40 protein-coding genes (1 of these 40 running past the window's edge) are annotated in these 57,671 nt (G+C 39.4%); 29 read left to right on the top strand and 11 right to left on the bottom strand.

Annotation, left to right across the window (positions count from 1 at the left end; genetic code table 11):
- The 14 genes from CLW00_RS19950 to CLW00_RS19885 all read left to right on the top strand — a co-directional run.
- On the top strand, window positions 1-802 hold the 3' end of the coding sequence (locus tag CLW00_RS19950; RefSeq protein WP_106135479.1) for an ABC transporter permease. The gene continues 1,601 nt to the left of window position 1, outside the view; 802 of the gene's 2,403 nt are visible here — the last part of the coding sequence; its start codon lies beyond the left edge, outside the window; it ends in the stop codon at window positions 800-802.
- Window positions 803-1,015: 213 nt separating this feature from the next.
- Window positions 1,016-3,442, top strand: a complete 2,427-nt coding sequence (locus CLW00_RS19945; protein WP_106135478.1) for an ABC transporter permease — start codon at window positions 1,016-1,018, stop codon at window positions 3,440-3,442.
- A gap of 15 nt (window positions 3,443-3,457) precedes the next feature.
- Window positions 3,458-3,706: a hypothetical protein gene (locus tag CLW00_RS19940; protein ID WP_106135477.1), complete on the top strand. Its 249-nt coding sequence runs from the start codon at window positions 3,458-3,460 to the stop codon at window positions 3,704-3,706.
- Between the two features lie 83 nt (window positions 3,707-3,789).
- On the top strand, window positions 3,790-3,999 hold the full coding sequence (locus tag CLW00_RS19935; RefSeq protein ID WP_106135476.1) for a hypothetical protein: 210 nt from the start codon (window positions 3,790-3,792) through the stop codon (window positions 3,997-3,999).
- An 83-nt stretch (window positions 4,000-4,082) separates the two neighbouring features.
- Window positions 4,083-4,298 carry a hypothetical protein gene (locus CLW00_RS19930; RefSeq protein ID WP_146131466.1) on the top strand — a complete coding sequence of 72 codons (216 nt, stop codon included), beginning with the start codon at window positions 4,083-4,085 and terminating at the stop codon, window positions 4,296-4,298.
- Between the two features lie 226 nt (window positions 4,299-4,524).
- On the top strand, window positions 4,525-6,930 hold the full coding sequence (locus tag CLW00_RS19925; protein WP_106135474.1) for an ABC transporter permease: 2,406 nt from the start codon (window positions 4,525-4,527) through the stop codon (window positions 6,928-6,930).
- 275 nt (window positions 6,931-7,205) lie between these two features.
- On the top strand, window positions 7,206-9,107 hold the full coding sequence (locus CLW00_RS19920) for an outer membrane protein assembly factor BamB family protein (protein ID WP_106135473.1): 1,902 nt from the start codon (window positions 7,206-7,208) through the stop codon (window positions 9,105-9,107).
- A 183-nt stretch (window positions 9,108-9,290) separates the two neighbouring features.
- A complete protein-coding gene (locus CLW00_RS19915) occupies window positions 9,291-11,702 on the top strand; it encodes an ABC transporter permease (protein WP_106135472.1) in 2,412 nt (803 codons plus the stop codon).
- A 598-nt stretch (window positions 11,703-12,300) separates the two neighbouring features.
- Window positions 12,301-14,757 carry an ABC transporter permease gene (locus CLW00_RS19910; protein ID WP_106135471.1) on the top strand — a complete coding sequence of 819 codons (2,457 nt, stop codon included), beginning with the start codon at window positions 12,301-12,303 and terminating at the stop codon, window positions 14,755-14,757.
- A gap of 272 nt (window positions 14,758-15,029) precedes the next feature.
- On the top strand, window positions 15,030-15,743 hold the full coding sequence (locus CLW00_RS19905; RefSeq protein ID WP_106135470.1) for an SDR family oxidoreductase: 714 nt from the start codon (window positions 15,030-15,032) through the stop codon (window positions 15,741-15,743).
- A gap of 140 nt (window positions 15,744-15,883) precedes the next feature.
- Window positions 15,884-16,558, top strand: coding sequence for an ABC transporter ATP-binding protein (locus CLW00_RS19900; protein ID WP_106135490.1), 675 nt, complete (start codon window positions 15,884-15,886; stop codon window positions 16,556-16,558).
- Between the two features lies 1 nt (window position 16,559).
- The gene (locus tag CLW00_RS19895; RefSeq protein WP_106135469.1) at window positions 16,560-17,897 is read left to right on the top strand and encodes a TolC family protein; all 1,338 of its coding nucleotides are present in this window, start codon (window positions 16,560-16,562) and stop codon (window positions 17,895-17,897) included.
- A gap of 337 nt (window positions 17,898-18,234) precedes the next feature.
- Window positions 18,235-22,161, top strand: coding sequence for a PAS domain-containing protein (locus tag CLW00_RS19890; RefSeq protein WP_106135468.1), 3,927 nt, complete (start codon window positions 18,235-18,237; stop codon window positions 22,159-22,161).
- Complete coding sequence (locus tag CLW00_RS19885; protein WP_106135467.1) at window positions 22,158-23,135, top strand: sensor histidine kinase; 978 nt, start codon at window positions 22,158-22,160, stop codon at window positions 23,133-23,135. Before CLW00_RS19890 ends, CLW00_RS19885 begins: the two co-directional genes overlap by 4 nt.
- A gap of 18 nt (window positions 23,136-23,153) precedes the next feature.
- Here CLW00_RS19885 and CLW00_RS19880 read toward each other — a convergent pair whose 3' ends face one another.
- A complete protein-coding gene (locus tag CLW00_RS19880) occupies window positions 23,154-23,786 on the bottom strand; it encodes a nitroreductase family protein (protein ID WP_106135466.1) in 633 nt (210 codons plus the stop codon).
- A gap of 200 nt (window positions 23,787-23,986) precedes the next feature.
- Here CLW00_RS19880 and CLW00_RS19875 point away from each other — a divergent pair, with 200 nt between their 5' ends.
- From CLW00_RS19875 to CLW00_RS19835, 9 genes are all read left to right on the top strand, one after another.
- A complete protein-coding gene (locus CLW00_RS19875) occupies window positions 23,987-24,778 on the top strand; it encodes an alpha/beta fold hydrolase (RefSeq protein ID WP_106135465.1) in 792 nt (263 codons plus the stop codon).
- A 15-nt stretch (window positions 24,779-24,793) separates the two neighbouring features.
- Entirely contained in the window at window positions 24,794-25,894 is a 1,101-nt protein-coding gene (locus CLW00_RS19870) for an ATP-binding protein (protein ID WP_106135464.1), read from the top strand.
- Window positions 25,895-26,054: 160 nt separating this feature from the next.
- Window positions 26,055-27,779 (top strand): FAD-dependent oxidoreductase, encoded by a 1,725-nt coding sequence (locus CLW00_RS19865; protein ID WP_106135463.1) that lies wholly within the window; start codon window positions 26,055-26,057, stop codon window positions 27,777-27,779.
- Between the two features lie 377 nt (window positions 27,780-28,156).
- Window positions 28,157-29,005: a heme/hemin ABC transporter substrate-binding protein gene (locus CLW00_RS19860; RefSeq protein WP_106135462.1), complete on the top strand. Its 849-nt coding sequence runs from the start codon at window positions 28,157-28,159 to the stop codon at window positions 29,003-29,005.
- On the top strand, window positions 29,005-30,066 hold the full coding sequence (locus CLW00_RS19855; protein WP_106135461.1) for a FecCD family ABC transporter permease: 1,062 nt from the start codon (window positions 29,005-29,007) through the stop codon (window positions 30,064-30,066). The genes CLW00_RS19860 and CLW00_RS19855 overlap by 1 nt, the downstream gene beginning before the upstream one ends.
- A gap of 1 nt (window position 30,067) precedes the next feature.
- On the top strand, window positions 30,068-30,868 hold the full coding sequence (locus CLW00_RS19850; RefSeq protein ID WP_106135460.1) for a heme ABC transporter ATP-binding protein: 801 nt from the start codon (window positions 30,068-30,070) through the stop codon (window positions 30,866-30,868).
- Complete coding sequence (locus CLW00_RS19845; protein WP_245917413.1) at window positions 30,861-31,916, top strand: hemin-degrading factor; 1,056 nt, start codon at window positions 30,861-30,863, stop codon at window positions 31,914-31,916. The genes CLW00_RS19850 and CLW00_RS19845 overlap by 8 nt, the downstream gene beginning before the upstream one ends.
- A gap of 39 nt (window positions 31,917-31,955) precedes the next feature.
- Window positions 31,956-34,220: a TonB-dependent receptor gene (locus tag CLW00_RS19840; protein ID WP_106135459.1), complete on the top strand. Its 2,265-nt coding sequence runs from the start codon at window positions 31,956-31,958 to the stop codon at window positions 34,218-34,220.
- A gap of 16 nt (window positions 34,221-34,236) precedes the next feature.
- Window positions 34,237-35,310: an HmuY family protein gene (locus CLW00_RS19835; RefSeq protein ID WP_170073254.1), complete on the top strand. Its 1,074-nt coding sequence runs from the start codon at window positions 34,237-34,239 to the stop codon at window positions 35,308-35,310.
- Window positions 35,311-35,340: 30 nt separating this feature from the next.
- Here CLW00_RS19835 and CLW00_RS19830 read toward each other — a convergent pair whose 3' ends face one another.
- Window positions 35,341-35,778: a hypothetical protein gene (locus tag CLW00_RS19830; protein WP_106135457.1), complete on the bottom strand. Its 438-nt coding sequence runs from the start codon at window positions 35,776-35,778 to the stop codon at window positions 35,341-35,343.
- Between the two features lie 469 nt (window positions 35,779-36,247).
- Here CLW00_RS19830 and CLW00_RS19825 point away from each other — a divergent pair, with 469 nt between their 5' ends.
- The 5 genes from CLW00_RS19825 to CLW00_RS19805 all read left to right on the top strand — a co-directional run bounded on the left by CLW00_RS19825 (window position 36,248) and on the right by CLW00_RS19805 (window position 46,978).
- Entirely contained in the window at window positions 36,248-39,400 is a 3,153-nt protein-coding gene (locus CLW00_RS19825; protein WP_106135456.1) for a glycosyl hydrolase, read from the top strand.
- Window positions 39,401-39,428: 28 nt separating this feature from the next.
- Window positions 39,429-40,712, top strand: a complete 1,284-nt coding sequence (locus CLW00_RS19820) for a M24 family metallopeptidase (RefSeq protein ID WP_106135455.1) — start codon at window positions 39,429-39,431, stop codon at window positions 40,710-40,712.
- Between the two features lie 257 nt (window positions 40,713-40,969).
- Window positions 40,970-44,017 carry a SusC/RagA family TonB-linked outer membrane protein gene (locus tag CLW00_RS19815; protein ID WP_106135454.1) on the top strand — a complete coding sequence of 1,016 codons (3,048 nt, stop codon included), beginning with the start codon at window positions 40,970-40,972 and terminating at the stop codon, window positions 44,015-44,017.
- A 10-nt stretch (window positions 44,018-44,027) separates the two neighbouring features.
- Window positions 44,028-45,443: a RagB/SusD family nutrient uptake outer membrane protein gene (locus tag CLW00_RS19810; protein WP_170073253.1), complete on the top strand. Its 1,416-nt coding sequence runs from the start codon at window positions 44,028-44,030 to the stop codon at window positions 45,441-45,443.
- Window positions 45,444-45,460: 17 nt separating this feature from the next.
- Window positions 45,461-46,978 carry a S10 family peptidase gene (locus tag CLW00_RS19805; RefSeq protein WP_106135488.1) on the top strand — a complete coding sequence of 506 codons (1,518 nt, stop codon included), beginning with the start codon at window positions 45,461-45,463 and terminating at the stop codon, window positions 46,976-46,978.
- 291 nt (window positions 46,979-47,269) lie between these two features.
- On the opposite strand, the gene CLW00_RS19800 is transcribed toward CLW00_RS19805, so the two are convergent.
- From CLW00_RS19800 to nhaA, 8 genes are all read right to left on the bottom strand, one after another.
- Window positions 47,270-48,148, bottom strand: a complete 879-nt coding sequence (locus CLW00_RS19800; RefSeq protein ID WP_106135452.1) for a pirin family protein — start codon at window positions 48,146-48,148, stop codon at window positions 47,270-47,272.
- A 207-nt stretch (window positions 48,149-48,355) separates the two neighbouring features.
- On the bottom strand, window positions 48,356-48,808 hold the full coding sequence (locus tag CLW00_RS19795; protein WP_106135451.1) for a PA2169 family four-helix-bundle protein: 453 nt from the start codon (window positions 48,806-48,808) through the stop codon (window positions 48,356-48,358).
- A 224-nt stretch (window positions 48,809-49,032) separates the two neighbouring features.
- Window positions 49,033-49,494, bottom strand: a complete 462-nt coding sequence (locus tag CLW00_RS19790; protein ID WP_106135450.1) for a hypothetical protein — start codon at window positions 49,492-49,494, stop codon at window positions 49,033-49,035.
- A gap of 27 nt (window positions 49,495-49,521) precedes the next feature.
- Window positions 49,522-49,794: a hypothetical protein gene (locus CLW00_RS19785; RefSeq protein ID WP_146131465.1), complete on the bottom strand. Its 273-nt coding sequence runs from the start codon at window positions 49,792-49,794 to the stop codon at window positions 49,522-49,524.
- A gap of 462 nt (window positions 49,795-50,256) precedes the next feature.
- Complete coding sequence (locus tag CLW00_RS19780; RefSeq protein WP_245917412.1) at window positions 50,257-50,826, bottom strand: helix-turn-helix domain-containing protein; 570 nt, start codon at window positions 50,824-50,826, stop codon at window positions 50,257-50,259.
- A 19-nt stretch (window positions 50,827-50,845) separates the two neighbouring features.
- Window positions 50,846-51,298 carry a response regulator gene (locus tag CLW00_RS19775; protein ID WP_106135448.1) on the bottom strand — a complete coding sequence of 151 codons (453 nt, stop codon included), beginning with the start codon at window positions 51,296-51,298 and terminating at the stop codon, window positions 50,846-50,848.
- A complete protein-coding gene (locus tag CLW00_RS19770; RefSeq protein WP_106135447.1) occupies window positions 51,291-54,779 on the bottom strand; it encodes a chemotaxis protein CheB in 3,489 nt (1,162 codons plus the stop codon). The genes CLW00_RS19775 and CLW00_RS19770 overlap by 8 nt, the downstream gene beginning before the upstream one ends.
- Before the next feature lie 179 nt (window positions 54,780-54,958).
- Window positions 54,959-56,320: a Na+/H+ antiporter NhaA gene (nhaA, locus tag CLW00_RS19765; protein WP_106135446.1), complete on the bottom strand. Its 1,362-nt coding sequence runs from the start codon at window positions 56,318-56,320 to the stop codon at window positions 54,959-54,961.
- A gap of 312 nt (window positions 56,321-56,632) precedes the next feature.
- Here nhaA and CLW00_RS19755 point away from each other — a divergent pair, with 312 nt between their 5' ends.
- On the top strand, window positions 56,633-57,280 hold the full coding sequence (locus tag CLW00_RS19755) for a peroxiredoxin (RefSeq protein ID WP_245917410.1): 648 nt from the start codon (window positions 56,633-56,635) through the stop codon (window positions 57,278-57,280).
- A 173-nt stretch (window positions 57,281-57,453) separates the two neighbouring features.
- On the opposite strand, the gene CLW00_RS19750 is transcribed toward CLW00_RS19755, so the two are convergent.
- Window positions 57,454-57,671 (bottom strand): type IX secretion system membrane protein PorP/SprF (locus CLW00_RS19750; RefSeq protein ID WP_146131464.1); only part of this gene is annotated, 218 nt, incomplete at its 5' end.

Below are 57,671 nucleotides of genomic sequence, written 5' to 3'. Positions count from 1 at the left end.
GCTCAATCTGAATTTATTGGCAGGAGTTGGTTTTTCGGATCAGGACATCAATTGGACGTATGCATACGAAAATGAAGAAGAGATGAATGTAATTTTCAATGAGGCGACCATCAAAGAGTTGGGTTGGACGGTAGAAGAAAGTATAGGGCGAAAAGTGAATTACAATGGTACTTTATCCAATATCAAAGGGGTGGTACAAGATTTCTACTTCAACTCTTTGCACAATCAGGTGGGTCCATTAGCTATTTTTATCCAGCCATCAGAAGCCAATTGGATATTGGTTAAACTGCCAAATGGAAATCCATCTGAGAGTCTTTCCAAGTTGGAAGAAGCTTGGAATGGCATATATCCGGATAGACCATTTGCGTATCGTTTTCTTGATGAAGAGTATGCCAAAATGTATCAGACTGAACAAAATGTTTCCCGCATTTTCCAACTCTTCTCAGGTATAGCCATTTTTATTGCCTGCATGGGGCTATTTGGATTGGTTTCTTATGTGGCCATGAGAAGAACAAAAGAAATTAGTATTCGCAAAGTACTAGGTGCTAAATCCACAGATGTGCTCAAGGTTCTTTCTTCAGATTTCTTTATGCTTTTAGGCCTGTCAGCGATTTTGTCCATAGGTTTTGGTATCTGGTTTAGCAGAGAATGGCTTTCCGGATTTGCATACAAGACAAGCCTATCACCTGTGATTTATGTGCTTGCCATTGGAGTAGTGAGTTTGATAGCCATGTTGACCATAGGATACCGCACTTTAAAAGTATATATCCAAAATCCTGTGGAAAGTTTGAAGGAAGATTGAGAAGGGATGAAGGATGATAAGAAGCGAGAAGCGAGAGACAAGAGACAAGAAACAAGAGGGGTTGATAGTGACCTTTGAGTTCCGATAGCTATCGGAATTGTAACCTCGAAGGTCTGGCGTGAAGAGACAACAAGACAGAAGCGAGAGACTAGAAGCAAGAGATACAATAGCCTCTGGTTAATAATGACTGAATAATCATAAGACCACAAAATAATGTTTAGAAACTATATCAAAATTGCGATCAGGAACCTGAAAAAGAACCCTGTATTTATGATGATCAACATCTTGGGGCTTTCCGTAGGGATGGCAGCGAGTATTTTGATTTTCATGTTTGTTCAGCATGAAGTAAGTTATGATAAATACCATGAAAATTCGGATCGGATTTACCGGGTTTCACGCTCTTTTTTCAATCAAAATGGTGAGGTAAACTTGCATCTGGGACATTTGGCTCCTCCATTTGGACCATTGCTAAAATCAGATTTCAATGAGGAATTGGAAGAGGTAGTGCGGGTATTGAATACCAATGTGATTTTGAAAGATGATGCAAATATTTTTGAGGAGAGAAGGTTTTATTTTTCAGACCCAGAAGTTTTTAAAGTGTTTTCTTGGGAAGTGGTCGATGGCAATCCAGAGGAAGCCTTGAATTTCCCTGATGGAATGGTGATTTCCCAAAGTATGGCAAAAAAATACTTTGGCAATGCAGAACCTATAGGTAGAAGCCTTGAAATGAAAATAGGATCAGCCACAGCCAATATGCAAGTGAGGGCAGTGATGAAAGATATTCCCGATAATTCCCATTTCAAAGCTGACTTTTTAGCATCCATGGAATTAGTGACAGAGTTTTATGGTGGGTATGAAGCGATGATGAAGAATTTCGGTTCTAACAATTTCGGAACGTATATCCTTTTGGCTGAAGGTGTGACATCACAAAGTATTTCCGATCAGATTCCTTCATTTTTGAATAGGCACGTGAATGTTGGCGATGATGGTTCCGCACCTTCCAATTGGACCAGTCTTCAACTTTGGCCTATCACTGATATACATCTTCATTCCAATTTGGATTCTGAGTTGGAACCCAACAGCAGCATAGAATATGTGTATATATATACAGCCATAGCAATTTTTATTTTATTGATTGCCTGTATCAACTTTATGAACCTTGCCACAGCCCGATCAGCCAAAAGAGCCATGGAAGTTGGTTTGAGAAAGGTGATGGGAGCCGATCGACAATTGTTGATAAGACAATTCATGAGTGAGACTATAATCTTAACATTTTTGGCCTTACTTATTGCCGTTGTTTTGGCAAGATTGACCCTGCCTGTTTTTGGGGATTTTACCGGCAAAGATTTGTCTATGAACCTTTTGGATCATCCTGAATACATTCTGGGAATGCTTGTTTTGGTAATCGTAGTAGGAATGCTGGCAGGCAGTTACCCTTCTCTTTTTCTCTCTGGTTTCCAACCGGTCAAAGTGCTTAAAGGGACTTATAAAATCGGTTCTATTCATGAAAAATTCAGATCTGCCTTGGTGATTGGGCAGTTTGCCATTTCTATCATATTAATAGTCGCTGTCCTTGTAGTGGTAAATCAGCTCGACTACATGAAAAATAAAGAGTTAGGCTTTGAAAAAGACCAGGTAATTGTGCTACCTGCCCATGCTGAATTGGTCGAAAATTATGAGACTTTACAAGACCGTTATATGCAACATCCGGGAATTGAAGCTTTGACCTTGGCTTCAAGGGTTCCCTCGGGAAGGCTTTTAGATGCCCAGGGAACAAAAGCTGAAGTCAATGGTGATTTGACCACGATGGATATCAGGCTTTCAGATATACATGTAAGCCATTCATTTATGGAGACATTTGGAATTGAAATGGCCACAGGCCGTGATTTCAATTATCAGCTGGCTTCAGACAGTACCGAGGCTTTTCTACTCAATCAATCTGCCGTCAGGGCTATTGGATGGTCTTCTGATGAAGAAGCCATTGGCAAGTCTTTGCATTATGGTATTAGAAGAGGCTATGTGGTTGGGGTTGTAAAAGATTTTCATTTTGAGTCATTGCACCAACCCATCAGTCCAATGGTCTTTATGATACCCAATGACAGATTCAATGAAGTAGCCTTTAAATTGAATGCTGAAAATTTCGATGAGGCCATTGCCTACCTTAGACAAGAATGGACAGCCTTGCGTCCCGATTTTCCATTCAACTATTACACCGTTGCAGACAGGTTTGAACAGCAATATGAAGCTGAAGAAAGGGTAGGGACTGTTTTTGGGTTTTTTGCAGGTTTGGCAATCCTGATATCAGTTTTGGGTTTGTTTGGATTGTCAGCCTATGCAACCGAACAGAGAACCAAAGAAATAGGAGTCAGGAAAGTGATGGGAGCAAGTATTGGCAGTATTGTGATGCTACTGGGCAAAGATTTCCTAAAGTTGGTATTGTTTGGTTTCATCCTAGCTGTACCGATAGCTTGGTATGGAATGAGTTCATGGTTGGATGGTTTTGCTTACAGCATATCAGTTTCATGGCTTGTATTCATCATGGCAGGGCTGATTGCAGCAATAATTGCAGCCTTGACTGTCAGTTCTCAATCCATTAGGGCGGCAATGATCAATCCAGTGGATGCTTTTAAGGTGGAGTAGTATGGGAGAAGCGAGATGCGAGATGCGAGATGTGAGAAGCGAGAGAAAAGAGTCAAGAGACAAGAAGCGAGAGCCGAGATGCGAGAAGCGAGAAGCGAGAGATTAGAAAAAAAGAAGCAAGAGACAAGAGCCAAGAAACAAGATGCAAGACTAACGTTACCCAATGCCATCGGCATGACTGATACAATAGCCTCCGGTTTTAACCGGAGGAAAAAAGAAGAAAAATCAGGTTTGTTTTTGGCCGAAAAAAGGTTGGAAGTGTAAAAGGCCTTTCGCCAAAAACAAGGATGGGTAAGAGAGGTGTGAAGCGTTCCACGGTAACTCGGGGATGAAACGATAATTCTAGGATGAAAGGCTTAAGAGCTATGAGTGAAGGCAAGATAAGAAGCGAGAAGCGAGAGATTAGAAAAAAAGAAGCAAGAGACAAGAGCCAAGAAACAAGACTAACGTTACCCAATGCCATCGGCATGACCGATACAATAGCCTCCGGTTTTAACAGGAGGACAAAAGAAGAAAAATCAGGTTTGTTTTTGGCCGAAAAAAGGGTTGTTGTGTAAAAGGCCTTTCGCCAAAAACAGGGATGGGAAAATGGGGTGTTAAGCGTTCCACGGTAACTCGGGGATGAAACGAGAAATCTAAGATGAAAGGCTTAAGAGCTATGAGTGAAGGCAAGGTAAGAAGCGAGAGGCGAGAGATTAGAAAAAAGAAGCAAGAGACAAGAGCCAAGAAACAAGAAACAAGACTAACGTTACCCAATGCCATCGGCATGACCGATACAATAGCCTCCGGTTTTAACCGGAGGACAAAGGAAGAAAAATCAGGTTTGTTTTTGGCCGAAAAAAGGTTGGAAGTGTAAAAGGCCTTTCGCCAAAAACAGGGATGGGAAAGAGAAGTGTGATGCCTGCCAGGGTTTCTCTTACGAGAAATGGAAAATTCAGAATGAAAAGTTTAGGAGCCATGAGTGAGATACTCACGGCGGCGGAAGGATGAGTTCAGATCTTTTCCTTTGCGAGCCTCTTCACCTTTTAAAACTCCGCGTGAACCATTTGATGAAAACTGTTCAACTATTTTAATAAACCTATATGTTTAAAAACTATTTGAAAATTGCCATCCGAAACCTGAAGAAAAGAAAAGGTTTTGCGCTAATCAATATACTCAGTCTCGCTTTGGGTCTGACAGGTGGGATTTTTATGCTGGTCTATGCTTTGGACGAATTTTCATTTGATAAATTCCACCAAAACGGAGACAGGATTTACCGGGTCAATACTGTTTTCATAGATGCAAAATCAGGAAATGAAGCTTATAACAGCACCAATGGATGGCCTGTGGGTAAAATTCTGGAATCGGATTTTCCTGAAGTGGAAAATGTGGTGTATACCATTACTTGGCCAAGATTGGAGGTCAAGACAGATGAGGAAAGGTTCAATCCCAGAATGGCTTACGTCACTGAGTCTTTCTTTGATGTTTTTTCATTTGAATCGCTCAAGGGAACACCTTCCTCCGCCTTATCCCAACCGTATCAGGCAGTCATTACTGAAAGTATGGAAAGCCGGATTTTCAAAGGTCAGGATGGGTTAGGAAAGGAGTTTTTTCTCGCTGATACTATTGCCGTAAAGGTAGGAGCCGTAGTCAAAGATTCTCCTGAAAACTCCCATATTCAATTTGAAGTACTGCTTTCCCAAGCGACTTTCGAAAGGTATACGGGGATTGAAGATTACATGGGGGGATGGGGAAATATCAATATGAGCAATTACCTCATGCTGCGGGAAGGTACAGACGCTGAAGCTTTCAAAGCAAAAGCCAAATCCGTCTACATGGATCATGTAGGAGAGATGATGCGTTCCTGGGGCGCAGAGGCTTTTCTTTATTTCGAACCCATGAAGGATATTTATCTCAGGTCGGAAGCAGGCAATTCTCTTGGGACATTGGGAAGCATTGACCGGGTGTACATGGTTTTGGGGATTTGCCTCTTTACAATCCTTCTGGCCTGTATCAATTTCATCAACCTTTCGACTGCCCGTTCTGTGGATCGTTTCAAAGAAGTAGGGTTGAGAAAAGTAGTGGGTTCGTCAAGGATGGCATTGATCACACAGTTTATGACAGAAGCGTTTGTGATGACTGTTTTTGGACTTTTGATTGCCATTTTTCTGTCCAGCACAATGATGCCGGTTTTCAATGAATTGGTCAATAAAACCTACAAGTTGGACAGCCTTTTAAAGCCTGAAATCATTTTTGGAATTTTCTCTTTGCTTTTCCTCATCAGTCTTTTTGCAGGTTATTATCCTTCCTTATACCTTTCAGGCCTGCAGCCCATAAAGATCCTGAAAGGGAAATTTAATCCCGGAAGTACAGGGCTGAATATGAGCAAAGCATTGGTGGTGTTTCAGTTTTTTATTTCTGTTTCCCTTGCGCTGGGAACTTTGGTCGTTCTCAATCAGCTGGATTTTATGCAGGAGAAAGAGCTGGGATTTGCCAAGAATGAAATCTTGGTGGTCGATGCTTCCAAACTGTCAAAAAACCGTATAGAAAGCCTCAAAAATGAATTGAACAATATCTCAGGGATCCAAAGTGTGGCTTATTCCAATGGGATTCCGGGAAGACCTGGATGGGTAGGACAGATTGCGTACCCGGATGGGAGAGAGGCAGAAAATCCTGCTTCTGTGGAGTACTTGTCCGTAGATGAGGATTACCTGAATACTTTAGAACTTGATATTGTGGCAGGAAGGTTTTTTGACCCTGAGCGAGAAACCGATCGTACCGATGGCTTGGTCCTTAATGAAAAGGCAGTCAGACTATTCGGCTGGGAAAGCCCCGAAGAAGCTTTGGGACAGAAAATCGTGTCCCCTTCCACCACGCCGCAGGGAACCGTGATAGGAGTGGTGAAGGATTATCATCAATTGGGCTTACAGCAGGCCATTCATGGCATTGCCATGGATTGGGCACCAGATTATTCTTATTGGCTGTCCATACGTTTTGAACCCGGTCAAACCACAGCCATTCTGGAGAACCTGAACCAAAAATGGATCAATGACTTTACTGGAATGGATTTCAAATACTTTTTCCTCAATGAAGACTTTGAAAGGCTCTATCAGGCAGAATTGCGCATGTCCAAGATGTTCCGGCTCTTTGCAGGGCTCACACTTTTGATTTCTCTGATCGGATTGTTGGGATTGGTTTCCTTTATGATCGAATCCCGATCTAAAGAAATGAGCATCAGAAAGGTTTTGGGTGCCGGAGTACCTCAGATCGTATATATCCTTTCCAGGGAATTTATGGTCTTGGTTATTTTGGCTTCAGTCCTGGCTGTTCCGGTATCTTTGTATTTTGGTAAGGAGTGGTTGCAGAACTTCGCCTACCGTGCTCCCATTGATTTGGGGAATTTTCTAGCGGTTGTTTTGATGGCGCTATTGGTCACCTTGACGGTCGTTGGCATGCAAGCCTTGAGGGCTGCTTTTAGAAATACGGTAAATGGTTTGAGGAGTGAGTAATTTTGGGTTGGATGGATTTTTCTATACGAAGATTCCCAATGCTCTTTCTAGTTCATTTTTAAACCTTCCTGTATTTTTCGCTTAATTCCTTGATCTTAAGGTCGGATTGAAGGTAAAATACCCCGTACAGGGTATTTTATCTCAGTACTGAATTTGGTAGGTTTGAAAATGTGAAATTCCAAAATGGAAAAGGTATTCATGAAACTCTAAAATTCATTTAATTGGCTTTGGATCTTTTTAAAAGCTAAGTATTCATTTTAAAAAATCAACTTTCTATGATACAGTTAAAAGCATTACCGGAATACAATAACTATTTAAACTTTAGAAAAGTCTTCAGGACTGAATTAAAAGAATCTAGCCTTGGTTTGCTCTTTTCATTTTTTGGCAGCCAGCAAAAGAAAGCCTTTGGAGTGATAGTGTTAGGATTTCTTTTGATTTTTTGTGGAAACCAGTTATTTGCACAGAGTGAGCCAGATTGGATAATTTCTTCTGATTTCACTCCAAAGTACACTTCATTTTCCAACGATGGAAAATACATTGTCCTTGAAAATGAAGACAAATATGAGGTTTGGAATCTTGAAAGCAGGGAACAGGTTCTCCAAGGTGATTACAGGAATAAAGTAGGGAGAAGTATTCCGGGAGTGGGGATCACTGAGGGGAGTGCCTTTTTATTGTTTGAGGAGGAAGAAATATTCCTTCAATTTGACTATACCCTAAGTTTTACTACGGCAACTGCTTTTGACTTGACTAACGGAGAAGAAAAATGGGTGAAAAATGACCTGGATATCGGTATTTCTACAGTCGAGTCAATTTACCAAATCCTGACAAATGCGCAGAGGTTAAGACAAGACGAGGAGACTCTGTCTGAGGCGACTTTTTCCGCTGCAACAGGAATGAACACGATTTCCAAAAAGAACAATATCCCTGTAAGCTATGTAGGTCATGACGAAAGGCTGAAAAAGTTGATCACATACCTACCCGAAAAAAATGCAATTGCTGTCAATGGCAAAGAAGGACTTCAGCTCTTGGAAATTAAGACAGGAGAGGTTTTGTGGCAACAAGCAGAATTAAAAGGTGGTTTGGGTGAGGTTTTTTATGAACCCAACAATGATGTCATCATTGCCATTAGAGTAAGTCAAACTGAACTACAGAACATCGCAGGAAGGCCTGAGGTTCAAGCCTTGAATGCACAGAATGGAGACTTGGTCTGGACTTTAAAGTACAGCGGTGACTTTATTCCAGGTACTGCATTTGTACGGAATGATGTTTTACTTCTGCCTTATTTCGGATTGACGCTGATCGATATCAAGTCAGGTGAAGAAATGGACAGTGACGTGAAAGAAGGAATGGAAAGGCATCGGAGAATGTACAGAAACATGTCTGTCTTAGGTGCCGGAGGTGAAGAAGGAAATACCTTAGGTGATAACAGTTCCTACCCTTTAGTCGATGAGAATGGAATCATTCATTATGTGGTAGGTATGCAAGGAGGAAAGCATATAGATCCCGATGGTAGTAGAAAGTCTTATCTTCAAATTGATTTCAATACAGGTGAAATTTTCCTACAGGAAGATAAAATTGCAAGACAAAACAACCGCGTCATTCAGGAAGAGTTGACAGATGAATTTTTGTACCTTAAAATGACCAATGGTTTGTCAGGTTCGTATATCGTGGCTCTTGACAGAAAAACGGGTCAAATTGCCTTTGAAACCGAAAAAGTGAGCAATAGGTTGGGGACTGACTTTGACCCATTTTTGTTTGACGGAGATAAAATTGTCGATGCTTCCTCCAAAGGAATCCATACCTATGATGCAAAGAGCGGGGAGAATATTTCCACTATCAATTACAAGGATTTTGAAGTGGGTAGGTTGAAAAATCAAATTGCATTTGACCATGGGTTGATTTTGATTGGAACGAAAGGGGTGGCCATCACAGACAATGAGGGGAATGTCCAGACTACCTTTGATGAGGTAGAAAAAATCACCGACCTTAGGCTCACTGCCAATGAAATCTGGATGGTGGAGGAGAACAGATTTTTTAGAGTAGGTACAGCGCCCATAGAGGTTTTGGAAGAAGTGAAATTTGAGAAAAATGAAAATGTGTTTTTTAGCTCTAATGGATCTTATTTGGTTAGGGTAGGGGCTTCAGGAAGGGAATTGAATATTTATCAAATGGAGTGATCTGCTTAAATAAAGATTCTTCCTGACTTTGGCAAAAGTCATAATTTGTCCGCCCTCGGACGGAATTGTTCGCTGCGGGTGGTGATCGAAAACAAAAAAAGCCCCTGAAGTCAAAAATGAGGGTTTATCCAATGGCACTGCTCTTGAATATAGCGCTAATTCATTGCGTTAAATTTTTGAAATATGCTTTACAATTACATATTGATCGCCATCAGGAATATCAAGCGAAACAAACTCCGCACTTTGGTTCATGTTCTTGGCCTTTCAATGGGTATTGCCATTTGTTTGGTGATTTTTAATGTGGTCTGGCATGCGTATAGTTTTGACAGGTTTCATACAGATAGTGAAAGGATTTTCAGAATCAACACCATGGAAGAGTGGGACTCCGGTAACATTTTTCAAACGTCAGGCACCAACGGACCTTTGGGAGAGGTGATTGATGAGGAGCTTTCTTTTATTGAAGAAAAGGGTAGGCTGTATGTTCTTTATGAGACGATGGTTATCCTACCTGAACAAAACAAAGTAATAGGAAGAAGTGATAAGGTTGCCTTTTCAAACCCAGGATTTTTTAAGATTTTTCAAAGAGAATGGCTTTCAGGAAATCCACAAACAGCCTTACAGGAACCCAATACAGCTGTCATTACTGCGTCTAGTTTACAAAAATACTTTCCCGGATTAGCCGCCAATGAGGTATTGGGAAAAGAAATCTTGTGGATAGATGCCTCAGATTCTATTTATGCCCAAGTGCAAGGTGTGGTGAAGGATTATTCCGAAAATACAGACTTTATTTTTACTGATTTTATTTCCTTTAGTACTATTTCCCAAAAAGGGAAAGCCGATTGGTATGGTCTACATAGTTGGACTAACCTGAATACTTCAAGTCAGCTATTTGTGAAGATTGGAGAAAACTCGGACAAATCCAATTTGGATGAAGGACTTGCTATCTTAGCCAAAAAATATTTTGACGATCAAGAAAGTCACCCGGAATTTATAGGTGAACCACTGGCAGAAATGCATTTCAGTGAAAACTTTGATGACACTACTATTTCCAAAACCCTTTTAAATGGACTCGTCTACATTGGGATTATTATTCTTCTGTTGGCTTGCCTGAATTTTATCAACCTTGAAACAGCTTTGGCTATCAATAAGGCTAAGGAAGTAGGAATCAGAAAAACATTGGGCAGCAACCGAAGTCAACTGGTAATGCAATTTTTGAATGAGACATTTGTCCTAGTACTTATAGCCTCTGCATTTTCGTTATTCCTTGCCGAATTGATCAAAACCTATTTCTCGGAATACCTGCCCACAAATTTTGATCCCTCATTTTTAAGTCCTATGAGCCTGATGTTTCTAGGTTTAATTGCTGTCATAATCACATTGATCTCTGGATTATACCCTGGATTTGTTTTGGCAAGTTACCAGCCTCAGCGTGCACTTAAAGGGGAACTAATGCACGAGCATGGTTTTTCAATTGGAGTATTTCTGAGAAAAAACCTCGCGGTCTTACAGTTTACTGCCTCTATCACTTTTATCATCATGGTATTGGTGCTGACAAGTCAACTCAAATACATCAGTTCTCAGCCTTTGGGTTTCGAAAAAGAGGCTGTGATGTACACAAATCTTCCCTTTATGGGAGAAAGGTCACAAAGAGAATTACTGGCAGAGAGAATGAGGAATGAAAGTTTTGTATCAGGGGTAAGCCTAAGTAATAACCTGGTGTCTTCCAACTCTATTTGGACTTCCGACGCTTACGTAATGGTAGATTCTGTAGAACAGCAAATGAATGTACATGTGATGAACGTCGATTCGGCATTCGTTTCGGTCAATGGAATCCCTTTGTTGGCAGGAAGAAAACCACACAACGTAGGTGACGAAATACTGGTAAACAGGAATTTTCTGAAAGCTATGGGGGCTACAGATCCATCAGATATCATTGGCCAAACTATCAATTTCAGGGCAGAAAGCAATACTATAGTTGGGGTAGTGGAGAATTTCAATGCCCGTAACCTCAAAGAAGAAATTATGCCTATGGTTCTGATTTACCAGCCTGATTATTATTACTTACTGACTGCAAAAGTATCCTCTCAACAAAACCTTTCCTATGCCAAAGAGCGGCTTGAGGCTATGGTGGAGGAAGTTTTTCCTTATGATGCTTCCGGTTTTAATTTTATAGACGAGGTTTTGGAAGGATTTTATGATGTGGATAGGAAAATCCAAGGAGTACTTGGTTTTGCCGCAGGTATAGCCATTCTAATTTCTATTTTGGGTCTGTTTGGATTATCGTCATTTACCATTGCCCAAAGAAGCAAAGAGGTAAGTATCAGGAAGGTGATGGGTGCAGATATTTTGCAGATTATCTCCTTGGTGAGCAAACAGTATGTTTGGCTTGTGTTGGTTTCATTTGTCCTGGCAGCCTATCCTGCATATTACCTCAGCAATATGTGGCTTCAGGAGTATGCTTATAGAATTGAAATGCCTTATTTGTTATTTGTGGGTGTAGGATTTGGAGTGCTGGTGTTGGCCTTGCTTGTAGTGGGATTCCATTCCCTCGGAGTAGCCAAGACCAACCCTGCAGAGATATTGAAGAGTGAGTGAGATAAAGAATGAAAATTTTAGATTTAAGATTTTAGATTTAAGACCGAGTGGGATGAAGGGTTAAGTAAAGGATGAGGGAGGAAGGATGAAGGATGACAGGGAGAGATTAGAAGCGAGAAGCGAGAGCCGAGATTTGAATTTAGGAACAAATATGCAAGATCAAAGTAAATTTACGAATGACGATTTACGAATTACGAGGCTTTTTTGAGTTCAGCTCTGCAAATTATTTATAATGCGAGAGACAAGAAAAAAGACCAAATGCCGTAGGATTTCCTGCCGGAGGCAAGGCATGACCGATATAATATCCCGGTAATTTCTTGCCGGGATTAGGGAAAGAGGGTAAGTATCCAAAGTGCCATAGGATTTCCTACCCTAGGTATGGCACGAACGATCCGCCACGGCAGACGAGTTGTATAAGTTTATGAAAAAGTAGCCAGTAAACCCCAGAATGAATTGTCCTGAGAATCGTGAAACTGAAGAAAATGTCAAATAAAGTCAACAGGTTGAAAGGCAAGGCCAGAGTTCCATTTATGGCTCTTTGTGCTTGGTGCTTTGTACAATCACCACAATCCTTCAAACCAAAACAAACTCACAACCAATGCTAAAAAACATCCTAAAAATCGCTCTAAGAAGCTTTTGGAAGACTAAAAGCATCTCCATCATCAATGTCCTTGGATTGTCATTGGGGATTGCCCTTTGTTTGATCATTACTCTTTTTGTCCGTAATGAGCTTTCCTATGACAAGCATTTTACCAATTCCGATAGGATCTATCGGGTCGCTTCAGATATTGTCTTTGGAGGCAATGCCTATAAAATGACATTTGCACCGGCTCCAATGGCAGAGGCATTGATGGAGGAAATTCCCGAGGTGGAGGCCGCTGTTCATTTCAGAAATCAAGGTTCTTTTTTGATCAAGAGGTACGATGACAATATCAAAGAAACCAATATAATATTTGCAGGTAAGAAATTTTTGGAGGTCTTTGATATCCCTTTGGTGCAAGGCAGTAAGAGGGGGGCATTGGATGAACCAAATACAATGCTCATTAGTCAAACAATGGCAGATAAGTTTTTCAAAGGAGAAAATGCAGTGGGTCAATCTTTGATCTTGGACAATGCTTCTGACTATAAGATTACAGGAGTGTATGAGGATATTCCGGATAACACCCATTTTAATTTCCAAGTGTTGTTGTCAGCGGAAGGCTTGGATGAAGCCAAATCTCCGCTTTGGCTTGGTAATAATTTCCAAACATACATGCTCGTAAATCCTGGAACTGATCAAAAGGAATTAGAGCAAAAAATCACTGCGATGACTCAAAAGCATTTGATACCAGTGTTGAAACAGGTGCTTGGAGAAGACTTTACCCTAGAGCAGTTTATCGCAAGCGGCAATAAAGTTGAATACTTTCTTCAGCCTTTGTTGGATATCCATTTGCACAGTGATTTGATGGGTGAGTTTAAAGCTAATTTTTCAAGCACCTACATTTATATGTTTGTAGCCATTGCAGTTTTTATTTTGTTGATTGCTTGTATCAACTTTATGAATTTGGCTACGGCCAAATCTTCCAATCGTGCAAAAGAGGTTGGGGTCCGTAAAAGCATGGGCTCAGGTAGGGGAGAGCTGATTTTCCAATTCATGGCTGAGACTTTTTTAATGAGTTTTATTTCTTTTGTTTTAGCGATTTTTATAGCCTCTCTTTTACTGCCATTTTTCAATGATTTGGCAGGTAGAAATTTGATTTTGCCGATTGGTGAAATTGGGTTTTATGTCGGCTTAATGTTAGGCGCTGTTTCTGTAGGTTTGATTGCGGGTATATATCCATCACTTTTTCTTTCTGGATTTAAACCTGCCAAAGTACTGAAGGGAGATGTTTCAAATGGAATGAAAAGTAGTGCAGTAAGAAGTTCATTGGTGGTGTTTCAGTTTTCTATTTCCATCATATTGATTTTTTGCACCATAGTACTTTTTTCCCAAATGAATTTCATTCAAAATAAAAACTTAGGTTTCAACAAAGACCAGGTTATCATGGTACATGACCTATACGCTTTGGGAAGTCAAAAGCAGACATTTAAGCAAGAAGTCTTGGGTAGTTCATTGATTGAAAAGGGGACATTGAGTGGGTTTTTGCCCGTGTCGGGAACCAATAGGTCGGATAATCCATGGTGGGTGATGGGTCGGGATATACAAGATCAGGAAAATATGGTTTCCATCCAGAATTGGAAGGTGGATTTTGATTATGTCAATACCTTGGGAATGAAGGTAGTACAGGGAAGAGATTTTTCCTTGGATTTCCCATCTGATTCATCTGCAGTGATCATAAATGAATCGGCATTACGCAACTTTAATTTTGAAGGTGACCCTATTGGTCAGAAAATCTCAACCTTTTCGGGAGACAATGTTTCTGGTTTGAATACAGAAAACTTAGATGCCAAGACTGTCATAGGAGTGGTTGAAAACTTTCATTTTGAATCCCTCAAAGAAAATATTGGGGCAGTTTTGATGTATATAGATCCTAATCCAACAGGTATTGCTTCATTTAGATTTAAGGCCCAAGACGTGCAGGAAGTTTTGCAATTGTTGGAGAACAAATGGAAAGAACTGGCGCCAGGACAACCTTTTACCTATGAATTTTTGGATGAGAGGTTTACCTACATGTATGCATCAGAAACAAGGATAGGGAAGGTGTTTGCTGCATTTACCGGTTTTGCCATTTTTATTGCCTGCATGGGCTTGTTTGCTTTGACAGCGTTCACTGCAGAGCAGCGTAGAAAAGAAATAGGCATCAGAAAAGCCTTAGGAGCCTCTGTCAGTTCACTTGTACTTCTATTGTCTAAGGAGTTTACGAAGTTGGTATTGATAGCATTTGTAATAGCTGCACCTTTGGCTTGGTGGGCAATGAGCAAATGGTTAGAAGATTATCAGTATAGGATTCAATTGGGTTGGGGAACATTCCTGTTTGCGATATCTGTAGTAATGCTGATAGCATGGTCAGTGATGGGGGTTCAGTCACTCAGGGCAGCATCTACCAATCCAGTTGATTCTTTAAAGGGGGAGTGAAAGAAGATTTACGAGCGACGATTTACGTGCTTCCTGTCCGGTATTCAGGATTATGACGCGCAATTGGTCATATTCCTAATTGGGTTTAGAATATTCCGGGGTAACTTTTGACAACATATTTAAACTTTGAACCATTTTAGACATGAGAAATGAGCTAATGATTAAATCATGTAGTATGAGTATTCTATTTTAAAGAACTCGACTTTTCCTGAACCTCTTGCATAAAGCCTCGGTTCTATTTAGAGAGTCTAATTTTTAAAAATAAAAAAACCATGCAAAACTTAGAAAACAAAACAGCTTTTATCACAGGTGGAAGTAAAGGAATCGGATATGGTATCGCAGAGGCCTTGGTGACTCAGGGTATGAAAGTGGCAATCACCAGCCGTTCACAGGATGCTGTAGATAAGGCAGTTCGAAGTCTTAATCAATTAGGTAAAGGGGCGGCATTTGGGATAGTTGCAGATGTGAGGGATTTTGAATCCCAACAAAAAGCGATTCAACTATTTGTCGAAAAATGGGGGCAGATAGACCTCTTGGTTGCCAATGCCGGGATTGGACATTTCGCATCTATCCAAGACATTACGATTGAGCAATGGCAAGAGACCATAGATACCAATTTGACAGGTGTATTTTATACCTTAAAAGCCGGATTGGAGGCATTGAGAAAGTCTAAAGGTTATTTCATCACAATTTCCAGCTTGGCAGGAACCAACTTCTTCGCAAAGGGCTCAGCCTACAATGCAAGTAAATTTGGATTGACAGGTTTTACCCAAGCAGCAATGTTGGATTTGAGAAATGAGGGAATTAGGTGCACGACCATCATGCCAGGTTCTGTAGCTACTTATTTCAATGACCATGTACCTAATAAGGAAGATGCTTGGAAAATACAGATTGAAGACCTAGGCCAAATGGTAGTAGACTTGATGCATATGAATCCAAGGACTTTACCTAGCAAAATTGAAGTCCGACCAAGTATGCCTGGTTGATATCGTCCGCATGCGGACAAAGTTGTACGCCATTTCAACCGTGCAAAACACAATTAAAGCCCTATTCGCTAAGAATCAGGGCTTTTTTTTATGGCATAAGTTTGGGAAACCTATTTGAAGGTTCAAAAACCAAAATGACTATGATAAAGCTTACCAACCTCGATAAATTCATCGAATCCAGATTTCAGAGAACTTTTATACTCAAAGGCATTGGGCTTGACATTGAACAGGGGGAATTCATCACCTTGATGGGGCCATCCGGTGTGGGTAAATCCACTTTGCTCAATATTATTGGCCTTTTGGACGAAGACTATGAAGGACAATATTCTTTTGATGGCAAGTCTATTGCTTCCATGAAGGATCGTGAGAGAAATGCCCTTCACAAATCTGAGTTTGGTTATATTTTTCAGGCCTATCATCTGATAGATGAATTGACTGTTTATGAAAATATAGAGACACCTCTCCTTTATAGAAATGTATCTTCTTCGGAAAGGAAAAGCATTATTGCAGACCTTTTGGATAGGTTTAATATGGTCGCAAAGAAGGACCTTTTTCCAGAGCAACTTTCCGGCGGGCAACAACAACTGGTGGGTATCGCAAGGGCAATAGCAGGGAAACCAAGAGTGCTTTTGGCAGATGAACCCACTGGCAACCTACATTCTACCCAAGCAAAGGAGATCATGGAGGTTTTTAAGGAATTGAATCAGGAAGGAACCACCATCATCCAAGCCACTCATGCCAGAGAAAATGCTGACTACGGAACTCGTCTGATCGAAATGCTGGACGGTAAAATTGACCAAGACATTACCATTTGAAATGAAAAAACTACTCATAAGTGGAATAGCACTATTTGCTGCAATATTTGGTATTCAAGCTCAAGATACCATACCCTTGACATTTGAAGAAGCCGTTAGGATAGGTGTCAACCAAAACCTCAACTTTCAAATACTGAACAATCAACAAGAAGTCTTGCGGGCTGAAAAGCTCAATGCCAAGCTTTCTCACTTGCCACGTGTTGTGATGGGGAGCAACGGAGGTAGAAATATTGGTCAGCAATTTCAGCAAGTCGAAGGTGAATTGATTGTGTCCAATGAAATCCAGGATTATGTTACAGGTAATATAGATGTCAGTATGCCTATTTTTAATGGTACTAGGAGAATCAACCAAACCTTGGCCTCTAAGCATTTTGAAGAAGCTGGTAAAAATGAAATCCAAAGAGCCAAGGAAGAAGTGATGTTCAATGTTGCACAGCAATACCTGCAGGTCTTGTTGGATGAACAATTGTATAATATCGCCTTGGAAAATCTTGAAAATCAGAAGAAACAATTGGAACAAATAGATGGGTTTGTAGATGCTGGGTTGAGAACCTTGGCCGATCTGTACAACCAACAGTCTGAGGTAGCCCGATTGGAAACTGTCGCTTTGGACGCAAGGATTCAATGGGAAACGGACCTTTGGACATTGGCAGAGACGCTCCAATTGGATAACAATACACTGCCCCAACCAGTGTCAGTGGATATCGAAGACTTTAGAAGCGAATTGTTGGCCTTGACTTATCCAGAGCTCTACGATCTAGCTTTCGTCAATCGTAAAGACCTTCTTCAACAACAATCTTTGGAAGAGGGTAATCGGAAAATGCTAGCTGTTTCAAGGTCCATGCTATATCCGCAATTGAACGCTTTCTTCAATTACAGCACGTTTTCTACATCCTTCGACCAAAGACCATTTAGGGAACAGTTTTTCACCATTTACCCGCAAAGGTCTTTTGGATTAAGGTTGAATATTCCTGTTTTCACCAATTTTGATAATAGAACTGAAGTGACAAGAAGTAAGGTTGAATTGAGAAACCAAAACCTCAGAAAACAAGCGTTGGAAAGACAAATCGCACAAGAAGTAAAATTGGGCTATGAAAATTTTAGGGTTGCCGTCAGAAGAGAAGAAGCTACTCAAGTGCAATTGAAAGCGGCTGTCGAAGCCCAAAAAGCCATCTCGGAAAGGTTCAGGTTGGGGGTCTCGAATTTTGTGGATTTGGCACAGGCCAACCAACAATTGGTCACTGCCCAGTCAGATTATGCCCAAGCCCAATACACACTCTATTTCCAAGAAATCATCATGCAATATGCTTTGGGTATTTTAGAAGTAGATTCTTTGTGATAGAGGATGTATCAAATTCCTTAGACTTAGGGATATATTGGAAAAAGTAGGAGAGTGGTAAACATTCTCCTTTTTTCAATGCAAAATTTGAAACATATTATTTTTGAGGATTACCAAGAATCACTTGATTTAAAATTAGTGGGTGTTTTTGGTCAGCCTGCCTTTTCCATGCAGGTTTTGTCATTTCCACTATACGTTTTTTGAACCAAGTAATACGCTTATAATTATCGAACAAGATTATATTTGATTGTACTTTTTTAAAAATCTCTTTACATTATGCCAAAATGAAAGGGCAGAAATTTATCGCTGTCGTATCATCCATGATCACCTCTGTAATATGATTATCCAACTAGCTGGAATTCAGTCCTTTTTTGAAGGGAGTAAGACACCGTCAACTATAATTTGCTTTGAAAAAGGAGTGTTTTCCATAGAATACAGCAACGAAGCTTTCCAGGTTTTTTTTGAAATAGAACCAGAACATGTCTTAGGATCTAATTTGCCTCAGCTTTACTTGAGAAAGGATTTCCCCGAAAGTTTTATTGATGGAAAACTTGAAGAGGTTTCCAGGAAAATAGCGGTAGAAAAAGGCAGTGAAGAATTTCATGTTGACTATTTCGATTATGATTTAAAAAATATTGAAAACCTAAAGTTAGGTTTTACATTTTTAGTGGAACACGAAGGGAAGCAATATCTATCGCACACTATTTGTCATCAGACCCCGGAAATCCTTAGATCGGTGGAAAAAGATAGTTTTCAGGATTATAGTGAAAATATGGAAATACTTGTCAATTCCATAGAAGGGATAGTCTGGGAGGCAGATCCAACTACTTTAGATTTCACCTATGTTAGTCCTCAATGTCAAGACATCCTTGGTTTTACTTCGGAGGAATGGCTTGATGTAAATGAGTTTTGGCAGAATCATATCCACCCTGATGACCGACAATTTGCCATCAACTTGCTTCGTCAAGAAACAAATGCCTGTAGGGACCATATTCTTGAATTCAGAATGTTGTCTAAGGATGGGAATTACATTTGGCTTCGAAATAAGGTCACTGTCATCAGCGAATATGGCAAACCACAATTGATCAAAGGTGTAATGTTTGACATCACCAAAGAAAAAGAGCTGAGTGAAGATATCAGACTCTTGATAAATAATACAGATGAAGCTTTTATCCTGATTAACCTTGATTATTCAGTCAAGATTTTTAATGACCAATTCAGTTACCTGTTCAAAAAATACTATAAACAAGAAATCAAGATTGATGCTTCAATATTGGCTTTTGTTCCCGATGAAAACAAAGAAGAAATTAGAATCCTTTATCGGAAAGTTTTTGAAGGGAAAAGCAAAAAAACCGAGTTCAGTTATAAGGATGAAAATAACAATCCAATAGTATTCTCAGTAGAGTTTAGACCTGCCAAAAATTTACAAAATGAAATCATAGGTGCTTTTGTCACTGCCAAAGATATTTCAGTTGAAAAGAAAATGTTAGACTCCTTAAAAAAGAGAGAATTAGCATTGAAGAATATTTTTGATAGATCTCTAGATGTCATTTGTACCCTAGATGAACATGGTGTATTTAGAAGTGTCAGTGCTGCTTCCAAGAATGTCTGGGGATATGCACCGGAGGAGCTTGTTGGAAGGTCATTCCTTGATCTGGTAATTCCCGAAGACCATGAAATATCTATATCAACAGCGGAAAAAATCATTGGAGGGGAAGAAGTCACCAATTTTCAAAACCACTATAGACACAAAAATGGCGAAATTGTCACAGTAAATTGGTCAGGAAAATGGTACGAGGAAGAAAGGATCATTTATAGCGTAGCAAAGGATGTATCTACATTAGAGAAAAGTTTCAAAGACATCCAAAAAAGTGAAGCCAGGTTCAGGGGAATGTATGAATCCTCCAGTTTTTTTGTGATCAGGACAGATTTTGATGGTAACTACACATATTGTAACAAAAAATACATTGACCAGTTTTCTTGGCTTTACCCGGATGGTAATTTTTTGGGAAAGTCAATCTGGGCTACCGTTCTGAAAAAAGATTTTGCAAAAGTAGAGGAGACAGGAATGAAAGCTGTCATGAATCCTGGCGTGGTATTCAATGTTGAAATTGATAAACCAACGATTGATGAAGGGGTGATTTCGACCCTTTGGGATTTTATGGCCATTTTTGATGAAAATGGAGTGCCTATCGAACTTCAGTGTGTGGGTACTGATATCACTGACAGGGTCAAGTTCGAAAACGAACTCCAACAGAGTAATGAAAGATTTGAATTGGTCATGCAAGCCAGTTCTGAATCAATATGGGATTATAACCCGGTAACAAAAGAGATGTTTTTGGGTGATGGTTTTGGTAGGGATTTTGGTTTGGAAATCAAGGACTTGGATCAAAACTATGATTATATCAATGAACAGTTTCATCCCGAGGATAGAGAGGGTGTTTTACAATTTTTCAATCATACGCTTTCAGATCCCGAAAAAAACCGATGGGAATCAAAATATAGATTTAAAAATGGGTCGGGGTCATATATTTTTATTGAAAATAGGGCTGTAATTCTCAGGGATAAAAATGGGAAAGCTGTTCGTGTAGTCGGCGCCATACAGGATGTCAATCAGGAGGTCTTTTACCACCAACTGGAAATGATGGAGAAGGAAGTTATGGCATTTGCCATGCAAATAGACGTTGATCTAAAAGAAGTCATTGACCTCCAATTGAATAAGCTTGAGGATATTTTTCCGGGAATGAGATCTTCTGTCATGAGGGTGCGCGAAGATAAAATTTGGAAATTGACATCACCTTCCTTGCCGGATGATTATTTTGAAGAAATCAACGGGATTGCAATCGGGGAGAAGGCTGGTACATGTGGTACGGCTGCATTTTTAAGGAAGAGGGTGTTTGTAACAAATGTAAACTCAGATCCCCTTTGGGAGAATTTTAGTCATTTGGGTCAAAAATATGGATTTAAAGCTTGCTGGTCTCAGCCGATTTTTAACTCTGAAGGTGAGGTAGTGGCTACATTTGCGAACTATTATGAGGAAGAAAAATCTCCAAGCGACTTTGAGCTGCAGGCCATGGACAGGGTTCAAAGATTGCTTTCTCTGATACTTGAAAAATTTGAATTTATAGAGCAGATCAAACTGACCAATGAAAGGTTTGAGAATGTAACAGAGGCCACCAATGATGCTATTTGGGATTACGATGCGGTACAAAACGAACTGTATTGGTCTCAAGGCTTTGAGTCCCTGTTTAAATATGACCTGAGTACACTTATTCCTACTTTTGATTTTCTAATGTCACGGATTCATGAAGAAGATAGATCAAGGGTAATCAACAAGGTAAACACCTATTTGTCAGATCAATCAAGTGTAAGTTGGTTTGAGGAATACAGGTTTGAAAGAGGAGATGGAAGTTTTGCTTATGTCATAGACAGAGCAAAATTTATAAGAAATGAAGAAGGAAAAGTGTTGCGGGTAATTGGTGCAATGACCGACATTACTCATTTGAAAGAATACGAAAGTTCACTCGAAAGCCTCAACAAAGTGTTGGATAAAAGGGCTAAAGAGCTCGCCATTTCCAATGCAGAACTAGAGCAGTTTGCCTATGTGGCATCACATGACCTTCAAGAACCATTACGTATGGTAACCAGTTTCTTGCATCAATTGGAGAAGAAGTATGGTGATATTATTGATGAAAAAGGCAAGAAGTATATCCATTTTGCTGTAGACGGTGCTTCTAGGATGAGAAATATCATTCTGGACTTATTAGAATACTCAAGAGTAGGCAAAGATGCTGAGGATAAAACCCACATATCACTCAATCATATAGTGGATGAGGTACTGATACTTCAAAAAAGAAGTATGGAAGAAAAAAAGGCAATCATCAAGGTTGATCCTCTTCCTGAAATTTGGTACCATCACACTCCTATTTTTCAGGTTTTCAAAAACCTGATTGAAAATGCCCTTAAATATTACGAACCAAATAGGCGACCTGAGATTCATATATCATGCGAAGAAAATGAAAATGAATATGTTGTATCTGTAACTGATAACGGAATTGGAATCGAAAAAGAACATTTTGACAGAATATTCATTATCTTCCAAAGATTGCATGCCAAAGATAATTATACAGGAACGGGAATGGGCTTGGCAATAGTGAAGAAAGTTGTAGAAGGATTAGATGGAAATGTGTGGATAGAGTCCGAACCTGGTAAAGGGAGTGTATTTTGTTTTACGATTCCCAAAAGGTACTTGGAAAAAATATGAAAGCTGAAATAAAAATTGTTCTGATCTACATCTTGGTTGGGGTCATGTGGATTTTATTGAGTGACAGTGTTTTATTGATGGTTTTTGATGAAAGTGAGCTTGATCAGATTGCTTATCTGCAAACCCTTAAAGGAATTTTTTATGTACTGATGACAGCTTCTTTGTTGTATTTATTGGTTAAGAAATACTACGAATCATTGGATAAAAAAGTCAGGGAACTGGAACAGCTTAATCGCAAATTAAAAGGTAAAAGCAATGAATTGGAATCTTCAAACAGCGATTTGGAACAGTTTGCTTTTGTGATTTCACATGATTTGCAGGAACCGCTTCGTATGATCACAAGTTTTTTGTCTCAGTTAAAAAGAAAATATGACGATCAACTTGATGAAAAAGCGCAACAGTACATTTTTTTCGCTGTAGACGGTGCCATCAAGATGAAACAAATCATTCTAGACCTTTTGGAATTCTCTAGAGTTGGGCGCTTTAACGAACCCTTGGAAGAGATTAACCTCAATGAAATACTGAAGGAAGTCTGTGAATCAAACAAAAAGTTGATTGAAGGAACAAGAGCCCAAATATCGATCAAAGAATTGCCTGTTATCCTTAGCCACCGTGCCCTTATGACACAATTGTTTCAGCACCTGTTAGAAAATTCACTTAAGTTCAGGCACGAAAATAAGTCACCGGAGATTGAAATCGGTGTAAGGGAAAGTCAAAAGAATTATGATTTTTGGATAAAAGACAATGGTATCGGTATCGACCAAGAGTACACAGAAAGGATATTTGCCATTTTTCAGAGACTGCATACGTCTGAGAAATTTGGAGGCGGCACTGGTATCGGTCTAGCCCTGGTCAAAAAAATAATTGATTACTATGGTGGTTCAATTGAATTGGATTCAACAGAAGGAGAGGGCAGCACATTTTATTTTTCTCTGCCCAAGAAAGCTACCCTACCGAATGATAGGATAGCTTAAATTATCAGGTTTTTATTCCTAAACCTTGACAAACAATTTTTCTTTAGATCTTCTTACTTTTTTTGCATCTACCATAGGGTCCTTTTCATTGTCCCTAAAGCCTAAAGCCAATAGAGCCGTACTTCCCAATTTTTGAGCTTCGAATCCAAAAATCTCATCAATTTTGTCCGGTATAAAACCCTCCATGGGTGTAGTATCGATTTTTGCTTCAGCTGCTGCAATCATTGCCGATCCTAGAGCGATGTAGGCTTGCTTTGACGCCCATTGAAATTGTGCCTCAGTACTCATGCCTTCAAAATTTTTCTTTAACCTATCTGCATAATCACTTAAGGCATTCGGAGTGAGATTTCTTTCATCAGTTACTTGCTGAAAATAAGCATCAATTCTTTCCTTTGTTATTTCTGTCCATGCAGCAAAAATCAATAAGTGAGAGCTTTCCAAAATCTGCGGTTGGTTATACGCATTTGGAGCAATTTTCCTTTTCAGCTGTTCATCTTCTACTACGATGACCGAAAAGGGTTGAAGACCGTTAGAAGTAGCTGTCAGTTGAATTGATTTCAATATGCCATTCAATTGATCCTCTTTAATCTTATCTCCTGTCATTCTTTTGGTCGCATAGCGCCATTCCAAACTTTCTATTGTAGTATTCATATTTTCAGTCTTTGTATTTAATGTATATACATCTATATAACAGGAGTTTGTTTTTTTTGTTTTGTCTTAACCAAAATATTCCATTAAATTTTAGTTATAGTTCATGTTTGAATAATGATACCAATTATTATTTATGAGGTTTTATTCTTCATGCTTCCAATTTTATGATTAACTTGTAGTCATCACCTCAATTATATTTAATGAATCCTTTGAAAAAAAATAATGCCAAGCTTTTTGGAGCGAGTGGAAAAACTACGCTTGTTTTTGCCCATGGGTATGGATGTGATCAAAGCATGTGGAGATTGGTAGTACCCGATTTTGAAGCAGATTATCAAATTTTAACCTTTGACCACGTAGGTTCTGGAGGGTCGGATGAAGCCTCCTATGATTTTGACAAATACAATAATCTATCTGGATATGCCACCGATATTATCGAGCTGCTTGAATACTGCCAACTGACCAAGGTTGTTTTTGTAGGGCACTCAGTCAGCGCTATAATAGGTGCTTTGGTAGCTATAAAACGTCCCGATTTGATGGGTAAACTCATTATGATAGGCCCATCGCCATGCTATATCAACAAAGGGGATTATTACGGAGGTTTTGATGAAAATGACATCCACGAAATGATCGATACTTTGGAAAGCAATTATTTGGGTTGGTCAAGCTACATCACGCCAGTAATTATAGGAAGACCGGACAAACCTGAGTTTGCCGATGAACTGAACAAAAGTTTTTGTACCAATAATCCCGAAATCGCCAAGCATTTTGCCAAAGTCACTTTTATGGGCGACAATAGAGCGGATTTGTCAAAAGTTACGGTAGATACTTTGATAGTACAGACTTCACCTGATATCATAGCACCTGAGCGTGTCGGTAAATATGTACATGAGCAAATAGTTGGAAGTGACTATTATTTGATAGAGTCAGCGGGTCATTGTCCTCACCTTACCGCACCAGAAGAGACCATAAGAATTATAAAAGATTTTATTTAAATTGGCTTAAATAATATGGATTATAATGAGCTATTTCATCAGGCACCTTGTGGCTATTTGAGTCTTGACAAGAAAGGGGTCATTACCAAGGCAAACCTTACCTTATGTAATTGGCTAGGATATAGTCCTATTGAACTGCAGGGCTTGTTTACCTTTCAAGACCTTTTGTCAGTAGGTGGCAAGATTTACTTCGAAACCCACTTTTTACCATTACTTCAGCTAGAAGGACAAGCAAGTGAAATCAATTTTGAAATAATCGCTAAAAACCGGGACAAATTGCCGGTGTTAGTCAATGGAACAAAAGTAACCTTCGACAATAAAATTATTGGTTTTAGGTTAACCATTGTTGATATTTCCCAGAGAAAGCAATATGAAAAAGAACTCCTGAAGGCCAAAAAACTGGCTGAAGAAAATGCATTAAAGCTGTCTGAAAAAAATATTGAGCTGGAACGTTTTTCAAATGTTGTTTCCCATGACCTGAAGTCTCCCATTAGAACTTTGAGTGGATTGCTGGAAATAATGGAAAAGAAGGGCTTTCTGAATATGGAAGAAGAGTCAATCAAGATCCAAAAAATCATCAAGGACAACCTTAAAAGAATCTCCGTATTGGTGGATGATTTGATGGAGCAGACACTGTCCGAAAAGGAAACAGAGTATAATGAAATTGTAGATTTGAATGAAGTTGTAGAAACAGTCAAGGAAATGCTGGGAGATGAAATTCAAAAGTCATCTACACAAATTAATATTGAAGTATTACCTTATGTGAGAGGTAATAAAAATCAAGTAATCAGGTTGATACAGAACCTTATCATGAATGCTATCAAATACCGTAGCGAGGCAGATCCTAGGATTCAAATTTTCTGTAATGTCACGGATAACATGGCGACAGTTGAATTACGGGACAATGGAATCGGTTTCGATCCAATTTTTAAGGATAGGATTTTTGAATATATGAAAAGACTGCATAGTCCTGATAAAATCCCCGGATCAGGAATCGGGCTCTATTCTTGCAAAAAAATTGTAGAATCGCACGGTGGTAAAATACAAGCAGAATCAGAACCTGGGCAAGGAGCTACGTTTGTTTTTACCCTTCCTATTGGTTCAAGTCAAATCTAACTCGAATTGCTTCCTGGAAATTCTTACATTCTCAACTCCTATAACAGTTAGGTTGGGCTTTTCCCGATTAGAAAAGACCATAAATAGTTTCTTAATTTTTTTCATTAAGTTAGGCATAGACGTCGATTTTTTTTTAATTTGAAATAAGACCCAAGATCTAATGAACAGAAGAACTTTTATTTCAGGATTGACCTTAAGCACCGGCGCATTGACAGTATCTCCATTACGGACTTTTGGAGCAGTACCCCAATCGAATAAAGAGGTGAAAATTTCAGATAATTACAGGATATACGAAGCCGATGTAGTGATTGCAGGTGGTGGCTTGGGTGGTTGTGCAGCTGCATTTGCAGCCCTACGTAATGGCCTGACCGTCCTCATGACAGAGGAGACCGATTGGATTGGAGGACAGCTAACACAGCAAGCTGTGCCACCGGATGAGCACCAATGGATAGAAAGTCACGGAGCGACTGAATTGTACCGTGTTTTTCGTGATAAGATCAGAACGTATTACCTGGATCAGTACCCTTTGACAGAGGATGCTAAGCAAAGAGAATTCCTTAATCCAGGAGACGGTTCTGTTTCCCGATTGTGCCATGAGCCCAAAGTGGCACTTTATGTCCTACAACAAATGTTTGCCCCTTACGAAAGTGCAAGAAAACTACTTATACTATTAGACCATAAGGCCGTGGAAGCAGATACTGATGGTAAAAGGGTAAGTTCATTGGAAGTGGAGTCCACCAAATCCAAAAAACGAATACAGCTAAAAGCTCCATATTTTGTAGATGCCACTGAACTTGGAGATCTTTTGCCAATGACCAAGACGGCCTATGTTACAGGAACTGAATCCAAGTCAGTAACCGGCGAATTGCATGCACCTGAACAAGGTGATCCTGGAAACAACCAGGCTTTTACGGTTTGTTTTCCAATGGATTATGTACCTGATGAAGATTGGGTGATCCCCAAACCCGAACAGTATGAATTTTGGAATTCCTATGTCCCGAAGCTTTCCCAACCTTGGCCAGGTGTCATGCTTGGTTTGCATTATTCCAACCCACAAACCCTTGAACCAAAGAAGCTAGGATTTCATCCTGAAGGCATACCAACCGGTGATTTGCTCAACCTGTGGCTTTACAGAAGGATCCTTCATAGAAATAACTTCAAAGAAGGCTTTTATCAAGGTGATATTACTTGTGTTAATTGGCCGCAAAATGATTATATCCCAGGAAATTTGATTGATGTGTCCGAACAAGAGTTCAACAAACATGTAGAAGGGGGGAAGCAGTTGAGTTTATCTTTACTGTATTGGTTGCAGACTGAAGCCCCTAGGCCAGATGGTGGAAAAGGGTGGAAGGGATTGAGATTGCGTCCAGATGTAGTGGGGACTGAAGATGGTCTCGCCAAGTATCCTTATGTCAGAGAATCCAGGAGAATCAAAGCGCTATTTACAGTTTTGGAAGAACATGTAGGTAAAGAGCAAAGAAGCCAAAAAAGTGGTTTGACCGGTGAAGAACTGAAAGCTGCTCCATTTTACGATTCTGTAGGAATCGGTTATTATCATATAGACCTACATCCTAGCTCCAATGGGGACAATTACATAGATTTCCCTTCTTTGCCCTTTCAGATCCCCTTGGGGGCATTAATACCACAAACTATGGAGAATCTACTTCCAGCAAATAAAAATATAGGAACTACTCATATTACCAATGGCTGTTACCGATTGCACCCTGTCGAATGGAGTATAGGCGAGGCAGTGGGCATGTTAATACCTTTTGGAATGTCAAAAGATGTTACACCCAAAACTGTCAGGGAAGACCGGAATTTATTGAAAGAGTTTCAGGATTTGATTCGCAGTCAGGGAATAGAAACAGAATGGCCGGCTTTATAGATAGGTCGTTAAACTCAGGTAAAGTCACTTTTCATCAGCCCAAATCCAGTAATGTAGATTTGGGCTTCTTTCTTGACAATTCAATTTTGTCAAATCATATGACTTTTGTTCTGGAACAATGACTTCAATTTGGTTTTAGTTTAGAGAACTATAGAAAGAAAAAAAACATACTATTTTAGTACTTCTTTTATTTTGTAATTACAGACATAGAATGCAATTGGTTTCTAATCAAGACAATAGATTTTTTAAATCTGATTTACAAATTCATAAAATGTCTATAGGATTTTCTAGTAAATAGAAATTATCAATTAATTTTTATTTGGATTTAATCTAAATACACTGATATTTGTCATGTTATTTAAATTCAATCTAAATAAATGAACAGGACACTCACTATTGCTTTTTGCTTCCTTTTGTCATGTCAGACTGCACAAAAAGAAGACTATCAGAACCAAATCCAGATCATCACAGCAGGAGGAACCATTACCGAAATTGTTTATGCACTTGGTTTTGGCGAACAGATTATAGCCACTGATATCACTTCCACATATCCCGAATCTATGCAGGAATTACCATCTATCGGGTATAGGAATCAGATAAAGGCAGAAGGAGTTCTTTCCTTGGGTGCAGATTTGATTTTGGCTGAGGAAGGATATTTGACCGATGATGTAGTAAGTCAATTGAAGGGAAGTGGAATAGACATACATTTTTTTAAGAAGCCAACTCATACATCAGAAACCCAAAGCCTGATCAATGACCTGGCGGTTTTGTTTGATGCTGAACAAAAAGGAAAAGAATTGATCAATAGTTTGGAAGCTGATCTTTCAAAGCTTCAGCAACTCAAGTCCATGAATTCCATGGACTCTCCTAAAGTGGCTTTTGTCATGGCAAGGGGAGAGGAGATGGTGTTTATAGCTGGCGAAGATACCTTTGCCGCCACCTTGATTGAAATGGCAGGTGGTATATCCGCTGGCAAAGGGTTCAAGGATTTTATACCCTTGACTCCCGAGGCATTGGTATCCATGAATCCTGATTATCTTTTGTTTTTCGATTCTGGGATCAAGTCTATGGGAGGCATAGATGGCTTGAATAAAATCCGAGGTATTGATCAGACAATTGCCTACCAAAATGATCAGATTTTGTCTTTTGATGGTCTTTATCTATCTGGATTTGGTCCTAGAGTTGGACAGGCAGCCTTTGAATTAGCAAAAGCATTGGGTTACTGATGAGTCTGCAAACATTGACATATCACAAGGAAAAAAAGCAGATGAAAGTGCTTGTTTCACTGTCGGTATTATTACTGGCTGTGATCTTAATAGCACTTTCTGTAGGAGCATTTGGTATACCTATGACCAGTATTTTTTCCATGATAGCTGATGGTATGGGAATTTCGACAGGATCTTATACGCAACAGGAATTACGTGTCTTGACCAATATCAGATTGCCTAGGGTGCTTTTGGCCATGTTAGTCGGGGGAGGTCTTGGATTGTCAGGTGCTGCACTGCAAGGACTCTTTCGGAACCCACTGGTCGAACCAGGTTTGATAGGTGTCAGTAGTGGTGGAGCATTGTTTGCGGTGATTTATATTGTTTTTGGGGCGAGTATGCCATTGATGAGCTCACTTGGAAAAATCGGTTTGCCTCTTTTTGCATTTCTAGGAGGTTTGATCAACACCTTTTTGGTCTATAAACTGGCTAGCCAATCAGGGAAAACGGATATCTCTTTGCTTATCCTAGCTGGAGTGGCCTTGAATGCACTTTGTGGCGCATTGATTGGTCTGGTGATTTTTTATGCTGATGATGCTGCTTTGAGAAACTTTACATTTTGGAGCTTGGGTGATATAGGAGGGGCCAATTGGCAAAAAGTGGGAATCAGTTTTTGCTTCCTTCTAATACCTGTTGGAATGATTCTAAGCCAATTCCGATCACTCAATGCCTTGGCCATTGGTGAAAATGAGGCTTTTCACATGGGTGTAAATGTTCAGTTGGTCAAATACATCCTTCTTTTTGCCTCCGCATTGATTGTAGGGACGGCTGTTTCTCTGACAGGGACAATTGGTTTTGTGGGTTTGATAGTTCCTCATTTGATCAGATTACTATATGGAGCTGACCATAAGTTGGTTCTCCCAGGTTCATTTCTATTAGGCGCTATACTATTGAGTGTTGCAGATATTTTGGCAAGGACGCTTATGATGCCTGCCGAATTGCCCATTGGTATCATTACAGCCATTATCGGAGCACCATTCTTTATTTGGTTAATCATTAATTTCAAAAATATAAGAAGATAATATGTTACAGGCGAGAGATATACATTTTTGCATTCACAATAGACCTATCGTAGACCGGGCAACCCTACAACTTGAATCGGGTGAACTGACAGTCATCTTAGGACCAAATGGAGCTGGAAAGTCCAGTCTTTTTAAGGTGCTTTCTGGAGATTCTACCTGCAAGCATGGTTCAGTTCATTACAATGGCAAAGCACTTTCAGATTATAAATCCATTCAATTGGCTCAGGTAAGGGCTGTAATGCCACAGCATAGCTCCTTGTCTTTTCCTTTCACTGTCTTTGAGGTAGTGGAGCTTGGATTGCTTCCTTTGGGAAAAACTTTCCGTAAAGAGCTGCTTCAGGAAGTCATGGTAGAGACACAGACTTGGGAACTGAAGGACTGTTTGTACGGGAATCTTTCAGGAGGTGAAAAACAGCGGGTGCAATTGGCAAGGGTACTGGTTCAGATTTGGGACAAGCGACCTTTTCCCAGGTACCTACTTTTAGATGAACCTACCTCAAGTATGGACATTGCACTTCAACATCATGTATTGTCAATCATCCAAAGAATCAAATCAAGAAACATAGCTGTCTTGGCAATCCTTCATGACCTCAACTTGGCTGCGAACTATGCTGATAAGGTCATTTTGATGAAAAATGGAAATATTTTACACCAAGGTAAAGTAAATGAAGTCATGACTGGCCCTAAACTGCAGGCTGTTTTTGGACATCCCATTGAGGTTTACCCAGGGGATGAGTTTAGACCTACCATTATTCAGAGTACACCATTAAACCGAATCAATAAACAAATCAAACATGCATAATATTATGGAATCTCATGTATTAGAAGTGAATAACAAGCTCAAAGAAGCTTGGGAAACTTTGAAAAAAGAAAACCCAAAGATGCGTATCCGTGATGCAGCCGCTGAGTTGGGAGTAAGCGAAGCCCAACTTTTGGCTACCCAATTGGGAAGAGAAGTAACAAGACTAGAGGGTAATTGGGCCTCCATATTGGTGGATTGCAAAAAACTTGGGAAAGTGATGGCGCTTACCAGAAATGAAGGCTGTGTCTTAGAACATAAGGGCAATTTCCAGAAAATCGAAATCCATGGTACCGAACCCAATCAAATAGCAACAGTAATTGGGCCAATAGAACAGCGTGTCTTTTTCTCAGCCTGGAGATTTGGATTTGCTGTAGTGCAGGACAGTCCTAGAGGCCTAATGAGGAGTTTGCAGTTCTTTGATAAATCGGGTGAAGCTGTATTGAAAATATACCTTCAGGAAAAATCAAATATCGATGCCTATGACGAATTGGTCAATTTGTATGAAGCGGCAAGTCAAAATCCTGATTTGGAGATAGAAGCCTTTGATAAGCCACAATATGCTGCTGAAATCGACTTAGAATCCTTTTCAAAGGATTGGGAAAACATGAAAGATACCCATGACTTTTTCGGGATGTTGAGAAAATACAAGGTCAGCCGGCTTGATGCTGTCAAATGGATAAATGATAAATGGGCCTATGAAGTAGACAGACTTTCAGCCAGGAGAATTCTTGAAATAGCCGCAGCGGAAAAATTGCCCATTATGATTTTTGCAGGGAATAAAGGCAATATCCAAATCCATCAGGGAAAAGTGAGAACCATTCGTCAAATGGGTGATTGGTTGAATGTTATGGATCCGGATTTCAATATGCATTTGAATGAGGAAACAATTGCGCAAGCATTTGTGGTGCATAAAAATACAGCCGATGGCTTGGTATCTTCCTTGGAACTCTTTGATAGGGAGGGAGAAATGATTGCGCAATTTTTCGGATTGAGAAAACCTGGTTTACCTCAACTTGAAGCATGGAAATCATTAATAGACAGCTTGTAATATTTGGGAGTCTCTAGGCTCCCAAAAAATTTTAACATTATGATTAGAATTGATCTAAATAAAATTAAGCTTCTCTTTTTGTTCCTTCTAATACTAAACCATGAGGTCCTGGCCGATCAGCTTAAGGGGATTGTCTTAGACCAAAATGAACAACCTGTTCCATTTGCAACCATTCAAACAACCGAAGGAAAAGGTACCGTGGCAAATGAAAAGGGAGATTTTATCCTTGAACGAGGTTCAGGTGAAATCATTCTTGTAGTACAGGCATTGGGATATGAGCGCAAAAAGCAAAAGGTTTCGCCAGATGAAGATTTTGTCCAGGTGGTTTTATTGGAGTCAATGGCAAATTTGGATGAAGTAGTCATTACGGGAAATTTCGATGCACAATCAGCACGACAATCTGTCTACCAGGTCAGGTCTATTGATAAGGAGGTCATCCAAAAAAGAGCTGCAGGCAATATTCAGGAAGTACTCAATACGGAGCTGGGTATCCGTTTTTCCCAAGACAATGCTCTAGGATCCAGCAATCTCGAAATGCTTGGGATGTCTGGTCAAAATGTGAAAATACTCATAGATGGTGTGCCTATGGTCGGGAGACAAGGGGTTTCGAATGAAATCAACATCAATCAGATAGACATCAATCAGATAGAAAGAATAGAAATCATTGAGGGACCGATGTCGGTGATGTATGGGGCAGATGCTTTGGCAGGTGTAATCAATATCATCACCAAAAGAGCTTCTGGATCGAAGGGCTATAATTTATCCTTGCGAATTCAGGAAGAAACGGTTGGGAATTCTTACAGTCCATTTATTGGAGCAGGAAACCATATCAGAAGTATTCAGGGCAATCATTCCAATGGAGGTGCTTTGAGTATTGGCGGATCATTTACCCAAAACAGGTTTGGTGGTTGGAAAGGAAGATTTACCGGAAGACAATTTGAGTGGCTACCAAGGGATCAAAATCTGCTCAGCTCATTTATTGCCTATAGAAAAGGGGCGCTGGAATTGGATTATTCAATCGACTTTCTGGATGAAGATATTTTTTCTTATGGTCCAGAAAATAGGGTTGAAAATATTGACTCTGAATTTCAGACTTCCAGATGGATGCACCGCCTGCAAGCAAGAATAGATGCTTCAGAAAAATTCAAGCTCTCTGTACAAACGGCATACACGGACTTCAACAGAGAGACGGTCACTTGGATCACCAATCAAAGAAGTTCTGAAAGAAGTCTTTCACAAGCTCCTAACGCCCAGTCAAGGCTACAATACCAAGGTTTAACCCTAAGAACTACAGGTCATTGGATCGTTTCAGATAAATTCAATTTGCAACCTGGAATAGATATTAATACTGAAAATGGAGTTGGAGACAGGATTTCCAGCAATGAAGGCATTCAGGATTATGCTGTTTTTTTGAGTAGTGAAATTGTTATCAAAGATAAATTGAAAATAAGGCCAGGACTTAGAAAAGCATATAATTCAGCTTATGAAGCACCGCCTATTATTCCATCCCTCAATACCAAATGGAGCATTACTGAAAAACTGAATGTAAGGCTAGCCTATGCCAATGGTTTCAGGGCGCCATCTATACGGGAATTGTATTTTGATTTCTTTGATGCCAGCCACTCTATCAGCGGTAACCCAGACCTGCGTGCGGAGACTTCTCACAGTTTCAATGGTTCATTGAATTTCTTGGGAAAGGACAACAAAGCAAAACAATATTCAGCTGTTTTGACTGGGTTTTACAACCAAGTACAGGATCAGATTGCCTTTGGAGTTGACCCTGTAGACCCCCGCATCACTACACTATTCAACATCGAAGAATTCAGGACCATGGGTGGTACTTTCAATCAAACATTTAGGTATATGGATTGGAATGCCTCATTGGGCTTGGCCAGAATAGGGAGGTTTAACCGGCTATCTGGACAAAGTCCCGAAGTACCAACCATGCTTTTCTCGACAGAGATCAATGCAAATTTAGATTACAGGATCAAAGCAATAGATACTTTCATCAGCATATTTTACAAATATACAGGAAGACTTCCTGGCTTTGAAATGGCATCCGATGGAGAAGGCGGACTTACACCGAGGGAAATTGAGCTGCAGGGCTTTCACTGGATGGATGTCAGCTTCAGAAAAAACCTTCTCAAAGACCTTCAAGTACAATTGGGCGCCAGAAATCTGATGAATTTGACCAATATTCAAAGTACCGCTGCAGCTGGATCCGCTCATGGAGGAGGACCACAAAGGCCCATGGGCTACGGAAGATCTTATTTCATAGGAATTACTTACCAACTATCTCAATAATTTAATGATCAAAATTATGAACAACAGATTCAACAAACTTAGAATGTGCATTTTGGCCTTGGCCAGTACAGGACTCCTGTTTTCCTGCACAGATGAAAATAATCCCATAATTGAAACACCACCAGTAGAAGATGCCTTCATGGAGATCGATGGAGGAGGCAGTACTTTTCCTAATATGTCTTTTGTGAAATTGAGTACCGAAAATCAAAAAACAGTGACAAGAAGTACTTGGGATTTGGCATTTTCATCAAGTTCTGAATTCAAAGTCCTTATCAACGGTACAACAGGGGCGATGGCTTATAAAACGGATTTCAATTCTTTTGATGAATTGGATGAAAGCTATGTGGAAAAGCTCAGAACAGATGGAGTCCTCCTTTTGGATTTCAATAATATGAACAGTATCCTGTATGTGGATGATCCCAAAAATCCAATCGCGAATGGTACAGCAATTGGTTCAATTGCAAATACAGAAAGTGAGTCGAAAGTGATTGTTTACCAGCGCGGTAAAGGTGGAGTAGAGGAAAGGGAATGGCAGAAGTTGAGGGTGTTCAAGTCTGGAGTAAAATACATACTACAATATGCGCCTATTGCTTCTGAAGATTATACGACTGTAGAAATCACAAAAGATTCAGACTTTAATTTTGTATACTTTTCGCTCGATAGTGGTAAGGTCGAAGTCGAACCAAAGAAAAATGATTGGGACTTTGTATGGACTGCAGGAACATCATCTACGCCTTTTCCACAAGCCGCAAATGGAACTTTGGGGTACTTCTTTCAAGATTTGGTTTATCACAACATCTATGGAGGCGTGGGTGCTGCTGTAGTAATGGAAGAGTTCAAGGCTTATGAAAACTTTGAAGAAACTGATTTGGCAGGCATTACCTTCAATACTGATGATCGATTGACCATAGGTTCTAGCTGGAGATCCGGAGGCGGACCAAATGCATCCCCTGCTGTCCGGGAAGACAGGTATTACCTTCTCAAAGACAACAAAGGCAATATTTATAAACTTAGGTTTTTGTCCCTGACCTCAGGAGGAGAGAGAGGAAGACCATCTCTCGAATATGCCTTGGTAAAATCAGGCTCTTAAAAAAAAGCCCCTGAATTTCAGGGGCTTTTTTTATTGACCAAGCTTTGCACGGTCTGCTATGGGGAAAGTGTAACGGTCAATTATTTGGTTATCACCTTCACCGATTACTTTTTCCCAAATCATATGAGTTTCGGTCTGTGTGATGTTGAACGTGCCACTCAAAATCAAGGACCAGTCAAAATCTGCAGTCCACATGCATTCGTTTTCAAATGTGATTGAGTTTTCTGTTAAAGTGTAAGTTCCCTTACACAATGCAGGATATTTTGGTCGGGAACTGTTTCCCTCCCATTTTCCTGAATGCAAAAGAATCGTGACTTCTGCTACAGGTCCAAGTTCATCGCCGGAAACTCTTTGAAAAGTGCCTTCAAGATCCATTTTTTCGGTTATAATTGTAACGTTTTCAGCTTCTGCACAAGATAACAAAAAGAAGCTAAGAAAAATTAGTTGAATAGTGTAGGGTATTTTCATGATGTTGGATTTTTCTTGTTGCAGTAAAGACGCTTTTCGGGGTCTTTTTGTCTCATTTTACAGGCCTTATTTTTTCCCTTTTAGGCGAGACCTTCTTTTCAATCAACCTTACCACTTTTCATGCCAATGTATCGTTCTGGAAGACTGACTTTTGAGAATTCTTTTTTACTAGAAACAATTGAACAATATCAATAAGAGTAACCTGATTTTTTAAATATAAGATGAAGGTTTTTAGACCCTAAATTTTCCGAATCTCTAAAAACTCAACTTATACAATTGGCACAAATACCGATGCATTTGGTTGAAAATACTCATTGCACTTAGACCACAAATCAAAAGGAATACAATAGAATATCACCGCTAGAATATTATTCGGAAGGCAAAGAAACTATCTTTTGTACCTTCAAATTAAAGTAATGTTTATCGAATTGGGCTATTCATTACATTTCACTACCCTCATTTTGCAAATATGAACAAAACACTACCTTCAATTCTTCTAATCGTGCTTTTTATATCGATTCAATCGTTTGCACAAGTAGATCCCTCAGCTTTTAAACAAATGGATTTCCGATTTATCGGTCCTGATGGAAACAGAACAATTGCAGTGCGGGGAGTGCCTGGAGACATGTTGACCATGTATGTGGGCATGGCCTCGGGCGGGCTTTACAAATCAGAAGATGGGGGAGGTACCTGGGCTTCGATTTTTGATGACCAGGATATATCATCTGTTTCAGCTTTGGCCTTGGCGCCTAGCAATCCTGATCATGTCTGGGTAGGTACAGGAGAGACTTTTCTGATCAGACCAGCGCATGCCATGGGAAATGGAATTTATAAATCAACGGATGCAGGAAAGAATTTCAAGCATTCGGGATTGAAAGAAACAGCAAGAATCAGCCAAATTGAAGTGGATCCGAGGGACCCAAATGTGGTTTATGCTGCCTCACTAGGTCATACCTATGGGCCACAGCAAGAAAGAGGCATTTTCAAAACCATTGATGGTGGAGAAAACTGGGAACATGTGCTTTTTGTAGATGAAGGCACAGGTGCCAGCGATATGGCTATGAATCCAAAGAATCCAGATATCATCTTTGCCGCTTTTTGGTCGATTGATATCAAAACATGGGGACTTACAAGTGGTGGTCCCGGTGGTGGCATATACAGAAGTAAGGACGCAGGCAAGACATGGGAACCTATGAAAAATAATGGTCTTCCCGGTGGAGAGGCCAATCCTGTAGGAAAATCTTCAGTAGCTATTGCGCATAGTGACCCCAATGTGGTCTATGCACTTTTTGAAATGGATAGTCCTCAGCTTTGGAAGTCCACGGATGGTGGAGATTCTTGGGAATTGACCATGATCAACCATACTATCAATGAAAGGGCTCCTTACTATACAAGACTCAGGGTGTCCACAGATGATCCGGATGAGGTATATTTTGCTTCGGTAAGATTCAGTACCTCAAAAGACGGTGGGAAAACACTTGCTGAAGCTGGTTATCGAGCTGGTGGTGACAATCATGACATTTGGGTAGATCCATTGAATCCCGATAGGATCATGGTGGCCCATGACGGTGGTATGGGCGTCACCTTGAACAAGCAAAAAACATATAGACAATATGTATTTCCAAATGCACAGATGTATCATGTCTGGACAGACAATCAGGTACCCTATAATGTGTATGGAAACAGACAGGATGGTTATTCTTACCGTGGCCCGAGCAACAGTAGGCAAGGAAGCATTCCCCTTGGATTGTGGCATGCAGTAGGAGGATGTGAAAGTGGTTGGGCTATACCAGACCCTGTAGATAACAATATCATATGGTCAGGCTGTTATGATGGAGGTCTACAGGTATATGATTTGAACACTGGTCATGCACGTGATGTAAGGGTTTGGCCAGAAGCTGGTTATGGTTGGGCACCTGCCGATATGAAGTACAGATGGCATTGGTCATTTCCGATATTTATAAGTCCACACAACCATAAGAGGGTATATGTGGGAAGTCAATTTGTACACCAAACGGAAGATTATGGACAAAGCTGGAAAATAATCAGTCCAGATTTGACCAGAAATGATAAATCCCATCAGAAGGCCTCAGGCGGAATAGCGATTGACAATTTGATGACTTTCGATGCATCAGTGCTTTTTGCTATTGCAGAATCAAACCTTGAGGATGGTTTGATCTGGGTAGGTTCAAACGATGGTCTGGTGCATGTCACCAAAGACGGTGGGGCAAATTGGGAAAATGTAACTGATAATATTCAGGGTAAACCAGAGTTTGGCACTATATCAAGCATCGAACCATCTCGTCATCATGCCGGAGTAGCCTATGTGACGGTTGATGCCCATCAACTGGGTGATTTCGATCCTCACATCTACAAGACTTCAGATTATGGGAAATCATGGATTAAAATCTCCGATGGTATAGAAAAATCAGAATCGAGTTTTGTCCATGTCACGCGGGAAGATCCTGAAGTAGAAGGCTTACTGTATACAGGTACTGACAAGGGACTCTATATTTCAAAAGATGATGGTAAAAGTTGGTTTAGATTGAGGAATAACCTGCCTCCTGCACCAATTTACTGGATGACCATACAGGAAAATTTCAGAGACTTGGTAATTGGCACTTATGGAAGAGGATTTTACATCTTGGACAACATTACGCCTATCAGGGAATTGGATGCAGAGGTTTTGGCAAAAGATGTGCACCTTTTTGACCAAAGACCTGCCTACAGGTTCCATGAATTACAGGGTATCAAGACAGAAGGCAGGTCAATGACTACCGGAATGAACCCTCCTTATGGCATGGATATCAATTATTTTTTGAAAAATCCTGCGGAGAAAGTAAGCATAGAAATCAGGAAAAAAGATGGCACCTTGGTAAGGACCCTGAACGGGAAAAATCAAGAAGGTGTCAACCGTGTATGGTGGGATTTAAGATATGAGCGTACGCTTCAACCAAGACTTCTTGTGGCTCCACCGGATAAGCCATGGGTCAAGTTGGAAGGTCGCGAATTCAGGCCTTTGGTCACTTGGGACCTTGATCTTTATAGAGGACAGTTAGGGCCAAGGGTAGTGCCTGGAGAGTATGAAGTTCGTGTATTGATTGATGGAAAAACCTTGAGCCATACAGTAGAAGTAATCAAAGACCCAAATACCGTGGGTACTTTAGAAGATATAGAAAAACAGGTGGCCTTTTCCCTCAAACTCAATGAAGCGATGAATGAAGTGGTCACTACTATTAATGAGATAGAAGAGATTAGAAAGGAACTGGAGGAGTTGATTGCGCTTCAAAATGATGAGGAAGTGGGTAAAAAAATAGTGGAACTGGAAGAGAAAATCCTTAAGGTTGAGGGAGAATTGTTTGATATTAACCTTACCGGTGCACGTGAGGATGCATTTAGAAGCCCGATGAAACTCTATGGAAGAATTTCAGCGCTGGCAAGTGATATCGGAGGCTTTGGAGCTGACTTTAAGCCTACCAACCAACAAGTGGAAGTCTACAATGTGTTCAGGAAGCAATTGGACGATATTCAGGTGCAATACCAAAAGTTGATAGACGAGGAAATCCCGGCATTCAACCAATATTTGATTTCGAGAGACCTTGAATTAAGATTAAGGAAATAATAACAAACCACTAACCCAAATAGAATAAATGAAATTTAACAGAAGATTATTTATCAAAACAGCGGCTATTGCACCGGCTTTGACACTTCCCTTTGTGTCATGTTCAAGCAATGAAGCCTCAGGTATCAAATCAGATGGTCAAGGATTAGCTGATTTCAGCGGATTAAAGAACATGACTGCAGATGTGGTACCGATCTCCCGTGAAGAAAGGCTGGCAAGGATTGGTAAGGCACAGGAGTTGATGCGTCAAAAAAACATCGATGCACTTTTTTTGGAGCCAGGAACAAGCATGAAGTATTTTCTCGATTTTGATTTATTCCTATCCGAAAGAATGGTGGCAGCTGTGATTCCTGCAGATGGAGATGTGATGTATATCTGTCCGAAATTTGAGGAAGACAAAGTCGGTGAACTGGTGAAATTCGGTTCTGAAATCAGAACATGGGAAGAGCATGAAAGTCCCTATACTGTAGTTAAAGGGATTTTGGCAGATAAGATAGGTAACAGTGGTACCTTAGGAATAGAAGAAAGGTGTAGATTTTTCCTTTATGACGGAATCAAGTCAGCCGCGAGTTCATTCAAGTATGTATTGGCCGATGATGTCACAGCTGGATGCAGAATATATAAGTCACCAGCTGAGATAGCTTTGATGCAAAAAGCAAATGACATCACCATTGAAGCATATAAAGTAGTCTTTGATTCCTTAAAGGTTGGGATGACTCAGGATGACTTTAGAGATGTGGCGTCACAAGCGCATAAAGCATTGGGCGTAACAGGTTCCATAGGAGCTAATTTTGGTGAATGGACGGCCTTTCCGCATGGAAGCAGTAAAGTTCAAACCTTAAAAGAAGGAGATGTGGTGCTTGCAGATGGAGGATGTACGGTGGAAGGGTATCGTTCAGATATCAGTAGAACGGTTGTTTTTGGTGAGCCTACCGCTAGACACAGACAAGTGTGGGATTTGGCTAAAGAAGCCCAAATGGCTGCTTTTGAATTGGCGAAAGAACCAGGAGTGAAATGCGAAGACTTGGATAAAATAGCCAGACAGCTAATCTCAGATGGAGGATTCGGACCAGATTACAAATATTTCTCGCACAGACTAGGTCATGGAATAGGTTTGGATGGACATGAATGGACCAACTTGGTAAGAGGCAATGATACACCTTTGGAAAAGGGGATGTGTTTTAGCAATGAACCAGGTATCTATATTGTAGGAGAGTTTGGAGTGAGGGTAGAAGACTGTATGTATATGGGTGAAAATGGTCCAGTTTACTTTTCGGCTCCCAGTCCAGCGATTGACCAGCCATTTGCATAAATAATATAGATAGGGGAGGTGATTTCTAACCTTCCCTTCTAGTTTGATTTTTTACTTTTTCGATATCAATAAATTATATATTTCCAATTTTTTTTATTCATAAAAATTACCATTGATATAATTTAAGGGTTTAAGTTATTTTTAATTAAAATATTAGTAGAATATATTACTTATATTGAAGTATACTTATATAGATGGTTTTGATATTTAGATATAAGTCAGGAATTTAGACTTGTGTTAACAAACTATATCATACCATGAGAAAAATTTTACTGACGACATGTATGCTGTTACTTGCAGTAATCAGCGTATATGCCCAATCACGAACCGTGACGGGGCGGGTGACATCTGAAGATGAGCCCGAGGGGATTCCCGGTGTAAACATACTGGTGAAAGGCACCGGTGTGGGAACTGCAACTGACTTAGATGGTCGGTATTCAATTTCAGTTAATTCAGCTGATGATGTTTTGGTTTTTTCTTTTGTGGGTTACGATCCGCAGGAAGTAAGGGTAGGTAATCAATCTGAGATCAATGTAAGCCTGGCTCCTGATACTGAAACTTTGGGAGAGGTGATCGTTGTAGGTTATGGTGAGCAAGATAGGAGAACATTGACAAGTTCAATTTCTTCTATAAAAGGCAAGGATGTTGAAAACCTCCCAATCACTTCACCTGATCAACTATTACAAGGACGTGCTCCCGGAGTAGTGGTCAATACAGAGTCAGGTGAACCAGGTGGTGGTATGAATATCCGTATCAGGGGTACCACTTCTATTACGGGAAATTCTGATCCATTATATGTTATAGATGGAGTGCCTATTATTTCCAGCAATTTGGCAGCTACTACCTTCGGTCAGCCGACTAACCCTCTGGCGGATTTGAATCCAGCTGATATTGAATCCATGGAGATCTTGAAAGATGCCTCTGCAACGGCCATTTATGGTGCAAGGGCTGCCAACGGTGTGGTTTTGATTACCACCAAAAGAGGTAAAGCAGGCAAGCCTGTAGTGAACATCAGTATGTATGGAGGTATATCTGAGCCTTGGAGAAGTCCAAATGACCTAAGAGTTGATGGACCTACTTTCGAAAGATTACAAAACGAAGCAAGTAGAAATAACTGGCAGGATAGGTATGGCTCTTTGGATGCTCCAAATAGTTCCGGGCAGGCATATCAAGCACCTTTTCCAAACCCGGATGGTGCTATAGATACCAACTGGTTTGATGAGATTTTCCAAACAGGATCTATAAGGAGTTTGGATGCTTCTGTTGCCGGTGGAGATGAAAGAATCAAGTATTTTGTTTCAGGAAACAACTTTTTCCAAGAGGGATTGGTAAGACCTTCTTCTTTTGAAAGAAGCAGTGCCAGAATGAACTTGGATTTTATGGTTACACCGAGGTTGAAAATCGGTACCAGTGCCACTTACTCTGTCAATACCAGAGATAGGGCACTTAATGGTAATGCAATTGAGGGAGCGCTTTCGACCGCTTTTTTCTACCCTAGTAACTATCCAGTCTTTAATGAAGATGGGAGCTATTTCAGACCATTCTGGGAAAACCCGGTGGCAGTAGCCAATGAGACAGATTACCTGATGAAAACTACCCGTATGATTGGTAGTATATATGCAGACTGGGAAATCACAGACGGTTTGGTGTTCAGAAGTACCTGGAGTATTGATAACAACCTTGTAGAAGAGGATAGGTATTTCAATACATTCCTTGCGGCAGGTGCAGCACTTAATGGTTCGGCTCAGTCTTTTGTAACAAGAAGTAACAACTGGATCAATGAAAATGTACTGACTTACCAAAAGAATATAGGAGACAATAACTTCAATATTCTATTGGGTAACACTTTGCAAGAAAATCAGTTTTTGAGAACTCAGGCATTTGGTCAAGGCTTCCCTTCCAATTCATTTAAAAGAATTGAATCTGCTGCGGTGAAAAACTCAAGCAGTACAGGAACTTCTTGGGGTATTGCTTCTTTCTTCTCAAGAATCAATTACGGATATAAAGGTAAATACTTGTTCACGGCCAATATGAGGGCTGATGCTTCTTCAAGATTTGGTGCTGACAACAGATGGGGTTATTTCCCTTCTGTAGCAGGTGCATGGAGAATTGTGGATGAAAGCTTTATGGAAAGCATTAGAAGTACTGTTTCTGATTTGAAAATCAGAGCAAGTTACGGTATCACAGGTAATCAAGGTGGTATTGGTGACTTCCAGGCCTTAGGACTTTGGGGAGGTATGAGAGGTGGTCTTAACCTAGGTGGTGTAGGTCAGCCTACTGGACCGGCTTCTTATGTAGATGCTCCGGGTATTGCACCTAACCAACTGGCCAATCCAGATTTGAGATGGGAAACTACCGCTCAATTTAATATTGGTGTAGATGTCGGACTTTGGGAAGACAGATTGACTTTGACTTTCGATTATTATGACAAGCAGACCAAAGATTTGCTTTTGAATGTGCCAGTACCAAAGTCGCTTGGTTTCAGTGTATTGACTCAGAACTTCGGTGAAATGGAGAACAGAGGTTTCGAATTGGGAATCAATGCCGCCATCATTGAGAAAGAGGATTTCACTTGGACTTCAAGCTTCAATATTTCAAGAAACAACAACCTTGTAAAACGACTTGCTTTTCCATTTACCACATTCACCCGTGATTATGTAAGAGTAGAGGAAGGACAGCCTTTGAATTCCTTCTGGGTGCATGTTCAGGAAGGTGTAGATCCACAAACAGGAGATATCATCTGGGATACAATGGGTGATGAAGAATTCAACCCAAATGTACACAGACAGATTATGGGTAGTGCCATTCCGAGGTATGTCGGTGGTTGGACAAATATGATCAATTACAAAAACTGGGATTTTATGGCCTTTTTCCAGTTCAGTGAAGGAAACAATACCCTAAACTACGGTAGGTTCTTCTTCGAACACGGTGGTGAAAGAAGTACTGGTTATTCTGCACAGCAATTGGGCAGATGGCAACAACCTGGTGATATCACTGATATCCCAAGAATGGCCTCCAGAAACTATAGCGCTGACTTGAGACCATCCAGACATGTGGAAGATGGATCTTTCTTAAGGTTGAAAAACATCAGTTTGGGTTACACCTTGCCTTCTCCGATCTCTTCAAGAGTAGGAATCGGAAGAGCAAGATTGTATGCAGCAGCTCAAAACTTACTTACATGGACCAACTACACAGGGTTGGATCCTGAAGTAAGTACTTCACCATCTAATCTTGTATCAGGTGTGGATATTGCGGTAATGCCGCAACCAAGAACGTATACCTTGGGCGTAAACTTAACATTCTAATGCCATGAAGATGAAAAATTATATATACAAAGGAATGGCCGCAGGATTTATAGTCTTGTCTGGCCTGGGAATAAGCTGTAACGTGTTGGACCAGGATCCCCAATTCCAGATTGCAACAAATGAAGCTTTTTCAAATCCAGTCAACGCAGAAGCGGCCCTAAACGGTCTGTACAACGAAGCACAATTGGTGTACAACTGGAGGGTCCAAACGCTAGGAGAGCTTGCTTCAGATTTAGTCCAATCAGTGGATACATGGGATAATTTTAACGTTATCGATGAGTTTAGACAAACTCCGGATAACACTGAAATAGACGATTTATATACGCAGATTTATAGAACCATCGATTTGGCCAATAATATCATTGCTTTTGCTCCGGATGTACCGGGTTTAGGTCAGGAAAGGGTCAATGACATGTTGGGTCAAGCCTATACATTCAGGGGAATGATGTATTTTGAATTGGTGAAATACTTCGGAGGTATCCCTGGCAAATATGGTGAGTTGGGTGTGATTATAGAAACAGAACCATCCATTGGTGTAGGTGAAGATGCCTTCAAAGAAAGGGCCAGCTTGCAGGATACTTGGAATCAGGTGAGGACAGATCTTGAAATGGGAGAAAGTATGCTTACAGAATCCCGTGCAAGTAATTTCTTAACCAGATCTAGGTTGACAAGAGCTGCCGCTACAGCTATGCTAGCCAGATACCACCTGTATTTGGACAATTGGGCTGAGGCAGAAGCCAAGGCCAACCAAGTCATCAGCCAAGGTTCATTTGAATTGGTGCAGCCTTTTTCTGATATTTTCAGAACTGATTTCTCTGCGGAATCCATATTTGAGATGCACTACAACGTAGTTGATTTCAGTGGGTTCAGACAATGGTATTTTCCTGCCAGTTTGAATGGTAGAGGTGGATTGAGTTTCCATGTGCCATTTGCAAATGAGTTACTTGCCAGACAAGGTGAAGATGATAGGAGTGATCTGATAGCCTTAAACCCAGCATTTGGGGGAGTCTATTACTCAACTAAGTTTGATGAGCTTCAAAACGCCAGCAATGTTCCAGTGCTAAGAATTGCAGAAATGTACCTTTTAAGGGCTGAAGCAAGAGCAAGGCAAGGAAATGTAGCAGGAGGTCTTGATGACTTGAATGCTGTCAGAAACAGGGCTGGTCTTGGCAATGCCTCTGCAGGAAGCGGAGAGGAACTGGTTGACCTTGTTTTGGATGAAAGAAGGTTTGAGTTTGCAATTGAAGGACATAGGTTTTTCGATATGACAAGAACAGGAAGGGCAATTGCTGAATTCACTGAAATTCCAAGAACCACAGGTTCTGGTACTTATTCTATTGGAAATGCAGGAAGATTTATTTTCCCTATTCCTAATTCTGAAATATTCACCAATCCAAATATGGTTCAAAATGAAGCATATCGTTAATGAAATTAATTCATAATATGATTCAAAAAATAATGATAGCCTGCCTCCTTGTTTTGGGGAGCGCAGGCTCTCTTTTGCATGCTCAGGGGATATCGGCAGCTGCCAATCCCAACCAACTGATCATGAAAGAGCTGGAGGTTGCCGAAAAGAACCATAATATTCAGGCAGGCGGAAAGAACCTGAGCTATAAAACCACAGCTGGTTTTATGCATATGTCCAATGAGGAAGGTAAAGACAAAGCTAAATTTTATTTTACCTCTTATACCCTCAACAACGTCACCAACCCTGTTGACAGGCCGATTACATTTGTATTCAACGGTGGCCCAGGATCCTCATCAGTCTGGTTGCATATGGGAGGCCTTGGACCAAGAATGATTGAAATGACAGAAGATGGAGAGGCATTACCACCTCCTTATCGTGTTATTGATAACCCGAATACTTGGTTAGACAAGACAGACTTGGTTTTCATAGACCCAATTGAAACTGGATATAGCCGTCCTGCCATTGGAGAAGACAAAAAACAGTTTCTCGGATATGTAGAGGACATCGCCTCTGTGGGTGATTTTATCCGTGCCTATGTCTCTGAATTTCAAAGATGGAATTCACCTAAGTTTCTTTCAGGCGAAAGTTATGGTACTACTAGGTCTGCGGGTCTTTCAGGTTATCTGCAGGATAGATATGGAATGTACTTGAATGGTATCATCATGATCAGTGCTGTAACCAACTTTGCGACACTGAATTTCACTAGGGGACATGATTTACCTTATATCATGTACCTGCCTACTTATGCAGCAATAGCCGCTTACCACAATAAACTTCCGCAAGAAATTAATGATGTGGAGAATTTTATTGAAGAAGTAAGAGGATATGCCAAGGGAGAGTACGCGAGCATGCTGATGAAAGGTGATCAATTGACAGAAGCAGACAAGCAAAAATTAGCGGACAAACTTCATCAGTACACTGGGCTTTCCAAAGATTACTTGGACAATACCCATTACAGAATCCATATCAGTAGGTTTGTAAAGGAATTGTTGAGAGATCAGAAGAATACCCTAGGAAGGCTGGACGGTAGGATTTTGGGCTTGGATTATGACCATGCCGGTGAAGGGTTTGAATTTGATCCAAGTTATAGCAAAGCAATCTATGGGCCTTACAGCATGGCGATCAATGATTATTTGAGAAGAGAATTGGGGGTTGAAACTGATCTTGGCTATGAGATTTTGACAGGTAGGGTGAGGCCTTGGAATTACAGCAATGTGCAAAACCAATACCTCAACAATTCAGAAACATTAAGAAATGCGATCCATAAAAACCCGTATTTGAAAGTGATGTTTATCAATGGATATTATGATTTGGCTACCCCTTTCTTTGCCACTGAATACACAGTCGATCACATGATGATAGCACCTGAGCTCAGGGACAATATCAGCATGAAGTACTATGAGTCTGGCCATATGGTGTATATCCATAAGCCGTCTTTAGAAAAAATGACCGTCGATGTGAGAGAGTTCTATGATGTGACGCTTCAAAAATAATTTTTTGTTAAGTTTAATTTCTTAGAAATCTTATAGCCACTCAATTTTGTTGAGTGGCTATTTTTTTAGGGGGTTATTTTGAATAGATTCTATTGAAAAACGTTTATTACTACCAATGACAGATTTGTAGGGTTTCCAACCTTTGACACTAGGAGATCCTTCACTACGTTCAGGATGACGAGAACCAACTGTCATTTCCTTTTTTGAACATTTTTTCCAATGTTATGAACTTAGAATACCTCCTTTACATGAGTTGATAACGTCTTACCAACCTGTTTCCAAGATAATCTATTATTTTTTAAAATTAGGGTAGGGTACAAAACCGGTTTCTCCTGGTATTTCAGGGAATTTCTGATTTTCCCACATCTCACGCGCTTTTCTTAGTTTTTCCTTACTGGATGAAACAAAATTCCAGTCTATATACCTTTCCTCAGGGAATGGTTCTCCTCCAAAAATGTAAACAGTTGTATTGGCCAGCATTTCAAATTCACAAAGACTGCTGTCCTTGGCGATTAGGATTTGCCTTGCTTCATATTTATGTCCTTCGCTTTTGATAGCACCTTCCAAAATATACAAGCCACTTTCTCCAAATAATTCTTCACCAATATTTATTTTCCTTGCCTCAAAACTTTTGATTTCCAAAAAGAATAGTTTGCTATGAACAGGCACAGGAGACTTTTTGCCAAATACTTCTCCTGCAATCACCTTTACCTTGACGTCACCGAGTTGAAGGGAAGGAATCTGTTCTGCTTCGATGTGGGTAAAAGAGGGTTCAGTATCCTCCAAATCCTTGGGAAGTGCCACCCAGATCTGTAGACCGTGTAAAGACTTCTCACTATCTCTAAGGTACTCTGGAGTTCTTTCAGAATGAACTACCCCTTTTCCGGCCGTCATCCAATTGACCGCTCCCGGTTTGATTTCTACTTCACTGCCTATAGTGTCTCGGTGCATGATAGCACCTTCAAATAAATAAGTCAGGGTAGAAAGGCCAATATGTGGATGGGGAGGGACGTCAAGATTTTGGTAGTCTTTCAATTCCTCAGGGCCCATGTGGTCTAAAAAGACAAAGGGACCTACGGCTCTTTTTTGTCTGAACGGAAGAAGCCGCCCAACAAGGAAACTCCCTACATTGGCGGCTCTTTCTTCGATTATTAAAGAAATATTGGACATTGCTCAGTTGGATTTAATTTTCAATTGATAAAACCATTACTGTAAATATCCAAAATACCAACCTTAAATCCATTGATTTCCTGAATGTTTTGAATCAATTAGTTCTTTCACAATTGATGCTGTACACCAAAAAATACTTTAGATTTCTTATCTGTTCCACTCCTGTTTTTTTGTGGTCTCAATTAAGTAAATACTGATGAAAACAATTCACTTTTGTAATTGCCTAAGTGCCTTTATTTCACTTTGATCTTGCTTGAATGATGACATCTGAGATAACAATTTATTGCATAAGTCAGAAGTCATTTCGCCGTCTATGGATAAAGCTGTTCTGTATGCATACACCACATCATTAACACCTACTTCACAATAATCGAGGGAATTTTCATTGACTGTAAACAAAGATTTCACATCCATCCAAGTTCGAAATACCTTTCCTCTTGTGCTTGCTCCTGAACCGATTTTACCTCCAAATGTCTTGATCATCGCCTGCAGTGTCGTAATATGATTTCTGCTCTTGAAAGCCTTTTGGGTAAACAGGTTTTTCAATTCTTCATCTGATTGCTCCAGCGAATTGATTGCTTTGTTATACTCTTTGATACGGTCATCGTTGATCACAACAAGGTCATTGAGTATTTTGGCCCATTTTTTTGAATGTTGCATGGCTGTTTTATTTAGATTAGAAATAGTGATTTTAGACGTTTTATCAACTTTCAGACCTCTAATTCCAATAAATCAAAAATCTAAAAATTTTGTAATTTTTCATGATATTTTTACAAGCTACACGGTAGTCATTTCCTAAGGTATCCACCAAAATTTTTTAAGTTGTTTTTTCTTATCCCTTTAAACTTCCTGTATTTAAATACCCATTTGCTAGGCTGAAAAGGTTATAATTTCCTTTCTGACAAAGCCTGTATAGACTTTTCAAGTTCGTACATCTCTACATTTGTAGAAGTTTTGAAGTAGTCCCAAGTTTTAAGATTGTGATTGGCGCTGCGATTCGCTTTGGATTTAATTTGGACGTTTTTCTTGTTCAAATCAAAAATCTCTTGGTCATACTTCATTCTTTGGATGCTGTTTTCAGCTTGAAAATCCTTTTTCATTCTAGTTAGGTTTTCCGCATTTCTATCAAAGCGCACATTGATTGATTTTGAATAGTTGGAATACTCTTTAGAAGTATCCCTGTTGGTTATTTTATAGGTTGTATCAATTTGTACCGCCAAAGCATTTCTATTTTCCAGATTGGTGTTGTTATTATTGTTTATCACTTCATTTGACTGAGAACAAGAGGATAGCATAAATGCAAATACACTTGTTTTCAACGCCATTCTCATAATTTCAGCTTTCATATTTATTGTTTAGAATTTTGCGGAATTTTATTTCCTAACCCCGTCAAAAACATTTTTTGGAATTCCGGGAAGCTTATCTATTCCACCTTCATTGGTGATAGGTAATTTCTTCGCCTGAATCAATCCAAGCACGAATTTTCGGAAATTCAATATCTTTTCACGTGCGCTATATCTCGTTTCCTTACAGGTGAAATACCCAACAATTGCCCCGATGCCCAATAACAATAGCAGGTCCTTTATGAAACTTCCTACTTTGTTTTTCTCTTTCTTTTTAACTTCCATTTCAAAATTGTATTCCATGTATTTTTTATCGGAATCCCTGGTTTCACACTTGACACTCGATTGATTCAAGTACTTTTTTGTCTAATCGTTAGATAACTTGGTGGATTTTCTACAAGCTTTTGTATGCCATGTTCAGTTTATTTCCAAATGTTGCTTTTTAATGACCTATTAAAATAATTCTGAAATAGATTATTATTCAAAATTATAGTTTTTAAAACCAACTTATTTGCAATAAATATTTTATAATTTGTATAATTTACTTATCTGAAAAAGTAGATCGCTGAGACTACATTGAGTAGTGAATTCAAAATTTTTGTAGGGAGAAAGAAGTAAACTGTCTTGTTTTTGACTCTGGGTCAAGTAGGTTAAGTTTATTTTTGACGGTCATTGCTTCTTTAGTATTCACGGTTTATTTCTTGAAAAATTGATATTCAGCATTTTAAATAAAATAAGACTTTGGGTAGTTCAAGTGTTTGTAAATCAGGCATTTGCAAGTTTCTTTTTTCTCAATTCTCTCATTTGTTTGAAAAATGAAGGCGTCAAGCCAGTGACTTTTTTGAATTGATTGGAAAGGTGAGACACACTGCTGTAATCAAGTTTGTAGGAGATTTCGGTCAGATTAAGCTCATTGTAGAGTAAAAGCTCTTTTACCTTTTCGATTTTGTGGTAGATGATGAATTGCTGAATAGTGATGGCCTGCACTTCAGAGAAAATATTTGACAAATAGGTGTAATCATAGCCGAGTTTCTCATTCAGAAAGTCTGAAAAATTGACCTTTGGCAATGATTCGGACTCATGAATCATTTTATGAATTTCATTTTTGATTTTCTCAATGAGGACACTTTTTTTATCATCAAGAAGCTCAAGCCCGATATTTTTTAAGCTTAGCCTAAAAGCCTCCATTTTTTCATCACTGGGGTATTTTAGAATCTCAACTTCTCCGATAATGACATTGGTAAAAGGAATATCTAATTTTTTGAGTTCTTCCTTTACCATTAAGACGCATCGAAGACTTAACATGTACTTGATATATATTTTCTGAGTAGCCATATTTTGTTTGATTTTCGTCTTATTCTGCCACAAGTAGAAAATTATCCTTATTGAAAGGAGGTTCTTGGTATACATGGGTATACATGATGGCTTTTTCCAATAATTTTTTCAATTTTTGGAAACTGTTTGGTTTGTGGATGTATACATTTGCACCATTTAGAAATGTCTCCTGCATGTCTTTTTCAGATGAGGATGTGGAGTAGATAGCAATTGATACATCTTTATATTTCTTATCAGCCCTGATTTCAAGAAGGCATTCCAGTCCGTTTTTTTTTGGCATATTGATATCCAAAAACAAAATATGCGGTAGGTTTTCTTCATCTGTCTGGCTCAATAACTTCAGCAGCTCCATACCGTCATTGACAGTATTCACTCTTGTTTGGGCTCTTAACTCATCAAAAGCTTCTTTGAAGAGAAGTCTGTCTGATTCATCATCATCAGCCAGGAGGATATTTAAGGTTTTATCATTCATTTTTTGCTGGGATATAGATGTCGAATGTTGTTCCTTTATTTATTTCACTTTTCACAGATATGATTCCATTATGATTTTCCACTACTTTTTTTACTATGGCCAGCCCTATTCCCGTACCTGGGTAATCGTCTTTGCTGTGCAGTTTTTCAAACACTTCAAAGATTCTTTTTTCAAATTCCTGATCAAATCCTATTCCATTATCAGATACACTGATATGGCAATATAACTCACTTGTGAGGTCTTCCAAGGTTTTGATACTTTCTCTTGCGATTACTTTGGAAGAAATGGTAATCTTAACTGGGGTATCAGGTTTGGTAAATTTAATTGAATTGCTTATCAGGTTGATCATCAGTTGTCTAAATTGAAAAGGTATAACCATTGCTTCACACATTTCCTGCATTTCAATGATGGTTTTACTATCCTCTAAGTCTTCTTTTATTTCTTTTTTTACATCCTGAATAATGTCAGAGAGTTTAAGCGTTTCGAATTTTCTTTCAGCTGAATTTAAGCTCGTGAAATTCAAAAGTTCTTCAATCAGCAACTGCATATTATTCGCTGATTTTTGGATAAATCGGAAATAATTTTTCCCATTTGAGGATAAATTTCCCTTCTCCTTCTCCATAATCCTATCTACAAAGGTTTGGATTTTGCGAAGCGGCTCCTGCAAATCATGGCTTGATACATATGCAAATGCTTCAAGTTCCTTGTTCATTTTGCCAAGCTCATTGTTTTTTTCAGCTAGGGATTTATTGGATAGATCTAATTGCTTGGTCCTTTCATTTACAGCTTCTTCGAGTTTCAAATTGTAGTTGCGGGATTCTTCAATGTTTTTAGTGAACATGTCCAGCTCAATTTTCTGAACTTTCATAGCTTCAGTAATGTCATTGAATGAGAGAAGTATCAAGTGATCTCCATGGCTTTTTTGAATGATCTTGCTGGCATTGAGCAAGAATACTTTTTCACCTATCCTTGGGAATTCATGAGTCACTTTATAATTATGAAAGGACGTATTCTTTGGTATAATATGCTCTAGTAGTTCTCTAAGGCTAGGAATATTCCATTGTTTATTTTCCAGTTCAAATAAAAGCTTGCCTTCCGTCTCTTCTTTTTTGAGCTTGAATAAACTGAAAAAGGCTTTATTGGTAGTTTTGATTTTTAAGTTTTTATCCAAAATCACCAAAGGTTCATGAAGCGTGGCAATAATAGCGTTGGAATACTCATAAGACTCTATCAGAAGTTCGTTCCGAACTTGAAGTTCTTGGTTAGTCGTGATCAATTCTTCATTGGAGGATTCTAACTCTTCCTTGGAAGTTTCTAATTCTTCATTGACAGTCTGTAACTCTTCATTGCTGGAAACTACTTCTTCATTTGCACTCTGAAGTTCTTCTATGAACCTTTCCTGTTCATGCGCAAGGGACATGGCATCTTCTTGTGAAGCTGCCAAATCCATTTCCAATTGCTTAAATTTTTTCTCTTTGATTGCCAATAGCTTTGCCTGATTTTCATCTTTACCGGCTATTTCATTTAATACCTGGCTTTGTTCATATTGAGAAAATATAACCAGCATCAATTGTTCGTCTGATTCAATCTTCAATGGAGCTACTTCTATACTGATAACAAATTCCTTGTCATTAATTTTTACAGCAATATCTTCTTTTTTGATTCTCTCCTCAGTTTTGAGAGATTTTGAGATGAGAATTCTGAGGTGAAAAGCAATTTCTTTGCGAACCAGTTTAAAGATATTCAAAGTGGCTTTTCCCGCGGTATGGCTAAAAAATAGGTCAGTATTTCCTCTAAACTGAACAATTTCAGCATGTTGATTGATGACCACACTCGGTGGTAAAAAATCCGAGATCAGAATTGTGTCTATAGCTTCACTTAATTCCAGCTTTTTGGAATTAGTTTTGGATTTTGAATATGGAGTTGCTCCCTTTTTAGGATTTGTTGGTTTTTCGTCTTTCAATTCTTTTTTTGATGATTTGAAATTTGGCAAAGGGAAGGTGATTTTTTCAGAACCATTTTTCCTTGAATAGATTTTGAATTTTTTATTAATTTCAGAATAAAGCTTTGTGGAAGAGCTAATAGATTCAGCTTTTCCAAGTATTAATATTCCTGTCTCGTTTAAGGCAAAATGGAAAGTATCCAAGACTCTTTTCTGAGCGGCTGTATCAAGATAAATAAATAGATTTCTGCAGCTGATTAGGTCTATTTTGGAAAATGGCGGATCTCTGAGAACATTGTGCGTTGCAAAAACACAGATATCTCTTATGGTTTTTGAAATCCTATAAGTGCCATCATCCTTAGTAAAGAACCTTTGGATACGCTTAGGAGTCATTGACTTCAGGTCATTTTCATCATAAATTCCCAATCGGGCTTTAGTAATAGCCCTCTCGCTTAGATCCGTAGCAAATAACTGTATAGTAATATGCCTGTTGGTTTTTTCCTGAATCTCCATAAATAGCATGGCAAATGAAAAAACCTCTTCCCCGGTCGAGCACGCAGGCACCCAAATTCTCAAAGTATCTTCATCGGATTTTGACTTGATCAGTTCTGGAATCAGCTCATTTTCCAAATAAGTGTATATCTCGGGATCCCTGAAAAAGCTCGTCACATTGATTAAAATATCCTGATAGAGGATGGTCAATTCTTCTTTTTTTTCATCCAATAGAGCCACATAGGCTGAAAGGTCATTCAGATTATGTAGCAACATCCTTCTAAGGATTCTACGTATGATAGTTTTTAGTTTGTAAACAGAAAAGTCAACACCTGAGGCTTTATTGAGCTTTTTAAGAATTAGCTTAAAGTCAGCATTTCCTTCATCAATAAAGTCTTCATCGGTGATGTTTAGTTTTAAGTTTTCGATCAAAGGGTTTTCTATCAGGTTGTTTAACTTCAGCGCAATTTCCTTTGGAGACAGGACAAAGTCGACCACACCGGCAGATATGGCAGAATTGGGCATGCTGTCAAATTTGGCTGAATGATCCTGGGCGAAGGTAATGCCACCTTGCTCTTTGACTATTCTTAGCCCAATGGTACCATCTGTTGCACTTCCACTCAGAATGATACCTATTGCCTTTTCATGATGTGCATTGGAAAGGGACGTGAGCAAAATATCTATTGGTAAGCTGAATTTTGGACTTGAAGGCCTGGGACTGACTATGACATGCGAATCTTCTACACAAATTTCCTTATCCGGTGGAATAATATAAAAACAATTTGGTTTGATCTGTTCTTTGTTACGGACCTCCTGTACTTTCATGCTTGTGATCTTGGAAAGTATAGGTGTCAGCATGCTTTTGTGGTCAGGACTGAGGTGCTGCACAAAAATAAATGCCATTCCAGTATCCGGGGATAGGTGTTCTAAGAACTCAGAAATAGCTTCAAGACCCCCTGCAGATGCACCAATGCCTACTATCGGAAATACTATGTTTTGTATTTCCTCTGAAACATCATTTTTTATATTTTTATATGATTGTTTCATAGGGCTGTTCTAATATTATTGGCAGGTTTGTTGGTTCATAAAAAAATAGTATGGCTTATCCTGATTTATGTAAGTTACCACTATTAAACTAGCTTTCCGAATCTTATTTAATCGAGTCAGTATTTTTTACACAATTATTAACACTACATTACCTATTTTTAGCCATTCATACACGGTTATTATAGTTTCAGCTTATTTTGGAAGCGTCTTTTATTTTGGTCTTTTAGCGTCTTCTTAAGAATCAAGTATCCACAGATGCCAGAAACAAAGGAGGCCATCAGAATACCCATTTTAGCTTGCTCAATATGGATTTGAGAGTCAAAAGCCAGTGAATTGATAAATAAGGACATGGTGAATCCAATTGCAGCCAAGAAGGATACACCCAAAAGCATATTGCCGTTGAGGCCTTTAGGCATTTTATACCATCCCATTTTGATACCTAGTATAGAAAGACCATAAATCCCGATGAGTTTGCCGACAACCAAGCCCAAACCTACTCCCAAAGCTATTGGGCTACTGATCATTTCCAACCATTGACTATCAATGACTACTCCAGCATTGGCCAAAGCGAAAATGGGCATTACTATATAGGCCACCAATCCGTGCATACTCCTTTCCAGCCTTTGTAAAGGTGAGATGGAAGCTTTAGAAATCCTTTTTATTTCACCAATGATATTCTCCTCATCCGGAGAAAGGAGGTACCTGTCTTTTTCGGCCTTATTTGCAGTTTTAAATTTATTGGTCAGTTCGGAAATTGAGTTTAGATAATTCTTTTTATCAATCCTGCGGTCTGCGGGAATAGCAAAAGCTGCCAAAACAGCGGCAATAGTTGCATGCACACCTGATAGAAGGGTGGCAAGCCAAAGACCTCCAATTCCAAGGAAGGCAAAAATTAAGACTTTTCTGATACCGATAAGATTGAGGCCGATCATCAGGGCCAAAACCGAAGCACCTATGGTCAAATTCAAAAGGGATATTTCCGAGGTATAAAATAAAGCCACGACCAAAACAGCTCCAATATCATCTATAATGGCTAATGCTGTCAGGAATACTTTTAATTGGATGGGAACTTTTGGACCCAACAGGTAAAGCACCCCAAGAGCAAATGCTATGTCAGTAGCCATAGGGATGCCCCAACCATTTAAGGCCGCAGGTGTCTGCCCCCAATTGATGCCTATGTATATAAGTGCTGGAAAAAGCATCCCACCAATCGCACCTACTATTGGCATCATGACATTTTTAGGATTAGAAAGCTCACCGGCAATGATTTCCCGCTTCAATTCTAGTCCTATTACAAAGAAGAAAATGGACATAAGACCATCGTTGATCCATAACAGCAATGGTTTGTAGACACTGAAATTCCCTAAAGTAAACCCGATGTTTTGACTGAGAAGCCATTGAATGTACGGGTTTGCAGGAAAATTTGCCAAAATCAAGGCGAGTAATGCAGAAAAGAAAAGCAGAAAAGAACTAAAGGAGCTTTTTCTAATAAACTGTACCAAAGGGCTCAAAGCACTGAATTTTAAGTTTCCTACAGTCATAACAGTATCGGTTAAATTGAAATCCGGGTTGAATTCATCAAAATAAACTATCTAATACATAAATAAAATTTATGATAGATGTATCAACCATTTAATTTTATATATGAAAAAAATCTTACGAAAATTTTTTTAGGAGGGTTTTGGACAATTTCATCAGACTTGTATAAAATCCATATTGTCAATTCATTTTTGAGAAATCTCAATAGGTAATAGATAAAAACTATTGAAATATAAATCCTATTGGAACATTTGTCACATTCAACTTCGTGGTTATTTCTGACCTTTGAATTATCAAATAAAAACAAAATAATCATGGAAGATCAAAATTTAATGACCATGCCGAGGATCGGTGATATAGCACCAGATTTCAAAGCAATGACTACGACTGGTCCAATGCAATTTTCTGAACATATAAAGGGAAGCTGGACAATATTATTTTCTCACCCTGCAGATTTTACTCCTGTATGTACAACGGAAATGAGTGGGTTTGCTTTGGATCAAAAGTACTTTGATGAGAAAAATACCAAATTGGTAGGTTTAAGCATAGATTCGATTCATTCACACATAGCCTGGGTAAATAATGTAAAAAAGAACACAGGAGTTTTATTCGAGTTTCCAATCATTGCCGATATAGATATGAAGGTATCCAAACTTTATGGCATGTTGCAACCAGGAGAAAGCGAAACGGCTGCGGTAAGGGCAGTATTTTTTATAGATCCAAAGGGAAAAATTAGGTTGATAATGTATTATCCACTTAATGTAGGCCGAAATATGGATGAGATAAAAAGAGCTTTAGTCGCTTTGCAGACAGCTGATCAGCATAAAGTATCTCTACCACTCAACTGGAGAGAAGGAGATAAAGTGATTGTTTCACCTCCAAAGACAGTCGCTGAAATGCTCGAAAGAGAAGCAAGTGATTATGAAATGGTAGATTTTTACCTTGCAAAAAAAGACCTTTAAGAATAAAAAGCACTGATTTTCAAATTTTCAGTGCTTTTTTTATGCAATAGGATTTATTTGCAATCTGTTTGATACAGGCTCTCTTTGGCTTGGATTTAAAAGATATTAGTGATTACACTACCTTCTGATTTGTCTCAATTAAATAAGTTTTATTTGTGTATTAACAATTTAAATTACCAAATCATCATCTTATTCCTAGCTCTGGGGTTGTTGTCTCTGAAAAGAGGGATGACTGCGAGGAACTCATGTGTGGTGTTCGGCAGTAGGAATGACCTGCTCATCGGTAGTTCATAGACATAGCCAATTCTCATTATTGGCAGCAGTACTCCCAGTTGGAAGTTGTTGGCATAATCAATTCTATGTCCGGCACCGACCCATATTTTTTCCATCA

The sequence above is a fragment of the Mongoliibacter ruber genome, assembly GCF_003003005.1.
Classification (GTDB): Bacteria; Bacteroidota; Bacteroidia; order Cytophagales; family Cyclobacteriaceae; genus Mongoliibacter; species Mongoliibacter ruber.
This window is presented reverse-complemented; position numbering and strand designations above follow the sequence as displayed.

Excerpts from the sequence above, each read along its gene's own strand:
- CLW00_RS19945 (WP_106135478.1), top strand. The coding sequence starts at position 1,016 with ATGTTTAGAAACTATATCAAAATTGCGATCAGGAACCTGAAAAAGAAC.
- CLW00_RS19940 (WP_106135477.1), top strand. The coding sequence starts at position 3,458 with ATGCGAGATGCGAGATGTGAGAAGCGAGAGAAAAGAGTCAAGAGACAA.
- CLW00_RS19935 (WP_106135476.1), top strand. The coding sequence starts at position 3,790 with ATGAAAGGCTTAAGAGCTATGAGTGAAGGCAAGATAAGAAGCGAGAAG.
- CLW00_RS19930 (WP_146131466.1), top strand. The coding sequence starts at position 4,083 with ATGAAAGGCTTAAGAGCTATGAGTGAAGGCAAGGTAAGAAGCGAGAGG.
- CLW00_RS19925 (WP_106135474.1), top strand. The coding sequence starts at position 4,525 with ATGTTTAAAAACTATTTGAAAATTGCCATCCGAAACCTGAAGAAAAGA.
- CLW00_RS19920 (WP_106135473.1), top strand. The coding sequence starts at position 7,206 with ATGATACAGTTAAAAGCATTACCGGAATACAATAACTATTTAAACTTT.
- CLW00_RS19915 (WP_106135472.1), top strand. The coding sequence starts at position 9,291 with ATGCTTTACAATTACATATTGATCGCCATCAGGAATATCAAGCGAAAC.
- CLW00_RS19910 (WP_106135471.1), top strand. The coding sequence starts at position 12,301 with ATGCTAAAAAACATCCTAAAAATCGCTCTAAGAAGCTTTTGGAAGACT.
- CLW00_RS19905 (WP_106135470.1), top strand. The coding sequence starts at position 15,030 with ATGCAAAACTTAGAAAACAAAACAGCTTTTATCACAGGTGGAAGTAAA.
- CLW00_RS19900 (WP_106135490.1), top strand. The coding sequence starts at position 15,884 with ATGATAAAGCTTACCAACCTCGATAAATTCATCGAATCCAGATTTCAG.
- CLW00_RS19895 (WP_106135469.1), top strand. The coding sequence starts at position 16,560 with ATGAAAAAACTACTCATAAGTGGAATAGCACTATTTGCTGCAATATTT.
- CLW00_RS19890 (WP_106135468.1), top strand. The coding sequence starts at position 18,235 with ATGATTATCCAACTAGCTGGAATTCAGTCCTTTTTTGAAGGGAGTAAG.
- CLW00_RS19885 (WP_106135467.1), top strand. The coding sequence starts at position 22,158 with ATGAAAGCTGAAATAAAAATTGTTCTGATCTACATCTTGGTTGGGGTC.
- CLW00_RS19880 (WP_106135466.1), bottom strand. The coding sequence starts at position 23,786 with ATGAATACTACAATAGAAAGTTTGGAATGGCGCTATGCGACCAAAAGA.
- CLW00_RS19875 (WP_106135465.1), top strand. The coding sequence starts at position 23,987 with ATGAATCCTTTGAAAAAAAATAATGCCAAGCTTTTTGGAGCGAGTGGA.
- CLW00_RS19870 (WP_106135464.1), top strand. The coding sequence starts at position 24,794 with ATGGATTATAATGAGCTATTTCATCAGGCACCTTGTGGCTATTTGAGT.
- CLW00_RS19865 (WP_106135463.1), top strand. The coding sequence starts at position 26,055 with ATGAACAGAAGAACTTTTATTTCAGGATTGACCTTAAGCACCGGCGCA.
- CLW00_RS19860 (WP_106135462.1), top strand. The coding sequence starts at position 28,157 with ATGAACAGGACACTCACTATTGCTTTTTGCTTCCTTTTGTCATGTCAG.
- CLW00_RS19855 (WP_106135461.1), top strand. The coding sequence starts at position 29,005 with ATGAGTCTGCAAACATTGACATATCACAAGGAAAAAAAGCAGATGAAA.
- CLW00_RS19850 (WP_106135460.1), top strand. The coding sequence starts at position 30,068 with ATGTTACAGGCGAGAGATATACATTTTTGCATTCACAATAGACCTATC.
- CLW00_RS19845 (WP_245917413.1), top strand. The coding sequence starts at position 30,861 with ATGCATAATATTATGGAATCTCATGTATTAGAAGTGAATAACAAGCTC.
- CLW00_RS19840 (WP_106135459.1), top strand. The coding sequence starts at position 31,956 with ATGATTAGAATTGATCTAAATAAAATTAAGCTTCTCTTTTTGTTCCTT.
- CLW00_RS19835 (WP_170073254.1), top strand. The coding sequence starts at position 34,237 with ATGAACAACAGATTCAACAAACTTAGAATGTGCATTTTGGCCTTGGCC.
- CLW00_RS19830 (WP_106135457.1), bottom strand. The coding sequence starts at position 35,778 with ATGAAAATACCCTACACTATTCAACTAATTTTTCTTAGCTTCTTTTTG.
- CLW00_RS19825 (WP_106135456.1), top strand. The coding sequence starts at position 36,248 with ATGAACAAAACACTACCTTCAATTCTTCTAATCGTGCTTTTTATATCG.
- CLW00_RS19820 (WP_106135455.1), top strand. The coding sequence starts at position 39,429 with ATGAAATTTAACAGAAGATTATTTATCAAAACAGCGGCTATTGCACCG.
- CLW00_RS19815 (WP_106135454.1), top strand. The coding sequence starts at position 40,970 with ATGAGAAAAATTTTACTGACGACATGTATGCTGTTACTTGCAGTAATC.
- CLW00_RS19810 (WP_170073253.1), top strand. The coding sequence starts at position 44,028 with ATGAAAAATTATATATACAAAGGAATGGCCGCAGGATTTATAGTCTTG.
- CLW00_RS19805 (WP_106135488.1), top strand. The coding sequence starts at position 45,461 with ATGATTCAAAAAATAATGATAGCCTGCCTCCTTGTTTTGGGGAGCGCA.
- CLW00_RS19800 (WP_106135452.1), bottom strand. The coding sequence starts at position 48,148 with ATGTCCAATATTTCTTTAATAATCGAAGAAAGAGCCGCCAATGTAGGG.
- CLW00_RS19795 (WP_106135451.1), bottom strand. The coding sequence starts at position 48,808 with ATGCAACATTCAAAAAAATGGGCCAAAATACTCAATGACCTTGTTGTG.
- CLW00_RS19790 (WP_106135450.1), bottom strand. The coding sequence starts at position 49,494 with ATGAAAGCTGAAATTATGAGAATGGCGTTGAAAACAAGTGTATTTGCA.
- CLW00_RS19785 (WP_146131465.1), bottom strand. The coding sequence starts at position 49,794 with ATGGAATACAATTTTGAAATGGAAGTTAAAAAGAAAGAGAAAAACAAA.
- CLW00_RS19780 (WP_245917412.1), bottom strand. The coding sequence starts at position 50,826 with ATGGCTACTCAGAAAATATATATCAAGTACATGTTAAGTCTTCGATGC.
- CLW00_RS19775 (WP_106135448.1), bottom strand. The coding sequence starts at position 51,298 with ATGAATGATAAAACCTTAAATATCCTCCTGGCTGATGATGATGAATCA.
- CLW00_RS19770 (WP_106135447.1), bottom strand. The coding sequence starts at position 54,779 with ATGAAACAATCATATAAAAATATAAAAAATGATGTTTCAGAGGAAATA.
- nhaA (WP_106135446.1), bottom strand. The coding sequence starts at position 56,320 with ATGACTGTAGGAAACTTAAAATTCAGTGCTTTGAGCCCTTTGGTACAG.
- CLW00_RS19755 (WP_245917410.1), top strand. The coding sequence starts at position 56,633 with ATGGAAGATCAAAATTTAATGACCATGCCGAGGATCGGTGATATAGCA.